49 protein-coding genes and 3 pseudogenes (1 of these 52 running past the window's edge) are annotated in these 57,671 nt (G+C 57.0%); 20 read left to right on the top strand and 32 right to left on the bottom strand.

Annotation, left to right across the window (positions count from 1 at the left end; translation table 11 throughout):
• On the bottom strand, positions 1 to 246 hold the start of the coding sequence (locus PAN31108_RS23625) for a M14 family metallopeptidase (RefSeq protein ID WP_246184118.1). Its footprint begins 1,002 nt before the window's first position; only the first 246 of its 1,248 coding nucleotides appear in the window; the start codon lies at positions 244 to 246; the stop codon falls past the left edge of the window.
• On the opposite strand from PAN31108_RS23625, the gene PAN31108_RS23620 reads away from it, so the two are divergent.
• Positions 179 to 1,678, top strand: coding sequence for a class I adenylate-forming enzyme family protein (locus PAN31108_RS23620; protein ID WP_150671200.1), 1,500 nt, complete (start codon positions 179 to 181; stop codon positions 1,676 to 1,678). The genes PAN31108_RS23625 and PAN31108_RS23620 overlap by 68 nt on opposite strands.
• A 159-nt stretch (positions 1,679 to 1,837) precedes the next feature.
• The gene (locus tag PAN31108_RS23615) at positions 1,838 to 2,389 is read left to right on the top strand and encodes a cysteine dioxygenase family protein (protein ID WP_174995123.1); all 552 of its coding nucleotides are present in this window, start codon (positions 1,838 to 1,840) and stop codon (positions 2,387 to 2,389) included.
• A 42-nt stretch (positions 2,390 to 2,431) separates the two neighbouring features.
• Here the strand turns inward: PAN31108_RS23615 and PAN31108_RS23610 are convergent, their stop codons facing one another.
• The 8 genes from PAN31108_RS23610 to PAN31108_RS23575 all read right to left on the bottom strand — a co-directional run bounded on the left by PAN31108_RS23610 (position 2,432) and on the right by PAN31108_RS23575 (position 9,789).
• Positions 2,432 to 2,890, bottom strand: coding sequence for an Lrp/AsnC family transcriptional regulator (locus PAN31108_RS23610; protein ID WP_150671198.1), 459 nt, complete (start codon positions 2,888 to 2,890; stop codon positions 2,432 to 2,434).
• 197 nt (positions 2,891 to 3,087) lie between these two features.
• A complete protein-coding gene (locus PAN31108_RS23605) occupies positions 3,088 to 3,603 on the bottom strand; it encodes a RidA family protein (RefSeq protein WP_217426356.1) in 516 nt (171 codons plus the stop codon).
• 14 nt (positions 3,604 to 3,617) lie between these two features.
• Positions 3,618 to 4,040: a c-type cytochrome gene (locus PAN31108_RS23600; protein ID WP_150671197.1), complete on the bottom strand. Its 423-nt coding sequence runs from the start codon at positions 4,038 to 4,040 to the stop codon at positions 3,618 to 3,620.
• A 25-nt stretch (positions 4,041 to 4,065) separates the two neighbouring features.
• Positions 4,066 to 5,676 (bottom strand): flavin monoamine oxidase family protein, encoded by a 1,611-nt coding sequence (locus tag PAN31108_RS23595; protein ID WP_150671196.1) that lies wholly within the window; start codon positions 5,674 to 5,676, stop codon positions 4,066 to 4,068.
• Positions 5,677 to 5,984: 308 nt separating this feature from the next.
• On the bottom strand, positions 5,985 to 7,358 hold the full coding sequence (locus PAN31108_RS23590) for an MFS transporter (RefSeq protein ID WP_150671195.1): 1,374 nt from the start codon (positions 7,356 to 7,358) through the stop codon (positions 5,985 to 5,987).
• Positions 7,359 to 7,530: 172 nt separating this feature from the next.
• Positions 7,531 to 8,151, bottom strand: coding sequence for a pyridoxamine 5'-phosphate oxidase family protein (locus PAN31108_RS23585; protein WP_174995122.1), 621 nt, complete (start codon positions 8,149 to 8,151; stop codon positions 7,531 to 7,533).
• Between the two features lie 180 nt (positions 8,152 to 8,331).
• Positions 8,332 to 8,796 (bottom strand): RidA family protein, encoded by a 465-nt coding sequence (locus tag PAN31108_RS23580; RefSeq protein ID WP_150671194.1) that lies wholly within the window; start codon positions 8,794 to 8,796, stop codon positions 8,332 to 8,334.
• A gap of 111 nt (positions 8,797 to 8,907) precedes the next feature.
• Complete coding sequence (locus PAN31108_RS23575) at positions 8,908 to 9,789, bottom strand: AraC family transcriptional regulator (protein ID WP_306440166.1); 882 nt, start codon at positions 9,787 to 9,789, stop codon at positions 8,908 to 8,910.
• A 26-nt stretch (positions 9,790 to 9,815) separates the two neighbouring features.
• Between PAN31108_RS23575 and PAN31108_RS23570 the strand changes: the two genes are divergently transcribed.
• Positions 9,816 to 10,673 (top strand): alpha/beta hydrolase, encoded by an 858-nt coding sequence (locus PAN31108_RS23570; RefSeq protein ID WP_150671193.1) that lies wholly within the window; start codon positions 9,816 to 9,818, stop codon positions 10,671 to 10,673.
• Positions 10,674 to 10,786: 113 nt separating this feature from the next.
• Here the strand turns inward: PAN31108_RS23570 and PAN31108_RS23565 are convergent, their stop codons facing one another.
• Complete coding sequence (locus PAN31108_RS23565) at positions 10,787 to 12,157, bottom strand: MmgE/PrpD family protein (RefSeq protein ID WP_150671192.1); 1,371 nt, start codon at positions 12,155 to 12,157, stop codon at positions 10,787 to 10,789.
• Between the two features lie 113 nt (positions 12,158 to 12,270).
• On the opposite strand from PAN31108_RS23565, the gene PAN31108_RS23560 reads away from it, so the two are divergent.
• A complete protein-coding gene (locus PAN31108_RS23560; RefSeq protein WP_150671191.1) occupies positions 12,271 to 13,185 on the top strand; it encodes a LysR family transcriptional regulator in 915 nt (304 codons plus the stop codon).
• A 3-nt stretch (positions 13,186 to 13,188) separates the two neighbouring features.
• Here PAN31108_RS23560 and PAN31108_RS23555 read toward each other — a convergent pair whose 3' ends face one another.
• From PAN31108_RS23555 to PAN31108_RS23530, 6 genes are all read right to left on the bottom strand, one after another.
• Positions 13,189 to 14,049 (bottom strand): fumarylacetoacetate hydrolase family protein, encoded by an 861-nt coding sequence (locus PAN31108_RS23555; RefSeq protein WP_150671190.1) that lies wholly within the window; start codon positions 14,047 to 14,049, stop codon positions 13,189 to 13,191.
• 6 nt (positions 14,050 to 14,055) lie between these two features.
• Entirely contained in the window at positions 14,056 to 15,267 is a 1,212-nt protein-coding gene (locus PAN31108_RS23550; protein ID WP_150671189.1) for a porin, read from the bottom strand.
• 58 nt (positions 15,268 to 15,325) lie between these two features.
• Positions 15,326 to 16,651 carry an MFS transporter gene (locus PAN31108_RS23545; RefSeq protein WP_150671188.1) on the bottom strand — a complete coding sequence of 442 codons (1,326 nt, stop codon included), beginning with the start codon at positions 16,649 to 16,651 and terminating at the stop codon, positions 15,326 to 15,328.
• 51 nt (positions 16,652 to 16,702) lie between these two features.
• Positions 16,703 to 17,551, bottom strand: coding sequence for a TauD/TfdA dioxygenase family protein (locus PAN31108_RS23540; protein ID WP_281350148.1), 849 nt, complete (start codon positions 17,549 to 17,551; stop codon positions 16,703 to 16,705).
• Positions 17,552 to 17,690: 139 nt separating this feature from the next.
• Positions 17,691 to 18,056: a MarR family transcriptional regulator gene (locus PAN31108_RS26910; RefSeq protein ID WP_246184119.1), complete on the bottom strand. Its 366-nt coding sequence runs from the start codon at positions 18,054 to 18,056 to the stop codon at positions 17,691 to 17,693.
• Between the two features lie 110 nt (positions 18,057 to 18,166).
• Entirely contained in the window at positions 18,167 to 18,580 is a 414-nt protein-coding gene (locus PAN31108_RS23530; RefSeq protein WP_150671185.1) for an ester cyclase, read from the bottom strand.
• A gap of 356 nt (positions 18,581 to 18,936) precedes the next feature.
• On the opposite strand from PAN31108_RS23530, the pseudogene PAN31108_RS27220 reads away from it, so the two are divergent.
• The 10 genes and pseudogenes from PAN31108_RS27220 to PAN31108_RS27215 form a co-directional block, all read left to right on the top strand.
• A pseudogene (locus PAN31108_RS27220) lies at positions 18,937 to 19,122 on the top strand (helix-turn-helix domain-containing protein); the annotation flags it as partial.
• Positions 19,123 to 19,152: 30 nt separating this feature from the next.
• Positions 19,153 to 19,545 (top strand): TetR family transcriptional regulator C-terminal domain-containing protein, encoded by a 393-nt coding sequence (locus PAN31108_RS26905; RefSeq protein WP_246184117.1) that lies wholly within the window; start codon positions 19,153 to 19,155, stop codon positions 19,543 to 19,545.
• Between the two features lie 411 nt (positions 19,546 to 19,956).
• On the top strand, positions 19,957 to 21,042 hold the full coding sequence (locus PAN31108_RS23520) for an ABC transporter substrate-binding protein (protein WP_150671183.1): 1,086 nt from the start codon (positions 19,957 to 19,959) through the stop codon (positions 21,040 to 21,042).
• A 46-nt stretch (positions 21,043 to 21,088) separates the two neighbouring features.
• Positions 21,089 to 22,336 (top strand): NAD(P)/FAD-dependent oxidoreductase, encoded by a 1,248-nt coding sequence (locus PAN31108_RS23515; protein ID WP_150671182.1) that lies wholly within the window; start codon positions 21,089 to 21,091, stop codon positions 22,334 to 22,336.
• Positions 22,333 to 23,568 carry a YlbE family protein gene (locus PAN31108_RS23510; protein ID WP_150671181.1) on the top strand — a complete coding sequence of 412 codons (1,236 nt, stop codon included), beginning with the start codon at positions 22,333 to 22,335 and terminating at the stop codon, positions 23,566 to 23,568. Before PAN31108_RS23515 ends, PAN31108_RS23510 begins: the two co-directional genes overlap by 4 nt.
• Positions 23,565 to 24,515 carry an ABC transporter permease gene (locus tag PAN31108_RS23505; RefSeq protein WP_150671180.1) on the top strand — a complete coding sequence of 317 codons (951 nt, stop codon included), beginning with the start codon at positions 23,565 to 23,567 and terminating at the stop codon, positions 24,513 to 24,515. The genes PAN31108_RS23510 and PAN31108_RS23505 overlap by 4 nt, the downstream gene beginning before the upstream one ends.
• The gene (locus tag PAN31108_RS23500; RefSeq protein WP_150671179.1) at positions 24,508 to 25,293 is read left to right on the top strand and encodes an ABC transporter ATP-binding protein; all 786 of its coding nucleotides are present in this window, start codon (positions 24,508 to 24,510) and stop codon (positions 25,291 to 25,293) included. Before PAN31108_RS23505 ends, PAN31108_RS23500 begins: the two co-directional genes overlap by 8 nt.
• Positions 25,294 to 25,340: 47 nt before the next feature.
• A complete protein-coding gene (locus PAN31108_RS23495) occupies positions 25,341 to 25,676 on the top strand; it encodes a 2Fe-2S iron-sulfur cluster-binding protein (RefSeq protein WP_150671178.1) in 336 nt (111 codons plus the stop codon).
• 120 nt (positions 25,677 to 25,796) lie between these two features.
• Positions 25,797 to 26,198: a RidA family protein gene (locus PAN31108_RS23490; protein WP_150671177.1), complete on the top strand. Its 402-nt coding sequence runs from the start codon at positions 25,797 to 25,799 to the stop codon at positions 26,196 to 26,198.
• Entirely contained in the window at positions 26,195 to 27,382 is a 1,188-nt protein-coding gene (locus PAN31108_RS27215) for an NAD(P)/FAD-dependent oxidoreductase (RefSeq protein WP_150671176.1), read from the top strand. The genes PAN31108_RS23490 and PAN31108_RS27215 overlap by 4 nt, the downstream gene beginning before the upstream one ends.
• A gap of 638 nt (positions 27,383 to 28,020) precedes the next feature.
• On the opposite strand, the gene PAN31108_RS23480 is transcribed toward PAN31108_RS27215, so the two are convergent.
• The 10 genes and pseudogenes from PAN31108_RS23480 to PAN31108_RS23435 form a co-directional block, all read right to left on the bottom strand.
• Positions 28,021 to 28,935 (bottom strand): dihydrodipicolinate synthase family protein, encoded by a 915-nt coding sequence (locus tag PAN31108_RS23480; RefSeq protein ID WP_150671175.1) that lies wholly within the window; start codon positions 28,933 to 28,935, stop codon positions 28,021 to 28,023.
• A gap of 26 nt (positions 28,936 to 28,961) precedes the next feature.
• Positions 28,962 to 30,383, bottom strand: a complete 1,422-nt coding sequence (locus PAN31108_RS23475) for an FAD-binding oxidoreductase (protein WP_150671174.1) — start codon at positions 30,381 to 30,383, stop codon at positions 28,962 to 28,964.
• 3 nt (positions 30,384 to 30,386) lie between these two features.
• Positions 30,387 to 32,417, bottom strand: a complete 2,031-nt coding sequence (locus tag PAN31108_RS23470) for a hydantoinase B/oxoprolinase family protein (protein ID WP_150671216.1) — start codon at positions 32,415 to 32,417, stop codon at positions 30,387 to 30,389.
• 9 nt (positions 32,418 to 32,426) lie between these two features.
• Positions 32,427 to 34,478 carry a hydantoinase/oxoprolinase family protein gene (locus PAN31108_RS23465; protein WP_150671215.1) on the bottom strand — a complete coding sequence of 684 codons (2,052 nt, stop codon included), beginning with the start codon at positions 34,476 to 34,478 and terminating at the stop codon, positions 32,427 to 32,429.
• Between the two features lie 20 nt (positions 34,479 to 34,498).
• Positions 34,499 to 35,530, bottom strand: coding sequence for an extracellular solute-binding protein (locus PAN31108_RS23460; protein ID WP_150671173.1), 1,032 nt, complete (start codon positions 35,528 to 35,530; stop codon positions 34,499 to 34,501).
• Between the two features lie 82 nt (positions 35,531 to 35,612).
• Positions 35,613 to 36,434 carry an ABC transporter permease gene (locus tag PAN31108_RS23455; protein ID WP_150671172.1) on the bottom strand — a complete coding sequence of 274 codons (822 nt, stop codon included), beginning with the start codon at positions 36,432 to 36,434 and terminating at the stop codon, positions 35,613 to 35,615.
• Positions 36,434 to 37,339: an ABC transporter permease gene (locus tag PAN31108_RS23450; protein ID WP_150671171.1), complete on the bottom strand. Its 906-nt coding sequence runs from the start codon at positions 37,337 to 37,339 to the stop codon at positions 36,434 to 36,436. Before PAN31108_RS23450 ends, PAN31108_RS23455 begins: the two co-directional genes overlap by 1 nt.
• Positions 37,339 to 38,577 (bottom strand): ABC transporter ATP-binding protein, encoded by a 1,239-nt coding sequence (locus tag PAN31108_RS23445; RefSeq protein WP_150671170.1) that lies wholly within the window; start codon positions 38,575 to 38,577, stop codon positions 37,339 to 37,341. Before PAN31108_RS23445 ends, PAN31108_RS23450 begins: the two co-directional genes overlap by 1 nt.
• A gap of 86 nt (positions 38,578 to 38,663) precedes the next feature.
• Positions 38,664 to 39,326, bottom strand: a complete 663-nt coding sequence (locus tag PAN31108_RS23440) for a TetR/AcrR family transcriptional regulator (protein WP_150671169.1) — start codon at positions 39,324 to 39,326, stop codon at positions 38,664 to 38,666.
• Positions 39,327 to 39,721: 395 nt separating this feature from the next.
• Positions 39,722 to 40,198 (bottom strand): annotated as a pseudogene (locus tag PAN31108_RS23435) (integrase core domain-containing protein); the annotation flags it as partial.
• An 81-nt stretch (positions 40,199 to 40,279) separates the two neighbouring features.
• On the opposite strand from PAN31108_RS23435, the gene PAN31108_RS23430 reads away from it, so the two are divergent.
• Positions 40,280 to 41,379 (top strand): IS3 family transposase gene (locus PAN31108_RS23430; RefSeq protein ID WP_370819719.1). Its coding sequence is split into 2 segments (ribosomal slippage): positions 40,280 to 40,541 and positions 40,541 to 41,379, totalling 1,101 coding nucleotides; the frame shifts between segments, so codons are not numbered across the junction.
• Positions 41,380 to 41,523: 144 nt separating this feature from the next.
• Here PAN31108_RS23430 and PAN31108_RS23425 read toward each other — a convergent pair.
• Together PAN31108_RS23425 and PAN31108_RS23420 are read right to left on the bottom strand one after the other, a co-directional pair.
• On the bottom strand, positions 41,524 to 42,447 hold the full coding sequence (locus PAN31108_RS23425) for a hypothetical protein (protein ID WP_246184116.1): 924 nt from the start codon (positions 42,445 to 42,447) through the stop codon (positions 41,524 to 41,526).
• A 216-nt stretch (positions 42,448 to 42,663) separates the two neighbouring features.
• On the bottom strand, positions 42,664 to 43,473 hold the full coding sequence (locus tag PAN31108_RS23420) for a lysozyme inhibitor LprI family protein (protein WP_150671166.1): 810 nt from the start codon (positions 43,471 to 43,473) through the stop codon (positions 42,664 to 42,666).
• 266 nt (positions 43,474 to 43,739) lie between these two features.
• Here PAN31108_RS23420 and PAN31108_RS23415 point away from each other — a divergent pair, with 266 nt between their 5' ends.
• The 5 genes from PAN31108_RS23415 (at position 43,740) to PAN31108_RS23395 (ending at position 55,018) form a co-directional block, all read left to right on the top strand.
• The gene (locus tag PAN31108_RS23415; RefSeq protein WP_150671165.1) at positions 43,740 to 45,572 is read left to right on the top strand and encodes an AAA family ATPase; all 1,833 of its coding nucleotides are present in this window, start codon (positions 43,740 to 43,742) and stop codon (positions 45,570 to 45,572) included.
• Entirely contained in the window at positions 45,569 to 46,213 is a 645-nt protein-coding gene (locus PAN31108_RS23410; protein ID WP_150671164.1) for a 4Fe-4S single cluster domain-containing protein, read from the top strand. Before PAN31108_RS23415 ends, PAN31108_RS23410 begins: the two co-directional genes overlap by 4 nt.
• A gap of 17 nt (positions 46,214 to 46,230) precedes the next feature.
• Positions 46,231 to 52,530: an AAA domain-containing protein gene (locus tag PAN31108_RS23405; protein WP_150671163.1), complete on the top strand. Its 6,300-nt coding sequence runs from the start codon at positions 46,231 to 46,233 to the stop codon at positions 52,528 to 52,530.
• A complete protein-coding gene (locus PAN31108_RS23400; RefSeq protein WP_150671162.1) occupies positions 52,527 to 53,870 on the top strand; it encodes a hypothetical protein in 1,344 nt (447 codons plus the stop codon). Before PAN31108_RS23405 ends, PAN31108_RS23400 begins: the two co-directional genes overlap by 4 nt.
• Positions 53,871 to 54,487: 617 nt before the next feature.
• Positions 54,488 to 55,018 (top strand): hypothetical protein, encoded by a 531-nt coding sequence (locus tag PAN31108_RS23395; protein WP_217426355.1) that lies wholly within the window; start codon positions 54,488 to 54,490, stop codon positions 55,016 to 55,018.
• A 235-nt stretch (positions 55,019 to 55,253) separates the two neighbouring features.
• Here PAN31108_RS23395 and PAN31108_RS26900 read toward each other — a convergent pair whose 3' ends face one another.
• The 4 genes and pseudogenes from PAN31108_RS26900 to PAN31108_RS26890 all read right to left on the bottom strand — a co-directional run.
• A complete protein-coding gene (locus PAN31108_RS26900) occupies positions 55,254 to 55,433 on the bottom strand; it encodes a RidA family protein (RefSeq protein WP_246184115.1) in 180 nt (59 codons plus the stop codon).
• 47 nt (positions 55,434 to 55,480) lie between these two features.
• Positions 55,481 to 55,660 (bottom strand): RidA family protein, encoded by a 180-nt coding sequence (locus tag PAN31108_RS26895; protein ID WP_246184114.1) that lies wholly within the window; start codon positions 55,658 to 55,660, stop codon positions 55,481 to 55,483.
• Positions 55,661 to 55,838: 178 nt separating this feature from the next.
• Positions 55,839 to 57,035: a tyrosine-type recombinase/integrase gene (locus PAN31108_RS23380; RefSeq protein WP_246184113.1), complete on the bottom strand. Its 1,197-nt coding sequence runs from the start codon at positions 57,033 to 57,035 to the stop codon at positions 55,839 to 55,841.
• 364 nt (positions 57,036 to 57,399) lie between these two features.
• Positions 57,400 to 57,671: pseudogene (locus PAN31108_RS26890) on the bottom strand (IS3-like element ISBcen22 family transposase); the annotation flags it as partial.

Raw genomic sequence — 57,671 nt, 5'->3', positions numbered from 1 at the left:
GCGAATGCTCGCTCCCGCCTCACTCGCGGCATTCAGAAATTTCTCTCTCGCTTCAGCATAGGTTTCGGAAAAGACACTCGGGGACATCATTGGCTCCTTCGGTGGACACGATGAATGAAGCCCCCAGTTTTGCACAGGCGCTTTAGCATTTTTTTTCAATTCAGTACGGACAGTCATCATGCGGAATGAGAATTCGTGGAGCAATCTCGGGAAATTGACGAATGCGACAAAGGCGAGGGATGTCATAGCCATTGTCGACTGCAGCAGTGAGGGCGTGCCCCTTATGCTCACGCACGGCCAGCTCGACGATCTTGCGGACGCTTGTGCTCGTGGTTTGCTCGCACGCGGCTACCGGCGAGGCGATGCGATCGGCCTGATGAGCGCAAATTGCGCCGAGTTTCTGATCGCCTACCTGGCAATTCTTCGTGCGGGAATGATTGCGGTTCCCGTCAATCACAAGCTGTCTTCCGAGACGGTGTCGTTCATTCTGGCTGACTGCGGCGCGAAGGCCGTTTTCGTGGACGATCCGCGCATCGGTCTGGTTCCTGCTGGAGTCGACGGCATGCCGTTGAACGGGCCCGTCTGGGACGCCCTGCTCGACTTCGGTCCGTTTGACGCAATCGAACCGGAGCGGGACGAATGCGCAATGATTCTTTACACGTCCGGTTCCACGGGACGGCCCAAAGGCGTTCAGCTCTCTCACGATGGACAGATCTGGACGGTTAAGGCCCGATTCGCGACGCGTCAGTCGTTCGATGAGGAGCGCATGATTGTCGCCGCCCCGCTATTTCATATGAACGCGCTTGCCGCATGCAAGTTCGCCCTGAGTGCGCATGCCAGTGTAGTTTTGATGCCGCAGTTTCAAGCAAAGACGTTTATCGAAGCGATCGGGAAATTCAGTGTGACGTGGGTGACGTCTGTGCCAACGATGATGGCGATGGTTGTTCGGGAGACCGATGCGCTGGCTAGCATTGATACATCGGCCGTTCGATATGTTCGCATGGGGTCGGCACCGGCCACGCCGCAATTGTATGCCGCTGTGCAGGCGGCTTTTCCCAACGCTACCATCGCAGGCGGGTACGGTACGACGGAAGGTGGGCCAATTACGTTTGGCCCGACGCAAGGTCGAAAGCTCCCTGTGGGTGGTGGACTGGGATGGCCCCTCCCAGGGGTCGAGGCCAGGCTGATAAACGAAAGCGGACAGGATGCTCACGAGGGGGAGCTATGGCTACGGACGCCCGCCAATATGAGCGGGTACTTGAACATGCCCGAGAGGACGGCCGAAGTCCTGACGCCCGACGGCTGGTACAAGACCGGCGATATCTTCAAGTGCGATGCCAATGGGTGTTTTCATTTCGTCGGCCGCGCCGACGATATGTTCAACTGTGGTGGCGAGAACATTTATCCGGGAGAGGTGGAGCAGGTCATCGAGAAGATGCCCGAAGTGTTGCAGGCTTGCGTGCTTCCGGTGCCTGATGAGATCAAGGGGCAGAAGCCGGTCGCTTTCGTCGTGCTTCGAGATGGACAGCATGTGACGGAGGAGGATATCAAGCGGTTCACGCTTGCCAACGCACCCGCATATCAACATCCCCGGCGAGTCTATTTCATCGATGCCATGCCGTTGGCGGCGACAAACAAGATTGACAGAAATGCGCTGCGAGTCAGAATTCCGGACTGAACATTCGGTGAATGGCTTCCGTTAGGAAAGTTTTTCTTTCAGCTTGTGTGGCGTAGAAAAACGCGCCGATAAGCATGGAAACACGTGGGATCTTTCGGTCAATTTTCTAATCGTTGTGACGTAGCATTTATGCATCGATTACGAGAATTGATTCCGATCATGAACCGCTTTTCCACATCAGCTTTGCCGGTGGCGCTGACGACACGTCTGCAGGCGCTAATCGGAGGGATCCAACACATCTGCGACACCGCACCTGCGACCCGAATTCCCCATGAGGTATGTCGACTCTTGGAGAGCAATATTGATTGCGATGCGTTGCTTACGAAAGCCCAGCAGCAAGGCAGTTCGGCGCAGTACACGCGGCATGTGATGTACGCACACCCTAGGGGCAGGTTCACGATCGTGGCTTTGGTGTGGAATCCCGGACAGTACACGCCGGTTCACGGACACTTTACATGGTGCTCGTATGCCGTGATGACGGGGGTTTTGCTCGAGGAGCAGTTCACCTGGGACAGAGCGACGGGTAAGGCTACGCAGGTCGGGAGCGAGAAACGTCCTGCAGGTACCGTGGTCGGCGGGCATGCCGGCATGGACGCCGTTCACCGATTACGTAACACGAGTGAACACGTCGCGATCTCTGTTCATGTGTACGGCGTTGAGGGGGAACGAATCGCCACCCACGTCAATCGCATCGCCGAACTCATAACTTGAGGCGTCTTACGGAGGGCGTTTCGGGCGCCCTCCACGGTGTAGTTATGCGTAGTCAACTGGAAGTGCCGTGGTGTACTTGAGTTGCTCCATCGCAAAGGACGAACTGACATCATACAGATCGGCAATGTCGATCAGCCGTTTGTAGACGCGATCATAGCTTTCGATATTGGGGACAACCACGCGCAGCATGTAGTCAATACGCCCCGTCATTCGATAGAACTCGATGACTTCCGGAATGTCACCCACGTGCTTTACGAACTTATTGAGCCACGCTGGCGAGTGTTGCGCCGTACGGATTGTGATGAAAACCGTAATCCCGACATTCAGATGTTTTGCATCGCAAAGCACGACCTGCCGCCGAATGACCCCTGTGTCTTTCAGTTTTTGAACCCGACGCCAGCATGGTGTGGTCGAGAGATTGACTCGCTCTGCAATCGTCTGAATCGGAGTTTCTGCGTTCTCTTGCAGAATCTCGATAATCCTTTTGTCGATACTATCCATGAGACAAGGCCGTAAATTCAGAGTTCATAGGGCAGGACCATGACTAAGAGTTAAATTTTTTTGCGAGATTGTTTCAAGCAGTAAATTACTGTGGAATACCCTACGGGTGAGAATGAAACACTCTTGGAAATGCGGCGAGGTAGTCATCTCCCCCTCGGAGGAGAGCGACCATTCAGGCGAGTTCTCGCATCGGTGCGTCAGGGAAGCGGTCTTACCGCCACGACTTCGATTTCTACAAGAAAGTCAGGGCTTGCCAGTGCGGCCACCTGAACCAGCGATCGCGCGGGGAGATTGGGCTGCCCAGCAGTGCCGAAGTACTGCCGGTAAGCATCCATGAATCCGCCGAAGTCCATCTTGTCGCCCTTGTTTGGATCCGCGACGAGAAAGACCTGCATCTTTATGACGTCCCGCATGCTCAAATTCAGGGTGGACAACTGGGCAGCGATGCGCTGCAAGACATTCAGTGTCTGTTCGCGAGTATCGTGTCCGTAGGCATTGCGACCGGGTGCGTTAGTCGTTTTCGCGGGGACGACGCCCGACAAATAGACGGTCGAATAGCCTGCGGGTATTTCAACGGCTTGCGCGATGGGAAGTTTGCTATCGGGCGCGATGGTGCGTATCACATTTGGCGATTCTGAGGCTTGCGAGACGGGGCCGAGCAGAAGGAGCGTCATGGTTCCGATAGTCGAGCGAGTGCACCAATCGAGGTTCATCGTTTTAATCTCCATCATTTGCCGGTGCGAATTTTCGCAATATCGTCGATCTTCACCGGGTCCGGGTATTGATTGCCGAAGCTTGTGCGTATGTACGTTACAACGTCTGCAACCTGTTGATCCGACAGGTACGGCCCAATAGGGGGCATGCCTCGAAGCCCGTGGACTACGACATACTCGGGGTAGGCCGGTGAAGCAAGTCGAGGGTTTTTCGACAACACCGGATAGAATCCGGCACCTTTGGCACCTTCGCCGTTGAGCATGTGACACCCCGCGCAAACGGCTTCGTAGATGGCTTTCCCTGAGCGTTGATTGAACACGCCCCCAGTCGAGAAAGTGGGATCTGGGGACGTTCCGTTCGCCGGGCCGGCATGCACGCTTTGGTTCACCAGCGCGATCATGACGATGGAGGTGACTGGTGCGATCAACTTTTTCATGTGTTATCTCCTGTGGATTGAACGGTCATGCGATCGCTTTGGCGTGAAGGCGTTCAATGGCGTCTAGCGCGGACAGAACGGCTCCCTCCTGCCAGGCCGGAAGATATGACGCATGTTCGCCGGCGAGCACCAACCGGCCGTCGATACTGCACACAGTGTCGTAGTACCTCTCTCGAGTTTCGGGCGTCCACAGGCCGTAGCACCCCTGGCTGAACGGCATTCGATGCCAACCCACGTCGATGCCACTGGCGAATTCCTCACGCATCTGCGGATGGATCTTGGCGCCGAAGTCGAGAACGTGTTGCATCCGCTGTGAGTGAGGTTGGGCTGTGAATTCGAATGCATTCACCCCAAACGTGTAAGCCGCCAGCATGACACCGGGGCCCGACGCGTTGAAATTGTCGCTGGGGTAAGCGATCTGGCGAAGGGGCAAATTGGTATAACTGATCCCGCCGTAAATGCTCTCGTCCTGTTCCCAGAAGCGTCGCTTGAACTCAATGGCGGCTTTGTAGGATGCTGCATAAGGAACGGCAGCGATCGCGCTGCGCATGCCGTCGGAGACCTGCAATTCCTGCAATTGGTTGAGAATGGTGAGCGGAATGGTGCAGACGCACCAGTCGGCGCTGACTTCACGCGGTGCTCCGCCATTCCTGGAATCGACAAATGCAATGGTGACTTTGGTGTCCGACTGGTGAATCCGCACTACTTTTGCCGCGTACTGAATGAATGGCCAGAGCGATTTTTCGAAGGCATGTGCAATTGAGTCCATCCCGCCGGACGGCTGGAAGATCGCGGGTGCATATTCATACTCCTGTCCTGTGCTGATCTGCTTCCACAAGTCAGAGCGGAGAAGTGTCGAACGGTCAATTGGCGTCGAATGCACGGGGGCTGAAGACAATCCACCGCCAGGGTCTACTTCAAACCCGCGACGTGCACTGCTGGACGCGCCTTTCACGTATTTCATCCGAGTGTCGAGTGCTCCCCACGACCGAAGACTTTCCAGCAGCTTGTCGCGATCTTCCTGCGTCACGGTGTCGTCGAGTGCTCCCTGGTTTGTGGCCTTGGCCAGCAATTCCGCGATATGGCCCTGGTAATCCGTCTGAACATGCCGGAAGCGCTGTGGCTTCCCCCCGAACGCATTCGTGTTATGCAAATAGGCATTGAAGTTGTTCTGAACGAACGGTTCAAGCTTGACGCCCAGTTCGCGGCAGTAGTGCATGACACCATGATGGTGATAAGGAATTCGCCAAGGGCCGGCGTTGAAGTAATTGCCTTTGGCGAAGCCACATCGCTGCGTTTCACCACTCAGGTCGGTAATGGTGTCTCCCCCGCGAATGGTCCAGCAGCGGCCGCCGGCGCGCTCGTTGAACTCGAGAATGCGGACTTGGTAACCCACTTTCCGAAGCTCGTAGGCTGCCGTCATCCCGGCCAGACCGGCACCGAGTATCAGGACCGTGGCACCACGTTTCGCTTCGGAAAGCCTGGGCGGGCCCGTGAACGTCGACTCGGCCGCGAACCCGAGACTGTGAGCGGTATGGTACATCGCTGCACCGCCAGCGAACCGGCCGGCAAGGGAAAGCAATTGCCGCCGCGTCACTTTGTCGGGGTTTTGTTCGTGTGTGCCAATTGTGTCCATCCAGATCTCCAATAGATTCCAGCGAGCCGTTTGTCATGGGCTCAACGCGAATCAATCTTATGTTTGGTGCGTTAGATTTCTTTTTTCATTTCAATGCCAGACGAAGGACTATTTGCGAGCCGATTCGCATGAACGAGGATTTGGAGAAACGCATTTGCGTGGTGCATCGTTTTGAACGGTCGTATATGGGGCCGGGACGCTGTGAAGGTCATGGGAGCTGCGGAGACTAAGGATCCCTTGAAAAGTCTGCCGGCTGCGCTGCCCCGGACGCGGACGGCAGCGCTTCTGCTGAAAGATCAAGCAGGATGTCATGTCGATACTGTTTCGAGTTGGGCTCCCCTGGTTTCAACGCCGAAGCACCAAACGCAAGCCGCAGCGATTGCGAAGCACGCTGCACCAAACGGAAATATGGCGTCGCGTGTCGACCAGGTGACGATAGCGCCCATGAGCGTCGGCCCGATCAAAGCGCCGATCCGACCACAGAGGGACGCGTATCCACATCCCGTGGCGCGTGCTCTCGAAGGAAACAGTTCCGGCGTGTAGGCGTATAGGACCGCCCACATGCCGAAAGCGAAGAATTGCATGCTCGCTCCCGCCGCAAAAATTGACCACTGAGCGGAGCCAGCCAACATCAGTTGCCCGAATGTGTATGTGGCAAGTGCGCTGCCGACGAGGGTGCCGACACATGTCAACTTTCGTCCTAGCCGCTCTACGGCCCACGCGGCGACGAGGAAGCCGGGAATGCCGCCGAGCGAGATGTACACGGTGAACAGCACGGACTTCGTCACCTCGATTCCGGCCGCCTGTTGCAAAGCGCCCAACCAGGTGTTTAACCCGTAGAACCCCAGCAGCGCGAAAAACCACAGTGCTCCGACGACGAGGGTGCGAATTCGATAATCGGCGGACCAAATAACGGGCAGACCTTGCCCAACGGCCAGCGGCTCCGCGGTCGTCGGCGAGATCGAAGACAGGGCGCTCAGACGGAGACGACGCATCACCGAGCGTTCGATTTTTTCCACGACTGCGTCGGCCTGGGCGTATCGTCCCTGCGACTCGAGCCAGCGTGCCGACTCGGGCACATAGCGGCGAACTGCGAAGAGGAAGAGGGCCGGGACTGCCTCTAGGGCGAACAGGATGCGCCAACTGTGATGTGCCAGAACGGCGTAGGACAAGAGCCCAGCGCAGATGAATGCAACGGGCCAGTTTCCGTCCATCAACGCGAGGTATTTGCCCCGACTTTGCGCTGGAATGAACTCCGAAAGCATGGTTTGTGCGAGCGGCAGCTCCATTCCCATTCCGATCCCGAGGAGTACCCGACATATGCTCAGTCCCATCGCTCCCGGTGAAACGGCGCACATGATGCTACCCAGCCCCCAGATCACCATGCTGATCTGAAATACGGGTTTTCGTCCGAATCGGTCGGCGGCAACGCCCGAGCAGATTGCGCCGATTGCCATGCCGACGAAGCTTGCACTACCGATCATGCCGGCCTGCATATTCGTGAGCGCAAAGTCCGCCTTGATCGATCCGAGCACGAATGTCATGGTGGCGAGATCGATGTTGTCGAAGAAAAACGCCAGCGATATGACGATAAACAACCATCGGTGATACCCGCAGATTGGAAGGCGCTCGAGACGTTGCGCTGCCATGATGCGGCCCATTTCAATCGATTGCATCTTCATACGACATTCTCCGTGTTGACACACTCCGTTGAATTCCTCAGTGCCGATGATCGGTACTGGCTGCATCAATGTCGGTCGCCAAAACTCACGTGGCGCGCTGGAAAATGTCGTAAGTGATCGAAGTTACGCCAAAATGAGGCACTCTCCGTGTCGCAAGTCGAAGACTATCGGGTCATGTCCTGCGATCGAAACGCTGGGGGTCGAAGGCTCCCGCGGGCAAGCCGGATACGCACGCGCCGCGCTCGAACGGATAGCGAAGATACGGCGCCTGTGGCAGACCGGGAGGGGAGTACTGTCCGTCCGCAAGAATGCGTTTTTTCGCGCTGAGGCTTTCTATTCGGCAGCGAATCGCCATGATCTGATTCGCAGCGCCCTGCTCTATTGGGGTGTGATCATTTTCCGGACGAAACTTTGCGAGCGCCTCGTTCTGATGTGCGATGACATGAGGCGTGTCCAGGCTGACAGTCGCCCGGCAACGCGCGATAACGCTGTAGTACTCGAGACTCGTGTTTTGTCCCTTGGGCGCTTTTAGCAGCGCCACGGGGCGATCGACTGCAATCACGATGTGCGGATTTTGTTGGATCAGTCGGGAGAATCGTCCGAATCGAGTGCAATGGATCAGGAACGCATCCCCCGTGAATGTAAAGCTCTGCGGCACAACATAGGGAAACGGGGCGTCGTTCACGACGGCACGGCAAATCAGTTCGTCTCGCAAGAATGCTTCGATGGCAGGCCAGTCGTGCCATGCCAGATCGGTCCGACGCATCGAGCTATCGAGGTAATCAGGTGTCATGTTTGATGTCTCATTTTGGCGATTTTTAGTCGCTATTCGTGTGCAATTCCCTGATCGACGTCCGCGACGCAATACGACGCAAACGACCGAGAGCGATATGCACCGACGCAAGTTGTTGTGATTTCCCGAGTCGCGGGTATGACTAGCGGACGACCACGTCGGCGTGCCCTGTCGAAGCGTTCATGAGTTGAGCGCGAAGGTGGCTTCGACTTCGACGGGAGCGTTGAACGGGAGGCTGGCAACGCCGATAGCAATGCGAGCGTGTGCCCCGGCTTCACCGAATAGTCGTGTTAGCAGCTCCGACGCCGCGTTCACGATGGACGGTGCGTCTGCAAATCCCTCCGACGTGGCAACAAATCCGCCGACGCGCAGCACACTCGCCACGCGGTCCAACTGTCCATCCGTGGCAACGTGCGCCCACCCGAGAACGTTCATGATGCAAAGTCTCGCAGCGTTACGCGCGTCGTCGGTGGACACGTCGGCAGGCACTTTGCCGGTCCAGACAGTTGCGCCGTCGCGCACTGGTAACTGTCCCGAGACGATCAGCGTGTTTTCGTAGAGCCTGAAGGGCTTGAAGGGCGCGGATGTTACTGAAAGGCGAGGCAGGACGAGGCCCGCTTCGGCGATGCGTTGGTAGACGCTCATATGATCTCCAGAAAAGCGCCGCGGCTGCGGCTGCCATTCAATTCTGGATGATGCCGAAAGCAGAAAATGTGGCGGTGACGCCGACGTTTGTCGCGCTTATGCCATTTGGCGTCAGGAACTCCCGGACTTGAAGAACTCGGTCGGCGTGCATCCGAGCGCCTTGCGGAACATAGCGCTGAACGCGCTCGTACTGTCGTAGCCAAGCGATGAAGCGATATCCGTGACCGAGCGTTGTGCGCTGAGCATCTGTACCGCCGCGAGCAGGCGGGCTTGCTGCCGCCATCGCGTGAAAGTCATGCCGGTTTGCTCGGGAAACAAGCGGATGATCGTGCGTTCGCTAGCGCCGACGATCTGGCTCCACGCCGCGACGGACGTCTCTTCCGCTGGGTTCGACAGAATCCACCGGCAGATGCGGGCAATGCGTTCGTCCGAGGGCATAGGGAGGTGCAGCGGTTCGATGCCTAGTGGTCTGATCTCGTAATACAGCAGATGCACGACGGCAGCATCTCTGCCATCCATCGCGTAATCGAGGGGCATTCGGGTGATCGAGTCGATAAGTTCGCGTAGCAGAGGCGATACCGACACCACGCAGCAATCGCTGGAGTGAAGGGGCGTATGGTCTGCGTCGAAATACAGCGTTCGCATTTCGATGGGGCCGACCGCTTGCATGCAGTGTCTCACTTGTGGCGGCACCCACACGGCGCGTAACGGCGGCACGACCCAGCTCCCTTTGGCCGTTGTTACGATGATGGAGCCTGAGCACGCATAGATCAATTGCCCCCGGACGTGCTCGTGGTAATCGATGAAGAACCGATCGGGCAGGTCGCGCGCCATCCCGCCAACAGGGCGTGCGATCCGTTGATAGTCGTCTCGATCCTCACTCTTTCCGAACATGGCGTGACCTCGGTATAGATTGACACCTGCTCGCGCGCCGTTGTGGCGCGGCTGTCTTAGATTCGCTTCTCGCGCCGACAGAATACGGCGGGAAATCAACTTCAATTCCGATGAGTGAGGCTAGCATGACGGTTTACCGTTCATTTGATCAAGAGGCACTAGATCGTCAATATAACGTTCGGGCGGGCATTCCCGATCATCTCGAGATCTTCTCTCGATGGGCTGTCACCAGTGAGACATTTCGCCGAGCAGCCACTGTTCATGAGGATGTGGCGTACGGCCCCGATGAGAAGCAGACCTACGACCTGTTTCCCGCGCGACGCAACGGAAGACCGACGTTGGTGTTTATTCATGGCGGTTACTGGCAATCGCTGGACAAGTCAGATTTCAGCGTGCTCGCCGGTCTCTATCAGGCTAACGACATCAACTTCGTGGTCGTGAACTACCGTTTGGCGCCCGCAGTTCGGATGGGGGATATCGTCGAGGACAACCGACAGGCTGTATTGCATCTGTATCGACATGCGGCGGAACTCGGGATCGATGGCGACGCGATCTATGTGTGCGGCAGCTCGGCTGGCGGTCATTTGAGCGCAGCATTGGCCGGTACCGACTGGCTTTCATATGGCGCGCCGGTCAATTTGATCAAAGGGGCATGTGCCATTAGTGGGCTCTACGATCTCGAGCCGATTCGCCTCTGCTATCTGAACGAAGCAGTACAGCTCAATGAACGAGAAGTTGCCGATTTCAGCCCGATCCAGCATCTTCCCCCCGTGCCGTTGCCTTACATTCTCAGTGTAGGTGGGGACGAGTCAGACGAGTTTCATCGGTTGCAAGCCCAGTTTCAGACGCTTCTGAATGGTCATGGTCTGGATGTCCAGATTGTGCGTCAGCGTGACGGTCACCACTTCGATGCAGTGGATCGTGTCGGCATTGAGGGGAGCGATCTGTCAAACGCGATACTCGCGATGATAAATAGTCGATAGCAGACATCATCGCGCTCGTGATGCATCCAGTATCGCTCCGTAACAGTCGCCGTTCGGGCCATTATTGGAGCGATACCTAATCTGTGTTGCGCGCTCGATGTCCGGCAGACCTACTATCCCGCGTCGATTTGGCGAAAAGCACTCATATCGAACACATCTCGAATCCGACGCCTACGTCCTTCCACCGAGCATAACGCTGCAACCTGCTTCAGTAGCAGGGCGTGGGCTTGATCGCGCTCCGCGATTCGCCATTCTTGTGCGATCTTTCCAGTCAACGAACGGGATTCGATGAGCGAGTACGCCAGATTAGACGGGGGGCCGGAGATAGCGCGTGTGCGAGAGCCATTTCGTAACTGAATGTCTATCCAGCAATGAAACGGTTCAAGAGCATCGTCTGAGACAACATCAATCTGGCGACTCCGATCGTGCCGCGAAGACGGACCAAAGCCTTGGGAGAAGTCGTCCATGGTGAGCGTGTCATTCTCGAGCGCCGTCTGCAACATGAACGGCGCACTCATGATAGCGCTTGTAGCGCTTTCGAACGGGCCGTAGCGATCAACCCCCGGGTAACGCGCATACAGGGGGTGAAGCGCGAGTGTCATTCGGCTGACGTCACTATCACCAAAACACATCTGACGTTTGCAGTCGATGAGCGTTTTGACCGGCAATTGATTGATTGCGCATCCCGGGAAAGGTTTGAACGTCACGTTGAGTATCTCGTCAATGGCCTGGCCGTCCCAATGCCAGTCGGGAATGTCGCCGACAAAGGCACGATAAAAGCCATTAGGTCCCTCGAGCGCATTGATAGCGCCACGCATGCCGCCTTGCGCAAGTAACGCGGCGACAACGCCTGCCCGACTCGCGTTGCCGACTTGAATAAGCCACTCCTGCGTGCCCTCCGCCCAGCATTGCGTCGTTCCGCCGCAGAACTGGCTTGCGATGGAGAGCGCTGCAGCGCATTGTGCGACGTTTAGTTTCAACACACGTGCAGCACCGGCAGCAGCCGCGAACGTGGCGAAAAGCGAGGTGCCGCGAAAGCCTCTTTGGCCGCTCTTAATCGCGACCGAACGCGCGACCAGCGGCGCCACATCATATGCACAAGCTAGTGCGGCGCACACATCTCCCGCGGTCGCATTGCCAGATTGGGCGAGTGCAATTACTGCGGGAATCGCGACGCATCCGATATGTCCGTTTATCTCTGCGTGGGTGTCATTCTGGCCTCGGGCGCTGATCAGCGCGGCGTTGCGAAAAGCGGCGTCAGCGGGCGAAAGTTCTTCCCCCGTACGCCAGCAGATGGCGTTACCGCTCATGGCATGGACCGCTTCCAATGAGTGACGAATGGGGTCCACAGTAGGCGCAGCGAAGGCGATGCTTAAATTGAATAGCAGGCAAGCCTGCAGCTTCTCATTGACGAGCTCCGTGAGCATGTCTGCATTGCGATTAGCGATGAACGCCGCGAGCCTTTCAACATAAGTTACCGGCATCCGATGTCTCCTTAGCGATTCAGTGTACGTATTTGCGCCTATTCAAATAAGCTCGAAATCTTAATATTGTTTGATCGATCATTCCGATCGCTTCCCACATCGACAATCTGCTCATGAGCCGCCTGAACCTGACCAATCTCGAGACTGTGTGCTGCATCGCGCGCGTGGGCACGTTTTCCGCGGCTGCAGAGCGACTCAACGCCTCCCAGCCCACGGTCACTGGGCGGGTGCGAGAGCTTGAACAGTCGCTCGGTATCCAGTTCTTCAGAAAGCGTGGGCGAAACATGGAACTGACGGAGGAAGGCCGTCAGTTCATCGAGCGTGTCGAGCCTCTCGTCATTCAACTTGAGGAGGCGGTCACGACGCACGCCGATGTGACCTCCGCGCGTGGCACGTTACGCCTCGGCATTGGTATCGTGACGATGACCTGGTTCGGTCGCGTGCTCGCACAACTGCGTCGTGATATGCCCCTGGTGCAATACGACATCGAGACAGACCTGAGCATGAACATGCTGCACAAACTGGAGTCCGGAAAGCTGGACCTTGCGGTGGTTGCTGGGCGCATCGAGCACCCGATGTTCGCCACCCGGTCGCTGGCGGCAGAGGAACTGCGCTGGCTCATGGGCGCAAGTGCAATGGAAGAGGGTTTCGACGAAGCGTGCGACCTGGCTGCAAAGCTGGATAGCAGGCCGCTCTGGTTCGTGTCTCGACCGTCGGAGTTTTTCCCGCGCTCGCTCGATACACTGAAAAAATGTGGCGCATCGCCGCTGCATGTGAATACATGCAGCAACATGATCAGCATGCTGAGGATGATTGAGGAGACTGGCGGCATTGGTCTCGTAGCAATGGCACTTGCAAAGCCGCTGCTCGATGCGGGACGGGTAATCGATCTGTCGCCACAATTGCCGCCGGAGTGTTATGACCTGACGCTTGTGTATCGTACCGATGAGCGACAGTCCATCATTCAGCGAGTGGTGGAGCGCATAGTCGAACACGACAAGTTGCACCGTTCTATACGTGTAGCGTGAACGCTATTCGTCGGTGACGCCGTTTCTTAGCACGCCAATTCTCGAAATTTCAATTTCCACGATATCACCCGGCTCCAGCCAGCGCTGAGGCGTTCGGCGCGCGCCGATGCCAGCGGGAGTGCCCGTCGCAATCACGTCGCCACAGGCGAGCGGTGTGAATGTGGACGCGTAGGCGATCAGAGACGTAACAGGATGAATGAGATCGGAAAGGGGAGCGCTTTGCATCACTTCGCCATTGACCCGGGTATACAGCACGCACTGAGCGGGATCGGCGAGTTCGTCGGAAGTGACAACCCACGGGCCCAGCGATCCGGTGGCGTAGAAATTCTTGCCCGCTTCAATTGACTGCTTCTGGAAATCCCGCACGCTGCCGTCGTCGAAGCACGTATAACCGGCAATGTGCTGCCCGGCTTTGCTCGCATCGATGTAACGTCCGGGCTTGCCGATCACGACCGCCAGTTCACCCTCGAAGTCGAGTTGTTTCGACACACGTGGGCGAATCAGCGGCGCTTCAGGTGCGACGAGAGAATCGCAAAAGCGGCTAAAAAAAACCGGGGCCGCGGGCTCCTTCATGCCGATCTCACGAGCATGCGCGGCGTAATTCCCACCGACCGCAAGCAGCTTTCGAGGTCGGACGGGAATTCGCCAATTGATGGTTTTGGAACGCAACGTCGCGGTCGAGCTCACCAGGGCGTCGGCAATGTGGCCGATCGCTTCCGCTGCGATCACGTCGTCGAGGGTTGCGAATCGTCCGTGAGTCGCCTGCTGTCCGTCGATGATATCGAAGCCTTGTTCGTTGCGTGCGACAAGGGCACCCCATGTGAGCTGGTCGTCACGCATGAAAGATAGCAGTTTCACCGGCATATCTCCCTAGAATCGATGCCGCATACCCACGCTCACGCCAGCTTCAGTGCGCGAGGACGATGGGGCGTTGAGGGTGATCTGAGCGATTGCGTCGCGTGCCCCGCCAATTTCGTACGCTGCTGCGACATAAACATCCGTGCGCTTGGAAAGGAAGTAGTCATTCGCGATGCCAATCTGCCACCAGTGTGGTGACGTGTGTGTCGCGCCGCTCTGAAATTGACCAGAAGAATACGTAACCATTAGGCCCGTGTAATTTGCCGGAGTTATCTGATAGGTCAGATTAAGCTCTGCGACGTCAAGCGAAAGACTGCCATTGCCATTCATGTTGGTCGTGCTCGCGTGCGTCATGACGTCGTCGCTGAGCAGTGTGCGTGAAACGACAGCACCGACGCTCCATCGATCGAGCGTGTAGAGCATCGCAATCATGCCGGTCTTTTGAATGCCCACCACGAGTGCCGCTGCGGATGGTGAGGTGCCCGACAACGTCGAATCAACTTGTCTCACCCACAACGGCAGCGCGGTCTGATAGTCACCGACTACGGCGCCGTTCGCATTGGAAGCCGAATCAGGACGGCTGATTTGCGCATAACCGGCAGAGATCGTGAGGTCGTTGCTGACATATCGAATGGCGCTCCCCCACTCACGGTTGTTCGAGAAGCCGGTGCCGGCAGAACCGGAGGCTTGGTTGCTGAAGGCATATTGCAGCTTGTATGTGAAGCCGCCGAAGTTCGGGCTTTCGTAATCGATCGCGTTGTTAAAGCGCGTGGTTCCGGCGAGCAGATCGAGGTCGAGCGGGTGCGCCATCAGTGAGGTACCCCAGCGTAGTGCCGATGTGAGAAATCCACCGTACAGCGCGAGCGGTGTGTACTGCCGGCCGAAAAGCAGCGTGCCGTACGTGTTGTTGAGCACGCCGATATAGGCTTGCCGACCGAACATGCGACCATTCTGCAAGGCCGCCCCGTTTGCCGAATTGAACCCGTTTTCCAGCACCCCAAGCGCACGCCATCCATCGCCGATATCCTCGGTAAAGCGAATGCCCCAACGCGCACCCGACAACTTTCCTGACGTCACTTCCCAATTACTGCTGCCATACTGATTACTGGACCAGGTGATGCCGGTATCAATGAGGCCGTATAGCGTGACGTTCGATTGCGCGTAAGAAGTGCTCGCGCATGCAACCCCGAGCGCAAACGCACATAGGCGTGGCACCTTATTCATAGTGTCTCCAGTCGTTTTCTTTTAGCTTCTTTGTCGCGCGTAGCGGGGGATTGAGCGGTCAGCGACGCTCATGCAGGGTCTGCGCAGGAATGAGCAGAAGAACTATGAGCACGGCGGTCATGACGACTGCCGCAACCAGGTACAGGCCGCCCACGAGGCTGCCCGTATGCTGCTTGATATGCCCGATCGCCATGGGCGCAAGTGAGCCGATGAGCTGGCCAAGCGCACTAATGAGTGCCAATCCACCTGCGGCTGCCGTGCCGGAAAGGTAGGCGAGCGGAATCGTGAAAAAGAGTGCCGCGATTCCGAGAAAACCGATTGTCATCAGGGTGAATGTGACGATAGTCAATGCCAGGTCGTGCATGACAAAGGTTTGCGCGACCAGCGACAACGCCGCCAACGTTCCGCAAGCCGCCCAATGCCAACGTCGTTCGAGGCGCATGTCCGAGCTGCGGCAGATCAGCAGCATACAGACAGCCCCGATCATGTACGGGATCATCGAATACAAGCCGACGTCGACCGTGTTGACGCCTCCCGCTTGCTTGATAATGGAAGGGCTCCAATAAGTGATGACGTTCGCAACCCAGGGAACTGCCATATATACGAGCGCAGCGATGTACAGGCGCGGCGTCCTGAGTGCTGCACTGAAATGATGCGAGGCGAGATCTTTGCCCTTGGCATTGCGCTCGGATGCCAGTGCGTCGGCAATCAGGGCTTTCTCTGCGCCGGTCAGCCAGCGCGCGTCCTCCGGGCGCTCGGTAAGAAAAAAGTAGAGCAGCGCGCCTGCGATGATCGATGGGACGCCTTCAATCACGAACAACCAACGCCACGCCTGCATGCCACCGACGTCGTTCATCGCGTGCAGAATCCAGCCAGATAACGGACCACCGATGAAGCCCGCAACGGGAACTGCTAGCGCAAACATGCCGATCACTCGAGCTCGGCGTCTTGACGGATACCACCGAGTGAAGAACAGTAATGCTCCCGGGAAGAAACCTGCCTCCGCGGCGCCGAGGGCAAGGCGTGCCACGTACAGATGTGAAGGCGTCTGGACGGCAAATGTAAGTGTCGAGACGATTCCCCAGAGGATCATGATGCGCGACAGCGTCTTGCGCGCTCCGATGCGAACCATCAGCAGATTGCTGGGGACCTCGAACAACACATAGCTGAAGAAAAGGAGGCCCACAGCGAAGCCATACTGCTGGTCACTCAAGCCGATGTCCTGGCGCATTTGCAAATGCGCGAAGCTGATGTTGACTCTATCAATGTAGGACAATACGAAACAGCCGAACAACACGGCCGCGATACGCAGATCGATCTTGCGGAAAGCGCGAGATTCGATGTTGCCGGTATCGGTGGTGACGGATGAGATTACCGAGCTCATGGGGGTGTCTCCTGTGATGCGCTGCGGCGCATTCTGTATTGTCTGTGTCGGTCACGTTGTCTCGACGGTCGCCGTCCAGCGCAATTCCCGTCGGTGTTCGGTTGATGCGAAAGGGGTCGCGCGATGCATCGTTATGCTGTTGTCCCACATCAGCAGATCGTTCGCATGCCATGCGTAGCTCAACATGAAATCGGGCTGTGTCGCATGGGTGGTCAATTCATCGATCAGTGCGCGCCCTTCTTCCTCAGGCCATCCGACGATATGCGAAGCGCTCGACGAGAGATACAACGAGGATCGCCCACTCTGCGCATGACGACGTACGAGCGCGTGTCTGGCCGGGGGGGCCTGTCGACGCTCTTCTTCCGTGAACTGGGTGAAGCCGCATTTGGCCCGTTGCACGAACACGCTATGCTCGACTTCGAGCGACGCCAGTTTCTGCTGACGCGCCGCAGATAGCGCATCCCATGCCGCGCGCATGTCGGTGTATTCGGTGGGAGGAGGGGCGGGCGGCAAAACGCGCGCGGACAAGAGAGTTACGCGTGCCGGGCGCGCAAGAAACGACAGGTCCGCGTGCCAGAGCAGGTTCGAGTCGCCGTAAGCAGGCTTCGTCGCGCCACTCAAGTTGCCAGTGACGTCGACATTGCCGACGTCGTTCAGCCGTCGATCGACGAGTCGCCTGCGCGATGCGTCGAGGATCGAATGGTGAATGGGGCCAAAGCGATCCGCGAGCGCCAGCTGAACCTCATCTTCGAGCGGCAAATCGCGAATGCCGACTACTGCATATCGAGCGAGTGTTTGACTGAGAAGCGTGAATGTGGTGTCCGACGTAATCTCGTCGACGCGCAAGCCGCTGATCACCGCACCGAACTGGCGCTCGGGATGACCTATAGGTTCGATCATCATTTGTAGTCTCCGTGTTCTGTTTATATTTGTTTGCGAACACCGCGGCGGGCGATGTTCGATATGACAGAACGGAGTGTAAAAAGCGGACCTTGGCGCGAACAAGTGGGATTTTTCGATCCGCTTCTATTGGCGTTTCTTATGGCTTGGTTGCGCGAGTCAATTGATGTAACAGCGAAACGGCACTTGCCAGAAGTGTGCGTTCCTCCTCGCTGGTTTTCGATAAGATCTGCTGAGCCAACCACTCCGTTCGCGCAGTCCTGTCCCTCGCGAGTTGTTCCCGTCCAGCCGGAGTCATGTGCACGAGGTAGGCACGACGATCCTCGGCGTCCCGGACGAGGTGTAAGACCCCTTGATCCACTAGTCTCCCTACGATCAAGCGCATGGTCTGATGCGTAACGCCCCGGCCGATCGCGAGTTTTGCAACACTTGTCGGCCCTGTTCGCTCGAGAAAAGCGAGGGTTTCATTCTGTGCGTTCCATGTCGTCCCGCTATGTTCGCGCACGGCCCGCACGAGACGACCGACAACGTCACGGATTGACTCCGCCAAGACGGTTGCTTCGCTGCAGGCGCTGCACGACGCCTTAGGATGGGATCTGGTCACTTCGACAGGCCTCACTTGTTTTGAAGTTGGGCGAGGACAGCTGCCAGCGTGTTAACACCCCAATGCTCCGCGTATCGGCCGTCGCGAATACGAACGATGTCAATGACGTCGATCGATATCATCCGATCGGTGGGCTCAATGCCGAGCAACGGTCCTGTATGACGACCCGAGATGGTCTTTCGTGTCGTGACCTTATCGCCCTCACATAGCTGATCGAGAATTCGGACCTGCATATCCGAGAGTGCCGGACGCAATACGGTATCAAACGTCCTCCACATTGTTTCCGCTCCGCGAAGCGAAGCGTCGGGGGCGGACCAATTGACAAAATCAGGTGACATCAAGGCGTCAAACGATTCGCGATTGCCGTCCTGGATCACTTCGCGGTTGAATCGCGTCACGACTTGCTTCAAGTTGTTGGTGTCCATGTTCGAGGTCTATATGGAGTATGTGTGTAAGTATTATATACAGTAAGGCTGTGTATTTTTTGTGATGCGCAGGTTTGACATGTGGGGACGTTCTGACTCTTGACCGTGGGACAATATGGGTACCACAGAATTGCCAGCTAGGATCCTCGCAACGCCCTAGGTGCCCAGCCCTGTCTAAGCGTTCTTGCGGCACGAGCGAAATGGCGATGAGCGTCAAGAGCGCTGTGCCCGTTGCATGCAACGCCGAGTTAAACGCCCGTGGTGTAGATGAGCCATGTCAGAGTGGGGGGGCGATGCGGTGCCTTCGCGCATCTTTCAGGCACAATTGACGCTGGTCGGCATCTCCGCGCACTTCAATGTCATCTATATCACCCGATACGGTTACTAGTTTCGATCTATCCGCTGAGCGCAAGCTCCTGCTGTCTGCGCGTCGCCTTTTCTGCAGGGAGGGAATTCACGCGACGGGCATCTCCCGTTTGCTCGATGAGGCGCGTGTTGCCAGACGCACCCTGTACCTAACTTATGGTTCAAAAGAGAATTTGCTCCGGGCCGTCTTCGAGTTGGAGGCGAGCATGTGGTATCGGTGGTTCGACGAAAAGTTACCGAAATGCTCCATTGCCCCCCTCGGTCAGTTATTGACGCTTTTTGACCTTCTGAAGGAATGGTTTGGAAGAGACGATTTTTACGGCTGCATCTTCTTGAACGCTGTGGCGGAGCACGATAAGGAGAGCGGCTGGGTTCGTACCTTTGCTCTTGATCACAGGAGAAACGTGGACCGCCGGGTCATCGCATTGCTCCAATCCGCTGGCGCGCCTTCGCCCGAGCGCCTGACCGACAAGATCGCGATGGTCATCGACGGCGCCATCATCGCAGCGATGGTCACCGGAGATGCCTCTGTCGCAGACCTGGCCCGCGAGACTACTGCCGACCTGCTCACCGCTGCAGGACTACAACTGCCCATTTAGTCCGTTTGCCTCGCCAACTTCGCGCCGCCCCTCGCGGCGGCCGCTGAGGAACTCCGCTTATCGGTGTGGCCCCATGTCAGCGCGAGCAGTAATTGCCGGGGCGCTGTCTCCCGGCGTGCTGTCAAACAGGCAGCAATCTGTCGCTATTGGACATCGAATATTGCTTCGGCACCCTCCAGGCACACTATCCCACCGGAACTAACGGGTAGCTCCCGTCCAAGCCCTCGCTTAACGCGCACCAATAGGCCGCATTGTCGGCCCTCTTTTGGCACACCTCCGATGCGGTAAGCCCCATTCCCGGGCGTCGAGCAAGCTCTCGCACGCGTTGACAGGCCGTTTTGACTGATTTCATCGTTGGCACATTTTTTGCGTAGACTGATTGGTCTACCTCAGCCACCTATGGAGAAGCTCATGAGTCTGTTCCGGGTTAAAGCGCATGCTGATTCCAGCATTTTGAGCGACGGTGAAAGCGCATCGCCAGCCGATACGCCTTTTCACCTCCAGTCACGCCGCTCCTTTCTAGCAGGCTGCGGCTGCTCTGCACTCTATCTTTCCCCTGTCGGTGCAGCGCTGTTGGCTTCGGAGTCACGTGCTGAAGCGCGCGCAGGCGGAGAGCGGCTGAGAATCGGGCACCTGCCGGCAGGCTGTGTTTCACACGTTCTTCTGGCGAAGAAGCGGGGGTTATTTGCGAAGGCAGGTTTGAATGTCGAACTGACCCAGTTCAATGGGCCCTCGGAAAACCTGCAGGCATTGCTAAGCGAGTCTCTGGACGCCATGCACAACCCCTGGACGACGACTATGGCCGCGTACGGCGAAGGAAGTCGAGAACTTCGCATTATTGGAGGGTCCGGGCAGGCGGGCATCGAGTTGGTCGCCCGTAAGGGCAGCGTCAAAAATGTGGCTGAGTTTATCGACGCAGCAGGAAAGGGGCTCAGAGTCGGCACGCTCCGGCTCGATACGCTCGAGCTTGTCGGGTACGGCACCATGGCAAAGCATGGCAAATCCTACGACGACTACAAGATGACCTTCTTCCCCAGCATGGTTGGGATGGGGGAGGGTATCGCAAACGGTTCTATCGATGTTTGTACGCTTGCCCAGCCATATGCACAGAGCGTTGTTGCGAAGAATGGCGCCACGTACCTGACAGATTCGAATTCAGTGTGGGGCCCGCATGCGCCGGACTGTGTGATCAATACGACCACAAAGTCATTGAGCGCTAAGCAGGCCGTACTGAAAACGTACATGGCGATCTTGAAAGACGCAGCCGCCTCGATGGCGGCCGATTACGACGCAGCAGTCGCCGAGTTGGAACCCATCTATTCCGCGCCTAAGGCGATTCTGTACGAGGCCCTGCGGCGCCAGTCGCCCAATCCAGTCATTCAAGCCAGCGGCGTCAATGGCATTCGCAGCGGTATGAAGTACTTGATTGCCCTGGGTTACTTCAAGGACAACTTCGCTGACGCTGTTATGGACCTGAGGTTGCAGCCCGCTGCATAACTATGTCTGCCCCCGCTCCAAGCCCTCAGAACTCTCCTATCGAACAATGAACGCTTCAACCTTTGACGTCATTATTGTCGGAACGCGTGCCGCAGGCGCTTCCCTGGCAATCAATTTGGTCCGCAAAGGGCTTCGTGTGCTAGCCGTCGACCGGGCTCGTTTTCCTTCCGATACGCTTTCCACGCATGTGATCTACCCCAATACTTTGGCGCGACTTGAAGCACTTGGGGTGCTCGACGAGATTGAGGCGCATCGGCCGCCGCCACTGTATACGGCCTGGCACCACCAGGGACGCGCGGTAGTCGCCCCCCATGCGCCGGTGAATGGACGTGACTGGGCGTTGTGCGTGCGACGCATCACTTTGGACGCCATCCTGGTGAACAAGGCTCGGTCACTGGGATGCGTCGTCCTGGAGGGGATGCAGGTGGTTTCTCTGTTGGGCTCTGGTACGTCGACAGACCCCGTCACCGGCATTGTGTGCCAAGGCCCGGATGGAGAGGAGCGATTCAGTGCGCCGCTAGTTGTGGGGGCCGACGGCGTGAACTCCACGATGGCTCGATGCCTTGGTCTCGAGCGGAAAAAGGTGATGCCAAGCGAGACGATGCTCTACTTTGCTTACTGGAAGGGAGCCAAGTCGCGCAACACTCAGGACTTTTTCTTCGCCCCTCCTTGGATCTGCGCGCACTTCCCTGCGGACGACGATCACCATGTCGTCACCATGAATGGTCCGGTCAACCTGCGTAACAGCATCAGCGACATGGAGGCGTTCTATCTGGAGCGCATTCAGTCCATTCCCGCTTTGTGGGCCCGGCTGGAAGGCGCGACAAAAGTCAGCCGCGTACTTGGCTCGACAAAGCTCGAAGGTTTCTATAGGCAGCACACAGGAGCCGGCTGGGCATTGGTCGGCGACGCGGCGCATTTTAAACATCCCGCCGGCGCACAGGGCATATGCGACGCTTTGCATGCGTCAGAAGCGCTGTCAACGTTCATCGTCAACGGCGATTGGCCCACGGCTTATCCTGAATGGCGCGAGCGCGAGAGTCGAGAAATCTACGCCTTCTGCAAACATCTTGCCGAGGTGCCGACAGACTCCACTGTGAGCGGGCTCATGGATTGCCTTATCCATGACGCCCCACTTGCCAAGCGCATGGTCGACATCTGGGCGCGCGCCTCCAGCCCATGGAAAGAGGTGATTCCCCATGTTCCAGGCATGGCCGAAATCACCGGGCATTCGGTCGATGAGGTGCTCGCACCGTTTGACAACGACGTGACGCCAACCGGAGAGACCGTGTGAGCGCCCGCGAATCGACAAATGCCGCCAATGCAATCGCCCTGAAGCGCATTCGTGCATGCGCTCCAATCCTGAAAGAAGTCGTTCTTGCAAGCGACGTCATTGGCTTCGAAGGTCGAAGCCTTGGACATGCCGGGCCGCCGCTGGACCCAGGGCAGGTGCCCGCGCCAACGCTGCTTCACGCTTTGATGGGCGCGGTGCAGCACGAGGGGTGGGCAAGCAACCCAATCGACGCGAAGCGTCTCATTCTTGAGGGAGAGATCAGGCTCCACGCCAACCACTCGTTAGGTGTCGTCTCTCCCATGGCGGGGGTCGTTAGGCCGAGTCAGCGGTTGTTTCGGGTCGTGGACGAGGCGAGTGGCGCATGCAGTTTTGCGACGCTTGCGGAAAAAGGACAGCGCGTGCTGCGGTTCGGCGCCTATGGTACGGACGTCGCGCAAGGGCTGCGTTTCGTAGAAACAACGATTGCCGATGCGATTGCGCAAGCGCTCCCCCCTGATGGTTTGCCCATGCTGCCGTTGCTTGAGCGCGCAGTTGAGCTTGGAGACGACGTTCATCAACGCAATATTGCCGGCATGTTGTCCTTCTTGTCGGCGTTGGCCCCATCGTTGCCGATGGATGTACGCGATTGGCTCATCAGCCATCCGCAACACTTCCTGAATTACGCGATGGCCGCTGCCAAGCTGTGCCTTGACGCAGCAGTCGGGGTCTCCGGATCGAGCATCGTTACCGCAATCAGCCGCAATGGCTCAGACTGCGGCATTCAGATCGCAGGCCTTCCTGGGCGGTGGTTCAAGGCGCCGGCAGTCTTGCCCAGAGGTGCATGGTTCCCCGGGTTCTCCGAGGTCGACGCGCACGCTGACCTCGGAGACAGCGCAATCATGGAGGCCTTTGGTCTGGGAGGGTGCATCGCCCACACGTCTCCGGAGATTGCGCGAGCGATGGATAGAAGCTGGGAGGAAGCAACAGCCTGCGGGAACGCCATGCAACGACTGTTTGCTGGTCACCATTCCTGGCGCGCACCGGCGCTATCCGGAGCGCCGGCTCTAGGGCTGGGCCTTGATGCTTACGCCGTTCTCGAACGAGCCACCGGCGTCCGCATTCATACCGGCGTTGCGCATCGCAACGGGATCTCTGGCTGGATTGGCATTGGCGTCGCCGAGGCCCCCGTTGCCTGTTTTGCTTCAGCCGTGAATGCGCTTGGTGAGGTCACATCTGAACGGGAGCGGCCATGAACTCAGTGCATGCGATAGACGCGGCAAAAACGCCATCCATCGAAGATACCCGCAATGCCTCGCTTGCAGAGCCATCTCATGCATTGCCGGCGCAGAGCGACGAGTTGCCTGGCATCCGCGTTCCAGGGGCATCTGAAAAGACCGTAAAGCGGAAGCAAGGATTATCGAAAGATGCCCTCTGCAATCTCGGCTGGTTCGTGCTTGCCTGGCTAATTATTGTGGCGCTCTGGGAAATCTGCGCGGCAACCGGACTACTAAATCCGCACATCCTTCCGCCCCCAAGCGAAACGCTTCCCTATCTCTTCAGCGGATCGGCGTCGGTAGGGTTCGGCGTTCAGAAATCGAGTCTTTTTGAGTCTAGCCTAATCACCATGGCACGCATATTTGGCGGACTCCTGCTTGGTATCTTGCTAGCCATGGTGGTCTCGATACTGGTCATAGAAGTGCGCGTGGTCAGGCGCCTCGTCATGCCGATCGTCCAGACACTGGCCCCTGTCGCGCCTGTGGCTTGGATCCCATTTGCTATTGCCATCGTGGGGGTGGGCGTTCCCGCGGCGATATTTGTCGTGGTCATGGCGATCTTCAGCTCCGTCACCATTTCGGCTGTGGCCGCGTTCGATGGGGTGCCTCAGGAATACATCAAGGTTGCTCAGACGCTGGGCACTTCCAGGCAGCGACTATGGAGGCATGTCTTGCTGCCCGCCGCAGCCCCCAGCATCCTCACCATGCTTCGAATGAGTCTGTTTGGTGCCTGGATGGCGGTGCTTGCCGGTGAAATGGCAGGCATCAATTCCGGCCTGGGCTATCTGGTCATTACGGGCCAGCAGATGTTCAACATGAAGTTGGTGATGGTCGGTGTATTAACCATTGGCCTCCTGGGGTTCGCAATGGACCGTTTAATGCTCTGGATGCAGGGGCACATTATTTGGTGGCAAAGAAATGGCTGAAGTCACTACATCAGGCGTGAAAGGAAGCATCGTCATAGACCACGCTACGAAGCGATGGCGTGATCGGATGGCCGTCGAAAACATCTCGCTGAAGTTACCGGCCGGATCGTTTACCGCCTTCATTGGGCCGTCCGGCTGCGGGAAAAGCACCATTCTCAATATGGTGGCTGGCCTCGAACAGCCGAGTGATGGCTACGTGTTTGTTTCCGGTCGCCAAGTCGCAGGCCCTACCACAGACACAGCGCTGTTGTTTCAGACGTACAACCTTTTCCCCTGGATGACTGCATTGGGGAACGTGGCCTTTGCGCTGGAGAATCGTGGCCTCCCGAAGGAAGACGCCCGGAAAAGCGCCATGACGCTACTCGAGCGCGTCGGCCTCGGACGATTCGCAAACTGCACGCCATCTGAACTTTCGGGGGGCATGAAACAGCGAGTGGCGCTCGTACGAGCTTTCTCGACAGAACCTTCAGTCCTTCTGTTGGACGAGCCTTTCGGCGCTCTGGATATTCAGACGCGTCGGATGATGCACAGCTATCTTCTTGCGACATGGCGTGATACTCATGCGACAGTCTTGATGGTGACGCACGACCTTTCTGAAGCCCTGGCATTGGCGGACCGGGTGGTTCTAATGAGCGGCACGCCAGGGCGAATTACGGAAATCGTGACGATTCCCGATGCCTTTCCACGAGATATCTCGTCGAATGAATTCCAGGTGTTGCGAGATCGGCTGGATAACCACCTGTCGAGCTCTGCTTCGTTGTCTGAATTCAACGCCTGAACGCGCCACCTTCTTGCCAATCATTCCACGCCTTGCGGCACTTACATATGGTCACTGCGAAAATGATCTCAATTTCATTCACCACGCCTGCGGATGGCGTTTTCACGGTGCAAGCCAAGCCAGGCCAGAGCCTGATGAGCATCTCGCTGGCGAATGGCATTCCTGGAATCCTGGGCGATTGCGGCGGATCCGCCGCATGCGGCACTTGCCACATTCGTGTATCGGAAACGGCCTGGGGCCTAGTGGGTGCGCCGACACCGGGGGAGGACGCGCTGCTTTCGAGCTTGACCAACCGGCATCCCCGCAGCCGCCTGGCTTGCCAGGTCACTGTCGACGAGTCCATGCAGGGCTTGCGCGTCGAAGTTGCCGAGCAGGAATACTGACCTTCTTCTGGCGCGAACTGCGCGGAGGTGTGGGCCATTTTAAAAACATCGGACGAAACATCGCCTTCTTTCAGGCACGGAAGGAAGTGCAACCGACAACTACCAGTTCTGTACCCATACATGATTAAGCACATCTACTGTCCCCAAGCTGCTCCACCGCCGAAGTCCTCGCGCTATGCCCACGCAACCGAGTACCAGCAGACGCTTTACATCACGGGGCAGTTGCCCATTGACCCAGACGCACCCGACAACCCGCTGCCGCTCCGTATTCGGGAACAGACCGAACTCGTATTTCGTAACCTGCAACTGATCGCAACGGCCGCCGGCTATTCACTTAGCCACACGCTTTTTGTCCGTGCTTACCTTCTTGAGTTCGAGCGCGATTTCGAAGGCTTCAACGACATCTATTTTCGGTACTACGCGAACCCCGCTGCGCTTCCCGGAAGAACGACTGTCGGCGTTGCACGACTCGGAAGGGGAGCCCTCGTCGAGGTCGATCTGATTGTCGCGAGGTCGTCATGACACTGCAATCCGTTGTCGTTATAGGCGCTGGCCATGCTGGCGTCACATGCGCCGCAACGTTACGCCGGCTTGGATACACAGGAACGCTCACTTTACTTGACGCTCAACCCGAGACGCCATATCAACGCCCACAGCTCTCAAAGGCAATGTTGGTGGGCGCAGAGGAACCAACACTGCTTCCGTTGCGTCCTCCAGCGTTCTTTGACGGGAACTCCTTGACTTGGTGCCCAGGCGACCCCGCCATCCACATTGATGTGCGCGCACGCCGGGTCCATTTGGCATCCGGGAAAGTGCTCGGCTACGGCAAACTCGTAATGGCGACCGGTTCGCAACCGAGAAAATGGACGTCTGGTGCGGGGTGCAGTAGCTACTCAGCCCTAAGTTTATCTACCGCGAGTGACAGCCGCGCGCTTAGAGGCGCCTTGCAGAATGCCGCACATCTCACTGTCGTGGGGGGCGGCTTCATTGGGTTGGAGGTCGCCGCCGCAGCGAGATCCCTGGGGGTCTCCGTTTCGGTTATCGAGCGGTCGCATCGGATACTGAGCCGAGTTGCTTCTCCTGCCTTCGCTGAGCGCGTGGCAACACTGCATCGAGAGAACGGCGTTGACATCCGTTGCAACGCCGAAGTCGTCTCCATAACTAGCATTCCGGCCCCCAAGAATCCTCTCCGCGCGACTATGCGCCTCAGCTGCGGAGAGGAATGTGTCACGGATGTATGTCTCGCCGGTATTGGATCTGTCGCTCGGGATTCGCTCGCGAAAGACGCTGGTCTAGTGTGCGAGGATGGGATTGTCGTCGACTCCCGGCAAGTTAGTTCGGAACCCGACATTCTTGCGATAGGTGACTGCGCTCGCAGCTTCAGCGCGCGGTACCAACGATATACCCGATGGGAATCGGTGCAGGCAGCGCAGGAGCAAGCTCGCATTGCCGCAATGACGCTTTGCTGTCACCCGATTCCTGCCCCCGAAGCTCCCTGGTTTTGGTCGGATCAATTCGGCATCAAGATGCAAATGGCAGGGTGGCTTCCAGCCGCAGTCGCCGCACCTCAAAGATGCACAGTGACGTCGGACTCGTTTAGTCTCAAGCATTTTGATGGACAAAAGCTCCTGGCTGTCGAGTCATGGAACGACGTCAGCGGCCATATGGACGCCCGGATGATCTTGACGCGGGACGGTGCAGTGTAGTGGGCAGCTAGGGCATAGGCTTGCCGTCCGCGATAAACGCCATCAAGTCGTGCCATCACTTAATTAGAAAGCCCAACCGGTGTTACGCTTTTTACGCAAAATCGGCTTGCGGAGCTACACTTATGACTGCATTGAATATAATCACAATTGCGGTTTTCGCCCAAAGGCTAGCGGCGAGTTTTGATACAAAACGCCCGATCGCAATGCCAACCGAATCTGCCCTAGCATCGTCGGTTAGTGGGCAGAGCGACTGAGTAACTGGTTGCGTAGCGACTGTAGCTTTGGTCGAGTACCAGCGCCGCAGCATTGCATTTGAACCCAGCGGAAAACGAACGACGTTGTTTGGTCATCGGACACCTATTCATGGAGAACATTTTCGCCAAAATGGGTATCCGGGGGGGGCACCACAGACTTCAGTGTTGCCGATACTTCTGATGCTGGGAGCGCTGTGCGCGGCATACGATATGCGACGAACGAAGAACTGAGGCGACGACCGGAAAACAAAGTCGGACTTCGGATATTGGGGGGCTTCATCGGCGAATCGGCGCTAGCGTCTCCTTCCAAACTTAGGAGCAGCATAGACATGATGGGAGAAATCCGTCAGGCATCCATTGGTACGTGCCCCGGTTCGGTCGAACTTAACCGTTCAACTCCTGCCTGTTGTCTAGCAGGAAAGCCAGCTCTTTTTTGACAGCTTCCAAGGTTTGGGCTCGCGGCGGTATTAGCGGCAATCTCACCTCTCCAACAGGGTCTCCGATCAATCCAAACGCCGCTTTCACTGGACCTGGGTTAGGTTCTCTGAATAGAGCGTGGAGTGCGGGAACCAGTCGGCTGTGTTCGGCCGATGCTCGGCCGACTTCTCCATTGCTTGCCAAGCGGTGGATGTCGTTCCAAAATCGTGGCAACAAGCCGGCGGAACTAAGGATGCCACCGGTCGCGCCGAGTAGTACATGATGGACGTACAACAGATCGTCTCCGCTCATCACCGCTACGTCATTCTTCGCCATTTGAACTGTCTGCGCGAATAGGCCCAGATCGGGATTGCACGCTTTCATCCCTATAATGCAGCCATCGTCGCTGCCCATGGCTGCCACTGTCGCCGGTGGCGTCGCGTAACGCGTGCGTGCAGGAATGTCGTATAGCAGCAGCGGCACCCCCACAATTTGACGATATTTTCGAAAGTAGGCACGAACACCCTGGTCTGTCGGCGTCACATAGTAAGGCGTCACCAAAAGAAGCCCCGCCGCCCCGACTTCGACGAAGCGGCGCCCGTTAGACAGTGCCTCGTCGTATCCCGGCGAAAGTATTCCGGGGATGACGGGCACCCGGCCGCGCGCCGCTTCGACCGTGGTAGCGACGACGCGTACCCGGTCCTCCGGTGAAAGTGCTGTGTATTCCCCTGAACCGCCCACGGGAACCAGTCCCGCCACGCCCTCGTCGATCAATGTCGCGACCAACACCGACAGGCGCTCGAGGTCGATCTCGCCAGCGGCATTCATCGGCGTCGGCAGCGCAGGGAACATGCCCTTAAGGTCACGTTGATGTAACGTCATCTTCGTTCTCTTTGTTTGGTGTCGGGTTATAGCAACTTACCTGGATTCATACGTCCGCTCGAATCCAACGCGTGCTTGACAGCACGCATCAGATCTAGCTCCACGTCGCTCTTGTAATGTATGAGCTCGTCGCGGTGGGCTCGCCCGATGCCGTGCTCGGCGCTGATACTGCCACCAAACTCGACAGCTGCGTCGTTGACGATGCGGCCGATCGCGTCAATTTGTGCTCGCTGGTCAGTCACACGCTCCCACGCGTCATGCGGAAAGAGTACGATGAAATGTATGTTGCCGTCCCCCACATGACCTACGTACAAGTAGCGTGCGTCGCAAGTCAGACCCGATGCGTCAAGCCGCCTTTCTGTCTCGCGCAGGCATTGCGCGATGCGCGATATCGGCAGGGAAATGTCGTGGGTTACGCTGACGCCGAAGTGTTGGTTGGCTTCCGAGACGGCGTGGCGAAGGTGCCATAACGCCTGCCGCTGGGTCTCGCTGACAGGTAGTGCGGCATCTTGTGCGACTCCGTCCTCAAGTGCTTCGCCAATAACGGACTCGAGTAAGGTCTGCAAGGGCGCATCGTGTGGGCCTGCCGTCAACTCCACCATCAGTACCCAGGCCGACTTGCTGTCGAGTGGGTCACGTGTATCAGGCACAGTCGCGTAGACAACATCCAATTGGCTGCGCGACATTAGCTCGAAGGACGTCAGGGCTTCTCCAGCGGCGGCGCGGCACCGACCGAGCAAATTCACAGCTGCCTCGGGAGAATTCAAAGCTACCCACGCGAGCGCGTGCGCATGCTGTGCAGGAAAGAGTTTAAGCACGGCCGCCGTAACGATGCCGAGCGTTCCCTCCGAGCCAATGTAAAGTTGCTTCATGTCGAAGCCGGTGTTGTCCTTGCGAAGCCCGCGCAGGCCATGCCAGATTCGTCCATCCGGCAATACTACTTCCAGACCAAGCACCAACGCGCGCATGTTGCCGTAGCGAAGTACGGCTGTACCGCCCGCATTCGTTGCAATGTTTCCACCAATCTGGCACGACCCTTCGCTGGCAAGGGACAAAGGGAACAACCGGTCAACATCGGCTGCCGCCTCCTGAACCTGTTTCAGTGTGCAACCAGCGTCCACGGTCATGGTGTCGTTGCCGATATCGATCTCGCGCACTTGTGACATGCGAGACAGGCAAACAATCACCGCATCACCAGTTTCCGACGGCGTGGCGCCTGCTACCAATCCTGTGTTGCCGCCCTGCGGTACCACGGGCACGCCGTGATCGGCGCATAACGAAAGCACGGCAGAAACTTCGCCGGTGCTGGCAGGGCGCGCAATCGCACGCGCGTTACCGCGATATCGCCCACGCCAGTCGATCAGATAGGGGGCGGCAGCAGCGATGTCGGCAATGTCTACGAGACCTGTTGGTCCCACAATCTCTCGTAAATCGTCCAGGAAGGCCATACGTCAGGCCGCCTTCGGCAATGAGGCACACTGCGCCTTGAGCGCTGGAAACGCGCTGACCAGACCATCGAATAGTTCGTAGACGACACCCTCACCGGCCGGTGCCAGGCCGGCACACGTGGCAGCGCTCATTCGGTCAAACATTTGGTGTTTGAGAAAGAACCGCCAATCTATAGCCACGGCATCGAGACAACGATGCAATGCCGCATAGCGTTCGGGTGTCCAAACGGCCTCATGCGCATTGCGGTTCGCTCCATAGCCGAAGAAGTTGTCGGCGCTCGCGTCAGCGCTGAGCAATGCTGCACGTGCCGTGTCGGTTGCCTGCGTATCCGGGACAATTTCGCCCCCGTTTTCGTGAAGCTCGACGCCGTAGACCGAGCTGGCAGCCTCGCGCGAAACGTAGCCGCGTCTAACATCTTGCAGCACGGCATCGATGGGGCGAGTGTAAGGTGCGCCGAACCCACCACCACCGTTACCCTCCAAACGGATGATGTCGCCGGGCGAGCATGTGACAAGGTCCGTGTTGCCCAAGTCTTCCTCGCGGTCGGTGCCGGGATTGCGCAGGAAGCGCGAGGTTCGTCCCGCATGGCCGCCTCGTATTCCCCACGATCCGAAAATCGTACGATCTCGATTCCGGGCGGTGACCAGCGAATTGGGGGCGAACACCTGGAATTCCATTACGACACCCAATCCCCCGCGGTGCATCCCTGCGCCACCGCTATCGGCAACCAGACGGTATTCGCGTATACGGACGGGGACCTCGGCTTCGTTGATTTCCACCGGCGTATTACGCAGAAAGGCCATATTCGCACCCGACGCATCGGAGCCATCGCCTGCCGCAGCGCCACCCGCCCCTCCGCCCACCGGGCCAATGGAGGCCATGATGGTGCGGCCTTGTGCATCCGTTGTCTTGACGTTGACCAGGCAAACGCTGGAGGCCGGGCACGCGGGCATCAGTTCGGGGAGTGCTTGCGCAAATGCGCCGAAGACGGCTGCCTGCACCACGACGCAAGTCAGGCTTCGCATCCCCACCGCCGCAGGAGGGACAGGATTGAGCACGCTGCCGAGCGGCATGTCGCATGTCGCGATACGTAGCATTCCCGCGTTGAGCAGAATGTCCGGATTGAGCGCGTAAAGCACGTAGTTCAAGCCGACCAGCAACAATGCGTGGCGCGGGTGCCCTCCTGTAGGGACATTCAGAGAGGACGTCAACTGCGGGTCGCTCCCGGAGAAGTCGAAATGCAACAATCCGTCCGCGACGGTCAATGCCAAGGCGATACGCATTGGCTTGCCGTCTACGGCATCCTCATCGGCGTACTCACTGAAACGGTAAGTACCATTAGGAATCGTGCGCGCTACGGCGCGCGCCTGTGTCTCGGAATAGTCCAGCAACTGCCCGATGCCAGCCTTGAACGCATCGATGCCGAAGCGCTCCACGATTTCGAGCACGCGGCGCTCACCTGTCATCAAACAGGCGATCTGCGCCTTGAGATCGCCGATGTTCTGGTCCGGGGCACGAACGTTACGCATTATCCAATCCAACAGTGTTTCATTGAGCTGGCCCGCCTCGACCACTTTTGTGGGAGGAAAACGAACGCCTTCCTGATGAATCTCCGTGAGTGATCGCGACAACGAAGCGGGAACAGCACCGCCCATGTCAGTGTTGTGGATGTGCCCCCCCACGAAGCAAATTATTTCTCCTTCATGGAACACCGGCTTCCACATCACCACGTCAGGCGTGTGGGTGGCAACATAGCCGCTGTACGGGTCGTTGGTCATACAGACATCGCCAGGACGATAGTTGTCGAACGCGGCAACGACAGGACCATAGTCAAGCCCCACGTACCAAGTCGCGCCGAACGTTCGAGGTGAAGCGAAAGTCTGCCCCGTCACACTGGTCAGTGCACACGAGAAGTCCTCAGTCTCCTTGACGAACGTCGAATGCGCGGTTCGCACAAGTGTATAAGCCATGCTTTCGGCAGCGGCCACGCAATAATTAGCAAATATCTGCAGTTCCGATTTTTCGAAGGTCATCATCGGTGCTCAGTGTTGGGTTGCGCGATTGGACATCACGAGATTGCCAAAGGCGTCGACGGTCACGGAGAAGCCCGACAGAACACAGGTCGTCGCATCGTCCTGCGATACCACCGCCGGGCCTTCGAATGATTGACCTGCGAGCAGGTCGGCGCGTCGGTAGAGTGAAATGTCGCGCTCAGCATCGTCCACCCAAACGCGGATCATTCGCGCTGGAACGGGCGCGACTTCCGACGTTTCGATACGTTCAAGCTCTGGCTTGGGTGTCGCGCAGGCAATCACGAGCCGCAGCGCAACCAGTTGGATACCCGCATGTTCGTCGCTGTGACCATACAACCGGCGGTGCTCCTCGTGAAACGCGTTGCTGATCGAGTCGATGTCACCTTTCATGACGGCACCAATATCCAGCGGCGTTTCAATTTCGAACGACTGACCTCGATATCGCATATCTGCCGTCATGGTTAGCATTGCGCCCATGCTGTTGCCCACCTGCTCTGTCATCCAGTCGCGCGCTTGCGCTTCCAGCATTCGAACGTCATAGGCAAGCGTTGGGAGCACGCTTGCATCGAGCTCGTAGTAGGTCGTCTTGACGAAATCGTTCTTGATATCGGCGATAAGCCCTCCCAATGCACTCAGGACCCCTGGCGTTCGCGGAACGGTTACGCTAGGCATACTCAACGCGCGCGCAAGATAGCAAGCAAGCATTGGACCGGCACCGCCGAACGGCAGCAAGGTAAACGTTCGCGGATCGATGCCGAATCTCGATATCAAGCGGCTAGTGCCTGCATACATGCTTGAAGTCGACACACGGATAATCGCCTCTGCGGCTTGCTCGACCGTTTTCCCCAGGCGCTCTGCAAGTGGGCCTATCGCCGTGCGCGCCGAGTCTCGATCGAGCGACACCGAGTTGTACCCTAGATCGGATTGACCTAGGAATCCCATGACCGCGAACGCGTCGGTGATGGTGGGCTTGTCACCCCCTCTGCCGTAACACGCCGGGCCGGGGCTGGAACCCGCACTTTGCGGCCCAACCTTGAGTACACCGAAGTCGTCGACCCATGCGATTGATCCGCCGCCGTCTCCAATCGACGAAACCGACACGGACGGGATCTGGATTTGGAAATCGCCAATGTATTCACCTGTGGCGTATTGCGGTTCACCATTGACGATCAAGGCGACGTCGGCTGTGGTTCCGCCGATATCGAGGCTCATGCAATTCTTGATGCCGCACTGATTGGCGACATAAGTAGCGCCGATCACCCCCGACGCCGTACCAGACAAAATCATCTGCACGCAGTTCGACTTGCCGTTTTCGGCGCTCATCACACCGCCGTTGGACTTGGTGACTTTGAGTTCTGCGCAGACGCCAGCTTCGGCCAGTGCTCCCTGCAACTTCGTAAGATAGTTCGCAACCTTCGGCTGCACGTAGCCGCTGATGATCGCTGTGGAGGTTCGCTCATACTCCCGAATGATTGGCCAGACCTCATGGGAACAAGATACGAACAACGCCGGTGCGTGCATGGCGAAGAGTGCCTTGACCTCCAATTCATGCGTCGGATTCCGATACGCGTGCAAGAGCGAGATCACAACACCCTCGCATCCGCTTGCCTGTGCTGCGCGAATCGCTTTCAGGACACTCGCTTCGTCGACGGGCAATTCTTCCTGGCCGTCTGCACCGATACGTTCCGCGACACCGAACACGCGATCGCGGGGAATCAGCGGCTCTGGTCGACGCGAGAGCAAGTGATACATGTCCGGAATCTTCAATCGCGCGATTTCCAGCACGTCCTCGAATTTCTCGGTGGTCACCAAGGCAAGCCGCAAGCCTTTACGTTGAACCACGGCATTGACACCCACGGTGGTCCCATGGGTAAAGTAGGAGACGTCCTCCGGTGCGATTTTGTACCGCTCGACGAGGCCCGCAATTCCAGCCAACACTTCGCTGCCCGGGCTGTCCGGACGCGAGAATACCTTCAGCGTGCGAATCTTTCTGGTTTCATCGTCAAGCACAGCGAAATCGGTAAAGGAACCACCGATGTCGACACCAATTCTCAAACTCATTTTCAGTTCCTCTTTGGGGTTCAGCGACCGATTTGCTTGTTCCACATTTCGATCCATTGCGGCGTCTTCTTCGAGATCGTGTCGAATGACAGCCACATCGAATCGTCGTCTCTAGGCACGCGTGGTTTGACCTGCTCGGAATACTTGACGTTACGATTCGAGGCCGAGTACTGCATCGCGTTGGCAAAACAACTTTGTCGGTCCGCCGAAGCCAGGTCGTTCATAAATTGCCACGCCAGCGGCGAACCATTCTTGACTTTCTGAACCATCGTTGGGAAAGCCACCGCGCCCGGCTTCGGATTCAGATAGCCGATGTCCGGATTGCTTGCATCGTGTTCCGCCCACGCGCGACCATCGAAATACATCGCCATATCGATGTCGCCGGATTTGAGCGCGACAAGGGGAGAATTAGGCTCGCTGTAGAACGTGACGTTTCCACTGGCCTTAAGGCGCTTGATCTGATCAAGGCCGGGTTGGACGTTGTCCAGACTCCCGCCATAAAGCGTTGCAAACAGACCGATGAAGCCTTGTGCTGTAGCCACGTATGCAATGCCCGGAACGGCGGCGTGCCATTTCCCCGCGACAACACCGTCGACGAATTCCTGCCATGTCTTCGGAGGATTAGCAACGGCTTTTTTGCTGTACATCAGCCCGAAGTCGCCAGACGCGATGGGGAAGCCGTAACCTTTGCCGAAGCCCAGCATGTTGGGTTTGAGTTCTTTTAGGTTCGGCAGATCCGAATCGTTTAGCTTTTCGACCAGCCCGCGCTCACGAGCGATTTCGCCACTGTCTACCAGCCCGACCATTACGTCGATTGGCGGCTTGGCAGGGTTTGCCGCGATCTGATTGATCCATTGCATCGGGCTGCCCAAGATGACGTCGACACGTTTGCCCGTTTTCTTTTCGAACGGCTGCACAAAGCACCTTCGGTAGGCTTGCTCCCATGCCCCGCCATATGCCGTAACCGTCAAATCCGCCGCATGGGCGCTTGCCGCGGATATTCCCAATGCCAGCGTAATGGCGCTGGCAGCGAAAGAATGCGGTAATTTCATTGCGACTCCCTCTGATATAGCGGTGATGTGAAAAGCAGATAACTGAAAGATGCGAGATCGCGATTTGCCAACGCGGGTTGTTCTACTGCGTCATGAGCGCGCGAAGTCCATAAGTTTTCTCGACAATCAGCAAGAGCGCGATAGTGATGATCATCTGCACGGTACTGATGGCGGCAATGGCGGGATCGAACTGATTTTGCAGGTACGACAGCATGACAACTGGCAGCGTCGTCACATTGGCGGTGCCGAAGAAGTACGACACGCCGAGGTTGTCGAGCGAGACGAGAATCGAGAACAGCGCGCCGGCAAAAATGCCGGGGGCGATCAGCGGTAGCGTGACGTAACGGAGTGTTTGCCAGCGCGTGGCGCCGAGCACTGAGGCGGCTTCCAGGTAGGACGCCTGGGTGTTCTTGTAGGTCGCCAGCGTTGTGCGCATCACGTAGGGAACTGAAACCACAGTGTGGGCGATTAGCAGTGCGGTGAATGACACGCCGATCCCAATGTTCGAAAAAAAGTAGAGCAGCGACAATCCGATAACCAGCGCTGGGATTGCAATCGGGGCGAGCAGGAACGTTGTTAGCGCAGTGGCGACGCGGGCGCGGCTGCGGCCGACGCCGAGTGCTGCTGGAACGGCAATCACGATCGCGATGAAAGCCGACGTCAGCGCAAGGTAGAGGCTGGTGAGCAACGAGTCGACGAAGGGGCGATATTCCCACAGGCGTTGATACCATCTCAGGGAAATGCCATGAAAAGGCACAGTAATCGATTCGTCGGGCGTGAAGGACACGATCACGACCACTGCAATCGGTGCGATTAATGCGACGAAGAAGCATGCTGTGAATAGCGCATGGATAGCGGTTGCGGTCCGAGCAGCGAGTTCGTGGTACGGGCGAATAATCAGCATCAGGCATCTCCCTTCCGGTCAGACATGCGTAATTGCAGATACAGGCAAATCAGCACGATCGCCAGCAGTAGATTGCCCATTGCACTCGCGAAACCCAGGTCTTGCGTCAACGAGAATTGCTGGAAGATCAAAAGCGGAAGCGTTACGACACTGCCATCGCCGAGCATGAGTTGAGTGACGAAGCTACCGCTCGTCAGCATGAACACCAGTACACATCCTGTAGCGACGCCTTCGGCGGCCAGTGGTAGGGTGACCAGTAAGAATGTGCGAATCACCCCGGCACCGAGAGTGCGGGCTGACTCTTCCAGCCGACGGTCTACGCCACGCAGCACGGGAATAATGGATAGCACCATGAACGGCACCATGACGTGTACAAGTCCGATGTACACGCCAAGCGGCCCGCCAAGCACCTTCAGAGGGTGTTCGATGAGGTTCATCCACATCAGCACGTCGTTGAATAAGCCGTGACGTGCAAACAGCACCCGCCAGCCGAAAGTGCGCATGATGATTGACGTCAGCAACGGCGTGATTAGCAGGAACAGCATCGGCATGGCCAACCATCCGGCGCGACGCACCATGAAATGGGCTACCGGGTAGCCGAGCAGAAGACAAAGCACGGTAGTGAAGAAGCTCACGTTGAGCGTCTCCCACACGATGGAGCGATAGTACGGATCGAGGAATAGGCGCTCGTAATTGGCTAGCGCATGCGCGTCTGAAGAGGTCGCGTGCAGGTCCACACCGAGGCTGCGCGCTGCATTCCCTAACAGCGGAACTGCAAAGAATACCAATAGGAGGAAGCATGCGGGTGTGCAAAGCAAGGCGATGCGCAAAGCAGCAGAACGCCGTGCACGCACGATGCCCGGCAGCGGCACGGCGTGAATCCGAGTGGGGGAGACAGATTGCATTATCGTCCCCCGTCCCGAACTAACACCCTCGCTGCATCGGACGCGGAATCATTGACGACGGCATGCGATGACGTCTCGACGGGCGCCTCCGGGGCCAGCGCGACAACGTCAGCGGCGGAGAACGTGATAGAGACCGCAGTGCCAGGCCGATGAGATGCGTGTTCGGAGGACGTGGCTTGTGCGTAAGCGTAGACACGCTTGCCGAAGGCCGGCACGTCGATTTCATAAGAATGCTGTGAGCCACGGAATATGTGCTGTACGATGCGCCCACGCAATGTCGGCCGCCCGTCGCTGGGTGCATCGATGACGATCTTTTCCGGGCGTATTGCAACATGGACGATCGGGGGCAACTCCCCCGACCATTGTGTCGGCAACGCCACGGCGCACTCCACTGGGGGCGAGTTATCCTCGGCAGGCAATGCGAGCGTCACGCCATGGAAGCTTCGCGCTAGCACCCAACAGGCGATGACATTAGCTGTGCCGAGGAACTCAGCGACGAAGCGCGTGCGCGGACGATCATACACTTCACGTGGCGCGCCGCTTTGCAGAATCTTCCCCTGACTCATGACGACGACGCGATCGCTCATCGTCATGGCCTCTTCCTGATCGTGCGTGACCATCACACTTGTAATGCCGAGATTTTGTTGCAACCGGCGGATTTCGAACTGCATACCCTCACGCAAATTCTTGTCCAGTGCCCCCAGCGGTTCGTCGAGCAGCAGTACCGAGGGGTCGGTGACAATGGCGCGCGCGAGTGCTACGCGTTGTTGTTGTCCGCCCGAAAGCTGGCCTATGCGACGCTCGGCGTAGTCAGGCAAACGGATCAGGTCGAGCATGCGCTTTACGGCACTCTGAATTGCGTCGCGACTCGCCCCCGCCATGCGCAATCCGAAGCTGATGTTCTCCCCGACCGTCATGTGCGGGAACAAACTGTAGTTCTGAAACACCATGCCCAGTGAGCGCTTGTTCGGCGGTAGGGCCGATACGTCTTGTTCGTCAATCGAGATCACGCCCGCGTCCAGATATTCGAATCCGGCAATCAAGCGCAACGTGGTCGTCTTGCCACACCCCGAGGGACCCAGTAACGCCACCAATTCGCCCGGCGATACGGATAACGACAGGGCGTCGAGTGCATGAACGTGACCATATCGTTTTGTGACGGCATCAAGAGTGAGGCGCTTGGCCGGTGCTCGGGGGGGGGCCTGGGGCAGCACATCAGCGCGATTGGCGTTTTGCATGGGACACTCCTAAGGCCTTCATTGGCCCATTTCGTTTTCGGACTACCTGCAGCGCTCTCCCCGTGGGTGACGCGGCTTCAGGACCATCAACGCGGCGAATACGGTGCGACCGACGACCGGTGTGGGCCGTCAAGCGAGAGCGCTTCGAGTTCTTGGTCCAATGCATGAATCAGGCGTTCTAGTTGACGGTCGAGTACGCCGGGTTCGTGACCGGCGAAGAACGTGTCTAGGAAGATGCCGCGCATTGCAGATAACAAGAAGGGAAGGAGTTCTTGCAGCGCCTGTTTGGTTTCGGGTTTGAGAGCGACGTTCGCAGTGACGGTTCGCAACATACGTTCGCGCGTCGTTCCGCGGTGTTCGATCAGCGCTTGGTAGAGCGCCTTGTCTCGACGTAACCCGATGTTGATTTCCCAGACCGCCCAATACCGGCGGCTACCGTAAAGTGACCAGAGCTTCGTTACGATGGCACGGGCAGGCCCTTGCCCGCCTGCGCGGGACTCGTGCAGATCACGGAACAGTGCCAGCGCGTCTTCAGTCAGTTCGTCTAGAACGGCAATGAGCAGACTTTCCTTGGTGGGGAAGTGATGATGTAGTGCCCCCGTAGTCACTCGTGCATGTTGCGCGATAGCTGCGGTTGTGGCGTACGCGAAGCCATGCTCACTAAGCAACGAAATGGCCGACTCGACAAGTGCCGCCCGCGCCATGGCGGTACGATCCGCCTGAGTACGCCGTTTTCCGTCGTGCGCCATGACGCTCTCCAGAGTTGAGAAAGAAAAATACCTATTGGTTGGTATGTAAATTGGCGGACCGTTCAACGGTTTGCTTCAAATCCTTGGTCATGATTCTTTAGGAAAAAAAAACGGATGCATTCGAAAAAAAAAATCAGAACTTGATGCGGAATATGCATCAACCTAGCAGACTTAAGGGATTTCAGCAGGGGTCGAATGTGCTTCCTGCGGTTCGATGCGGGTATTCACTGGTGTTCCGGGATTGCAGTGATCTCTCGCCAGTTAATGTGGAATTCTGGGCATGGAATGATTATTGGCTTCGACGTCCCAGGACCTGCGGGATCAGCGTCACCGAGCGAGTGAAGCTAGGGGTAACGAATTTTGCGGCGCGGGGAATGATGCTCATATACGCGGGGCTAGGCGAACTGCTTTGCTGCCAGTCTTCGGGCGTAGATTGCTGGTGATAGTCCGCCCAGTGACTTCTTCGGTCGCTCCTCGTTGTACTCCCGCCGCCAAGCTTCGATCACGACCTTGGCGTGAGACAGGCTGGTGAACCAGTGCCCGTTCAGGCATTCATCCCGAAAGCGTCCGTTGAACGATTCAATATAGGCGTTCTGGTTTGGCGTGCCCGGCTCAATCAGAAATAGCTTCACACCTCGCCCGTGCGCCCAGCTCAGCATTGCACGACCGCAGAATTCCTTACCGTTATCGGTACGAATCGCTTGCGGCAAACCGCGATGCAGCGCCACACGATCCAGAATACGCGTGAGCGCCAGGCCACCAATCGCTCGCTCCGGCACAATGGCCACAGCCTCATGCGTGGCGTCGTCGACCACCGTCAGGTTCTTGATGACGCGGCCCTCCGCTGTTCGGTCGAACACGAAATCCATCGACCGACCTCCCCCCGAAAAAACGTAGCGGCGAGAAGTAGAGATTTCTGGCAAATTTGAAGCCCTGACGGGCGGGAGGTTTGCATGAAGAAATCTAGGTACACGGAAGAGCAGATCGCGTTCGCGCTGAAGCAGGCCGAACTGGGTACCACGGTGGCAGAAGTGTGTCGGAAGATGGGTATTTCCGAAGCCACGTTCTACAACTGGAAGAAGAAGTACGGCGGCCTCGGAGTCTCGGAGTTGCGGCGCTTAAAGCAACTCGAAGAGGAGAACGCCCGACTCAAGCGCATGGTGGCCGACCTAAGCCTCGACAAGCAACTGCTTCAGGAGGCGGTGCAAAAAAAGCTGTGAAGCCAGCTCGTAAGCGCGAGCTGGCTGATTTTTTGATTCAAGCGTATCGGGTGAGCATCCGGCGTGCGACAGCACTATTGCAGCTACGCCAGGCCACGTACTTCTATGTGCTGAGCCCACGTGATGACCGTGCCGAGCGTCGGCGCATCCTGGAGATTGCCGAGACTCGGATACGCTACGGCGTAGAGCGCATTCACGTTCTACTGCGCCACGAAGGCTGGTTGATCAATCACAAGAAGACCTACCGAATCTACTTTGAAGAGGGGCTGAACCTGAGGCGTAAGCGGCCTCGCCGTCGTGTCGCTGCGGCACACCGTATGGAGCGCCCCGAAATCTCTACGGTAAATGCGTGCTGGAGCATGGATTTCGTGGCCGATCAGTTGTTCAACGGGCAGAAAATCCAGGCCTTAACTGTGGTCGATAACTTTAGTCGGGAGAGCTTGGCGATTACCGTCGATTACGCCTTGAAGGCAGCCGATGTGGTGGCAACGATGGGACATCTAAAAGCGCTGCGAGGTACCTCGAAACGGATACAGGTCGATAATGGGAGCGAATTTATTTCTCATGCGCTGGATCACTGGGCGTATGAAAATGGCGTAACGTTGGACTTCTCCCGTCCCGGCAAACCCACGGACAATCCGTTCATCGAGTCATTTAACGGCAGTTTTCGGGATGAATGCCTGAACGTGCATTGGTTTCTGTCACTGGACGATGCCCGAGAAAAGATCGAAGGCTGGCGACAGGATTACAACGACTTCAGACCGCATAGTTCACTAGGCGATTTGACTCCGGGTGAGTTCCGACTTGCCCACCTTGAAGCCGGAACTCTCTAGGCCAAAGTGCTCGGTTATCCGGGAGGGCAGGTCGAGGAAAAAGCCTGCTGCTGCCAAAGAATCCAATTGAGTTGGCTCCATTGGCAGCCCGAAATATAACGCAACGAAGTATCCTGCGACCGATCTTAGAGACGGATTTGACGGTTACCTGGCAAGTGTGGGGTAGGTTATTTCGTCAACTAGGCAACAGATTAATCGGTGGTCGTTTACGTGGAATAGCGATGCGTCTCCGGCGTCTTGCTCTCCAATAAAGAACAGATATCCCTTTTCATTCGCATCGCTGTTTTTTGCCGCAATCGCTTCCTTGCGAGCAGCTTCAATCTCATTGCGAACGTATGTGCGTTTCGCCTTGCTCCATTCTGCCCATTCGACTCGAATGCGGTGCCCCTGTGTAAGACGCTTTTCCTGATCGCGTTCACCCGCGTCCACAATGATCTCGAGATATTCGTCTGATTCGACGGGTTTACTCCACCGAATGGCTGCATAGAAGATCCGAGCGTCCGGGTATGAGACTAGTTCGTCCCACTTCAGCTTTTTGAACACGGAAATGTACTTTGTGGCAAGGACGCCAGGCACATCTAGTTCTAGATCTCGGTCGTATGGGAAGTTTATGAACGTCCGGCAGATTGGTCGAATTGTGTTTGCCGCACGGCGACGACTTGTTGTCGGAGTATCTTGGTCGCTGCCAGTCGTTCGTCTGGCGCTTGCGTCTCGCCGACGTGTCGCATCACTGTCTTCGGAGTCTGGCCCGTCAGTAATGATGCGTCGATCGCGCAGGACCAGCTTTGACGGATACGGGGCAGGGAATCCGTCCCTCGGTGTGCTTAGGCGTTGCTTCTTGCCCTTGCGAGCCAGCTTTCGCTCCCCGTCGACATCGCAGTTCGGCCTGTGATCGGTGTCCCTTGCAGTGAAGTAGGGGCGGACCACGTTTTCTGGTCGATAAGCAGCGGGCGTGAGCTTGACTCCACACCCGCGGCACACGTATCGGTCCTTGTCGACTGATGCGATGAGCCAAAGTTGCTCGGCTTCAACGATTTCTCCGGTGATCTTGTCCTGCGCAGATTCCATATTCACCTCATTGCTTTATTCTTTAGCCACGGCATTCAACGCCAGCTACATCCTGTATTGGCTGTGCCGAAGCTCCCATGATTTGGAGGCGGTCATCCTCCTAATCGTCAAATAATGCAGATACATGTGTATTGGGCATAAGCGGCTGGCGCCCAATATCACGGATACGTCGCGCTCGAACCAATCGGCAACAGCCCAGCTACGCGAATCAGCCGGTCATGGCTTCGTTGCTTCGAACCGCAAGGAAGGTAGCGGCGCAGCGCCCAGCGAGCCATTGAACTGACCAATTCTTTCGCCATACTTTTGCCGCAAGCAGTTCAGGTTGTCGCCACATGTACGACGAGATGACAACCAATCCAACTGCGAACGTTTGAGAGCACCGGGATCCGCTACAGATGCCAACGCTGTCCGATACATCTGTCCCAACTCAACGTCCATCGCTGCAAGCCCTGGATCGTTGCAAATCTGCAATTCGTCGCTTGATGATGCGCGAGCACAATCAAAAATCGTCACAAAGGTCTGGGCGCCCCCGGATTGTTGGCCGTCCCAAGACGCATGCTGAGGTTCGCGGTGTGGAGTAAGGGACGAAGTTACAACTCGCTCGTTTGTCGATTGGACGCCCTTGACGGATTGTTCTTGCACAGACTCGGCGGACTGCGGCGCAGTTCCAACCGAGCGTGGGGGGGCTTCAAGCTGCTCTAGTCGATTAGCAGCGCCCGTGACTTGCGGCGAGTTCGCCGGACCGGGAACACTATGCGCTCCTATGAGATTGTTCAGTGCCGCACCGACAATGCAAATCCCTACGCCCCACAGTATTCTTCTGCCAGCTCGAGGGAAGTTTCTTGTGTCCGGCTCATTGTTCTTATAGCCAGTTCTAAATCGACGATCGACCTTGCGTGTGTCGACAAAACCGAATACGCCGACCACTACAGTAAGCACACCAATAACAACAAAAGTACTTCCCAACGCGCCCATAAGAGATCCCCGATTAATACGGCTTATTTGCCGAAAATTACTATCTTCCAAGTACTCATGCTAAGCGTCGTTGCGCCCACTAGGAACGAGCAGCAAGCTTGAACCATGCCCCTCGCTACGTGAAGTTGCTTCTCCACCCAGTCCAATTGCTGGCGACGACTAAAAAAATCGGCTATGCCGTGCCGGTTAGTCTCGAACAATCAAGCCATTAGAACGTGATCTTTACGTGACAACTAACGACGTCTTGTCGTTAGCATGCCGGTGCGTGGCAGGCTATGATAACGTCTTGAATTACTTTCAAGTCGTTAAAAAATGCCATGCCTGCCTTTGAAAATCCTCGCTGGTTGAAAGACCTACTGCGATTCTTGCCGTTGAAGAGTCAGTTTGTCCTTTCCGGAAATGTTAGAGATTTGCAGGCCTGCGAGGTCGCGCCAGAAATGATCACGGCGCAATCGCTTGTGAATACGCTCGCTGATAACCTTGGCGAAGCCGGCTATGCTCAGTTGGTGGTCTGGAATCCTGTATCCGGATTTGGCATTCCGGAAAGCCGCATACATCAAGTCGAACGAGGCGAAGATACGCTACAGCGTCTCGGTTTGACCCCAGTTGGAAATTCGGCGCCTGGCGGAATCGACGTGCTAACCGCGTGCCTAGAGCGACTTGTTGCGATGGAGGGCCCGCCGATAGCGCTTGTCGTGGACTTTGCCTCTCGACTAGCCGTCCGGACGGAGTCACTGAGCGCGGCGGAACACAATCTCTTTACGCGTGCACTCGTTCTTTCACACACGTGCACACCACGCCCGGCCGGCGAACAGCGTCGCCCATTCTTCAATACTGTACTTTGGGTTGTTGACAAGGAAAGCGACTTGCCCGACTGGCTGCTTATTGGCAATCCGAGAATCAGGCATGTGCCCGTCTCCAAACCCGACAGCGCGGCTAGGCGCGCGCTTTCACCAGCGCTTCTGCGAGGAGTGCCTGGCTCAAGAGAGGCAACACCAGCCATCATGGAAGATGCCGAGTCGGCATTCATCGATGGTACCGAGGGCCTGTTGCTCGCTGACATGAATGCAATCGCTACCCTCGCTCGTGTCGAAAGCGTTCCCATCGGCAAGATTTCCGATGCCGTCAGACGCTACAAGGTTGGCGTCACGGAAGACCCGTGGCTTCGAATTGACCGCGAGAAGATCCGCAACGCTGAGCTTACGATCCGCAAGCGGGTTAAGGGACAAACACATGCAGTGACGCACATGCTTGACCTTGTCAAGCGAGCTATGACTGGTGTTGGTGTACAGCGCAAAGGCAACAGGCCGCGCGGCGTCGCGTTTCTTGCTGGACCGACGGGCGTGGGTAAGACGGAGCTTGCGAAGACGCTCACCAGCCTTCTTTTCGGCGACGAGAGCGCATATATTCGCTTCGATATGTCCGAGTTCAGCTCTGAGCATTCTGACCAACGGCTTATTGGTGCGCCGCCTGGGTACGTCGGCTATGACGTTGGCGGAGAGTTGACGAACGCAATTCGGGAGCGACCGTTCAGCGTTGTGCTTTTCGACGAAATCGAAAAAGCGCACCCGCGAATTCTCGATAAATTTCTGCAAATTCTCGACGACGGCGTGCTCACGTCAGGGCGAGGAGACAGGGTGTACTTTTCCGAGGCGCTGATCGTATTCACCTCGAATCTGGGGATATTCCGAGAGGACGAGCTTGGACAACGAGTACCCAATGTCGTCCCAGACGATTCTTTTGACGACATTGGCACGAAAGTGCTCTCTGAAATTCAACGGCACTTTAAGTTGGTGCTCAACCGTCCCGAAATCCTGAACCGGATTGGCGAGAACATTATTGTTTTCGATTTCATCCGGGAGAACGTCGCGCAAGATATTTTTGACCAGATGATCGGCGCCGTTCTCGACGACATTGCTTCTCAGGGAATTTCTGTCGAACTGGACCCACCGTTGGTGGTTGCTCTTAAGCATCGGTGCCTAAGTGATCTTTCCAATGGTGGTCGCGGCATCCGTAACCAGATCGAGGCGCATCTGATCAACCCGCTCGCGCGCGGCATGTTCGATCAAGATGCGAAGCCCGGCGATAGCTTTCTAGTCACCAACATTGCCGACGGCGAACTGCAATTGCACAAGCACCAACAGTCATGAACATTCGTCTGTCGCGTTTGCATTTCCCCGTCACATCCTTGGGACCAGGAAGACGGATTGGAATATGGTTCCAAGGCTGCAGCATACGTTGCCCGGGATGCATATCAGCCGATACGTGGACTATGACCGGCGGCGAGTCGACAGTCGGGCGGGTGTTGGAGCAAATCAGTATCTGGCTACCTCAAGCCGACGGTTTCACCATTTCCGGGGGAGAGCCATTTGATCAGCCGGATGCTCTAGTCGCGCTTGTCGGCGCCCTGCAAGAAGCATCTAGCGCCGATGTTCTGGTCTACAGCGGCCACCCCTTTGGGGCGCTCGCAGGCACTCTGGAACGGGTTAATGGCGCAATTGACGCGCTCGTTACCGACCCGTTTGAAATAGATGCCCCGCATACCCGTCCTCTTCGCGGTAGTGACAACCAGCGGCTGCATATGCTCACGGAGCGTGGCAGAGCACTCTATTCACAGTATGAACGAGAGCTGACCGAGAGCGACAAGTCGCTTGACGTCATGTTCGATGAGGACGGTAGCGTCTGGTTCGCGGGAATACCGAACCGGGGCGACTTCCAGCGATTACGCGACCTATTGACCGATCAGGGCCATCGAGTCCAGATCAGCGCTGACAAAGCGCAGAACAGATAAGACAGGAAATTTCAGCAATGATGCGTTTTTGCCCGAACTGCAAGACCGAAAGGTCTGTTGATGAATGGTTCTGCGCGGGCATCGTCGCCGGCGACAAATGTGACTGGGACCTGTCTGGCCTGCCAATCCGGGCGCGCGGGTGGCGCGAACAGGAAATCGTTACCCGCGATGGCCTGGGCGACCCTGAGCCCGATTTGGGCCCGAGAGTTTCCCCGCAACAGACGTGCACAAACGGGCACACGATGAACGACGGAGACCTGATGTGCCTTGAGTGCGGGGCAGATCCGAACATCGTTGAAAGTGCCAAAAGTGATGCCGCTAGTTTTGGTGAAACGAATATCGTTAGCGGTACATCCGAAACACACGCCGAAACGCAAATCGACGGTTGGCGCCTGCTCAGGCAGATTTCCAGTACGGACGGTGTGCGCGAGCGGTTCATTGCCCAGCACAGCAATACCGGCCGGCAGGCAATACTTACGCTATACCGCGACGGCGCTGAACCAGACACGTCAGTCTACGATGTCGTCCGTCGTCTTCCTCGCGAACATGTTCCGGAGATCATCGCAACCGGCCGGTGGGATACTCGGGCTTATGAAGTCGCAGAGGAGCTTAGCGGCGGAACGCTTGCCGACGCGGGCATTGCTCTGCGGGACATTGCAACGATCCGACACGTAGTCGATGAACTTGGACAGGCACTCAACGCCTTTTCGGAAGCAGGCTTGCGACACCGCGACCTCCGCCCGGGCACATTGCTTGTGCGTAGTAAAGATCCGCTCGATCTGGTGATCAGCGGATTCGGATCGGCCCGACTGTCAGAATTCGATCTCGACATCGTTTCTCCGCTCGAAACGACGCGTTACATGGCACCCGAAGCCATCGCTGGCGGCGTTGCCGCAGCGTCTGACTGGTGGAGCCTCGGCATGATCCTGCTTGAGCAACTGACAGCGGGTAAGTGCTTTGAAGGCGTCAATCCGCGAGCCTTTCTGATTCACGTGCTCGCAAATGGCGTCACGCTGCCCGACGACCTTGATCCATCGCTTCACTTGCTTCTGCGAGGTTTGTTGGCCCGTGATCGGCATCAACGCTGGCAATGGCCCCAGGTCAAGGCGTGGCTTGATGGTAAGCCGGTCGATGCTCCAGAGTCTCAGACCACCGAGACCGACTCAGCGGAAGGCGCAAGTATCACGCTCGGCGCAATACAGTATCGAAAGCCTAGCATGTTCGCGCTTGCGGCAGCGGAACGAGAGAACTGGGAGGAGGCTCGCGACCATCTCAGTCGAGGTCTTGTGGTCACTTGGGCCGAACAGGCTGGCGTTTTGGCAAAACAACTCGCTGGCCTGCGTCAAGTGGTGCTACTCGATGGCGTGGACGACGACTGGCGTCTGATGATCGCGTTAAAGCTGTTGAATCCCGAGATGCCACTTATTCTGCGTGGCGAGATTGTCACCCCAGGCTGGTTGCTCAGCAACCCGCTAGAAGGTTACGACTTGGTAACTGGGGCCGTCCCCTCCTTCCTTGAACGCTTGCAGACTGAGACATGGCTCTCGAGGCTTCAGCGGCGCGCCGATGAAGTCCGAAACCGCGCGCACAATCACGCGATTGAGCTGGATGAAGACATGCTGCGAATCGCAGTACTTTCCACGTCCCGAGCCCAACTCGCAGCGCAATGGGACGCGCGGCGCCTACTTTTACCCGATTCGACGCACCCGGGCTTGCTTTCGCTATCGGAACGTCGCATCGTCAGCGAAGAAGACCTTATTGTCCTTCTGAGCGCAAAGATCACGCAGTTCCGCAGCGTTGACGAAATTCTCAATCAGGCAACCGACGTTGCCAAGCGCGAGCAGATTCTCACTTTTGACAAGGAAGTGGCTCGCGATGAGCTCGCGCAATCCCGCATGGAACTCTTTCGCAGGGTCGACGACCGAATCGCCGGCTTCGCGCACACTGGCAATAGTTTGATTGATGGCTGGGCTGAGCATTTTCGCCTGGAGCGACGCCTTCCATTGCACCAGGTCCTCGTTTTGCTTTCCGTGCCAACCGAGCAGTGGCTGGAGCCGCAAAAGCAGCACTATGTGTCGCAGATTCTGGAATTCTTCGAAAAGAAGGTCGCCACAACCGTACTGCGCGGTCCATTGGTGCGCATGACAATCGGCAAGACGACCGGTCGTGTTGACGTTCATGAACTGAATAGCGAGCGGTATTCATGTACCGCATTGCTCGAGCACTTACTTCAACGCAATGCACAGTCGGTTTCCATCGACCCCGCCATTTTCGGAGCAGACCTGACGCTGGAGAGCCGACTGAACACGCTCCATCGTCAAACTTCTTTGTACAAGCGAGATACCGGTATTGACGGGATGTATCTGGGCTTCCCGTTCCTGCATACCCGGGACAGCCGTAGTGGCTCGCGTCCACGCATTACTCCAATCCTGCTTTGGCCTGTCAAACTTCTGATGGAACTTGGCGCTCGTGGTCAGGTTGCGTTGGCTTTCGATTGTGAGCGCGAAGAGGTGCGCTTGAATCCTGCGCTTGAGGGGCTGTTAGGAAGGGATGCGGTGAAAGCATGGCGTGCCGCGGCCGATGATGTATTGGGTCGCTCGGCCCTGAAGGTAGCCGACGTCATTGACGCATTTGGGATGTTGGCAAACACTGAGCGGCGTCAGCTTGGCGCGCTGCCGTCGCCAGCGGTCGAGGTGCCCGCCGGCGAGCCTCGTCTCGCCTGCTCTGCGGTGCTTTTCCATGTAGACTTCGCCGGCCAAGCCATCGGTGAGGACTTGCGCCAATTGAAGGTCTTATCGCCGGCGGGAACCTCGCTTGCGTCAATGTTGCGACTCGATGACAAGTCTGAGCAGAAGGCACCCGACGGCCCTGCCGCAGAGCTCGAACGTTTTCTTACCGTCTCCAGCGACCCGTCTCAAGAATCCGCGATCATGAAGGCGCGACAAGGTCCGGGTCTCCTGGTTGAAGGGCCACCCGGGACTGGTAAGAGCCAGACGATCGTCAACATGGTTGCAGACGCAATTGGGCGAGGCACGAGCTTGCTCATCGTTTGCCAGAAGCATGCGGCACTCGAGGTCGTGCACAAGCGATTGGTCGCAGAAGGGCTCGGTGATCGCATTGTAATGATCAACGATGTGAATAAGGATCGAGAGCCAACCATCCGAGCAGTTCGAGAGCAGCTCGATGCAGTCAACCGGGGCTCACCGTTTGACACCAACTGGACGCGCCAACGTGAACGCATGGCCGCCAGGATCGAAGCGCTTGAGGGTGAGCTCGACCGACAACATCAAGCGCTCCACCATGTGGACGAGTCAACCGGCTTGAGCTACCGGTCCTTGCTTGGCGAATTGATCCAGTTGGAAGCTGGCGAAGCGCCATTGAGCGTTCCCCAACTGAGAGGGAAGTTGGCCGAGTTGGACATATCCTCGCTAACGGCGCTTGAGGAACAGTGCGCCCCGCTGGCGCGCTATTGGCTACCAGCGAAATTTGAAGGGAGCGCGCTGGTCCAACTGAAGTCGTTTGCTACCGACCCCGCAACAATCGCGGAGTACACCGACGTTTTCGTTCGCTTCCTCGAAGCCGAGCGGTTACGTGTCGAAACGCTTGCAGCTCATCCAGCCCGCTTTGACGTCGAAGATCCAGCGCCATATCGTGCCTGGCTCGATAGCAACGCTATCCGACTGGTAAACCTCGATGAGACACAGCGTAAGCGTCTTGCACAATGGCTGCCTTTGTTTCGTCCGGCAAACAGAGAGGATGCCCCGGGACATAAGCATTACGCCTCACTAAAGCAGCTCCATGAGAATTTGCTGGCCATCGACGGCGGCGCTTATGACAAAACGCTGTCACCCGCGCTAGCTACATTGCCCCTCGTCGAGCTGAATGCCATCGAAATGCGAGCGACACTTGCCACACAAGTTCCAACGTTCATTAGTCGCATCAATCCCGCCACGTACATCAGACGTAGCGGCTTGAGAAAATACCTCGCGAGTTGTGGGGTCCCGACGACGGATGTCGCCCTTCGAGCCCTGCTGGCGGCTGCACGCCTTGAACAGTCGTGGCGGCAAGAGCGAGAGGCGTTAAACGCGACGAGCAAATCGCTACAGTTGGATACCGTCTCACAGACGTGTGGCCCGACACTCGCAGAGGAGTGTTTGAGCCGCCTTAGGCGACTTGAAGAGATCCGTGAGCTTTCGCAGCATCTCTCCATTGCGCCGCGTGGCGACGAGTTTGATTCCGCCGTAATGACTGGAGATCAGGCGCCCGTCAGACAGCTACTCGATGGATTTGAAACAGCATTCATTCGCTATAACGCCCGTCAGCACAGTCTCGAGGCATTGCGCGTACTCGAAGAGTGGATCGTTCCTGAGTTAGCGGACGCGTGTCGAAGCGCAGTCGCGGACAATCTCTCCTATCAAACGCCACTCAACCGCATCAACGACGCGCTGCCCACACTTGCCGCATTCCAACAGTTCCGGACGCGGGCGAAGCATCTCAATCCTCAAGCCCTTGAGGTCTTCGCAGTGATGCGGCCACACGCGGAGGCGTTCGCAGGTATCGCCCCAGAAGACATCGACTGGGAAGTGCGTCGACTGATCAATCGTGAAGCTCGACTGGGCTGGAAGCGTCGTTTCGAGCAGGAAACTCCGGAGCTCCTCCTTGATAGGGGGGAGACGGCGGCAAAGGTGGAAGCTCTGGCAAACGCCGACGAGGAAATGCGCCGTCTTAATCGGGAAATACTACGCAATGGCATCGACCGAAGCAGACTTGGCTCAGCCCGAGACTGGGAGGATGTGACACGCCTGACGGGGCGCCGCTCTCGCCGATTGCGCGAATTCATCGAGCTAGGTACGGGGCTCGGATTGATGGCGCTGCGTCCGGTCTGGATGATGAACCCGGATGTGGCGAGCCGCGTTCTGCCGCTTAAATCAAATCTGTTCGATACTGTGGTCTACGATGAAGCGTCGCAAATGCCGGTGGAATACGCCATTCCGACGCTCTTCCGTGGCAGCATTTCTGTTGTCAGCGGGGACGAAAAGCAGATGCCGCCAGCGAGTTTCTTCTCCGGCCGTGTAGACAGCGACGAGCCTGATAATTATGACGGGGAGTCTCTCGACGAAGATGCTACGGAGGAGGAACGCGAACTCTTCGAGGACACCTGGAATCGTCGTGAGATCAAGGATTGCCCTGACCTCCTTCAAATGGCGCGGACTTCCCTGCCTGTAACCACGCTGCAGATCCACTATCGGTCTGAGTACCGTGAATTGATTGGTTACTCGAACGCTGCTTTCTACGACAACGAGCTGAGTGTGCCGGTGCGACACCCCGAAGCAATGATTCGAGCGGTCAAGCCGCTTGAGCTGATTCCGGTAAACGGTGTCTATGAACGTCAGACGAATTCGGACGAAGCGGACCGTGTTGTCGAATACCTTGCCGAGCTATGGAGGACGCCTTACGACCAACGACCGTCCGTTGGTGTCGTCTCTTTCAACCTCAAGCAAGCTAACCTGATTGAGGAGCGGCTTGAGCTTCGTGCAGAAGAGGATGAGGATTTCCGTAACGCCTATCGGGAAGAGGCTGATCGCTCCGACGGTGGCGAAGACATGGGTGTATTCGTCAAGAACGTGGAAAATGTCCAAGGGGATGAGCGCGACGTTATCGTTTTCTCGACGACGTTTGGGCGTAACAACCAAGGCGCGTTCAAGCGCTATTTCGGCGTGCTAGGGCAAAGGGGCGGGGAGCGGCGCCTGAATGTCGCAGTAACTCGTGCCAGAAAGAAGGTCGTACTGATCACTTCGATGCCAATCCGCGACATTTCCGACATGCTAAATACCAAGAGAAAGCCGGCCATCCCGCGTGACTATCTTCAGGGATATTTGGAGTACGCGCGCGCAATTTCCAACGGAGAATTCCCAAGTGGCCGCTCGCTCCTCGGACGGATGAGCAGCGAGCGCGCGCATGCAAAACTGTACGAAACTGCGGACAATGATGGCTTCGCGACGGATGTCCTGGAGTTCCTTCGCGACCTTGGCCTGTCTCCGGTCAGTGCACAGGAAGGCGACGCTTTCGGACTTGATTTTGCCATCGCCGATCCAGAAACGGGCTTGTACGCAATCGGTATCGAATGTGACGCTCCGCGTCACCCGTTGCTACAACGAGCCCGCGCACGTGAAATCTGGCGCCCGTCCGTATTGCGGCGCGCCATTCCAAACCTTCACCGGGTTTCATCGCAAGGTTGGTATCACAACGCTGAGGAAGAAAGAGCTCGGTTGAAAGCGGCGATTTACACCGCTCTGAAATTGGAGATTGCCGCATGAGTGGTCCGAAGGTGGTTCGCATTGTTACCCGCGAAGAGATGCTTGCTATTTGTGAGGGGCATCTTCGGCGGCTCGATCAGGCGATAGTCGCTTGGGCCGTGGCTGGACAACGAATCGGGGAGCTTTCTGCCGAAGAGATTGCGGCGACCCGAGCGCGTCAACGCGGGCTTGCTGCCTTGATTGCGACAGACGCATTCATGGAGCTGCAAAAGAAGGTTACGGACGAAATTGCCTTCCTAAAGGACGATGTGATTCGACGCCAAGCCATCGCGATAGATAAAGCAGAACAGCTTGTTAAGCGCCGGAGACAAGGGCAAGACAGCGCCACGACATTGTTGGCTGCGCTCAAGTCGAAGGGCGTCGAACTGCCGCAAGACTTGGTATCAAAGCTTGCCCTTGTTGCCTCGGGTGCAGAGGTTTTAGACGCAGATGTTTTGCTTGCTCGCGGATTCAGCTTGCTAGTACCGGAAACCGCGCGAGAAATCAGTGTGGCGCAGAAGGAGCTTGCCGGCCGATTGTTGGAGGGCGAAAGGACTCAGGATTTTGGAGAGTGGAAGGCCGCCAACATGTCGCGGATGCATAATCCGCTCATTAACCGAGTCGACCGTCAAATCGCAGAAGCGCAGGTGCTCCTTGATGAATCCGAAGTCGCCACGTTTGCGGAAAAGCTACGGTTGATCGAAAGGGACGTCAACGAGTCCCGCCGCAACCTATTGCTTGACAGCTTGATACTTGATCTCGCAAGTGCAGTGAGAATGTCTCGCGCGCATAACGCGGCTATTGAGGAGCTTCACGAGCTTGCCTCGGAGATGAGTGCCGAAGCTAGCGCTGGGGCAAAAGCGCTCGTCGGCCAAATTAGGTTGTGCGGCCCAGCAACGACGCTAAATGAGATCGGGCGACTTGCAGCTGAATGTCGCGAGCTAATCGCACGGGAGCAGGACCGAAAAGCCGCACAGGCTAGGCGAGGCGTAATCCTGAATGGTCTGGCTCGGCTCGGCTACGAGGTCAATGAGGGAATGCAGACGGCGTGGGCACGCGATGGACGAGTCGTCGTCAAGAATCCAGCCGTCCCTGACTATGGGGTGGAACTCGGTGGCCACACCCAAACGGGCCGGCTCCAAGTTCGGGCCGTTGCACTGACGAAAAATCACGACACCTCGCGCGACAAAGACGTCGAAACCCTTTGGTGCGGAGATTTTGGCAAGCTTCAGGAGTTGCTAGTGACTACAGGCGACACATTGCTCGTCGAACGTGCGATTGGCGTTGGCGAGGTTCCACTTAAAATTATTGACGACGGAAATGCCAAGGTTACAGCAACTGACAAGGGACGGTATTTATAGCGGTTGGACATCTGATTACTTTGGAAGACCCTTTGGGCGGACTCAATCCATTCAGGCAGTACTGCGGCATCCATCGGAACGCCCTGACTGTTCAGCTGCATTCCGCAGTGCAAGGCTGTCTAGGGGCGGGCCGGGTTCGTCCGAGCACCTGAGCCACTCCCGTTCCCCATGGAGAAGGTCGAACGTTATGAGGTGCGCTTGGCGTAACGTGACTGGTCTTTTCGTTGACGGATTGCCAGTTTCTTTTGCTGCATTGACCAATGCGAGCAGTCTAGCCTGAGCGGCTGCTGATGGCCAATTTCCACCTGTTGCGACGGACTGCTTGCGACCCCAAACGGTCATGGCTGAAGGCGATGAGGTTGCCAGAGAGCAAGCGTTTCGATTGTCGTCTGGCATCTCTGTCACCACGAATCCGCAGGTTCAACGGTAAGGGCGGCGATCAGGCGCTCGTGATGAGAGAGAGGGGTAGAACGAAACTGAAGCACGTGGCACCGTCGCGGGCATTCAAGCTATGGCTGTAGCCACGCCCAACTTGTTGGTTCGGCGAGCGAGCAATCACCAGGTACCTGACGCATACCCTTAGGGCTATTACGAGAATGCAGCAACCAGAACGAATCTTGACCGCAGACAATGTCAATCAAATAACAGAGAGCTTTTTGGAAACACTCGCCAGTCTAGGTGATTCCATCCACGGGCTTCGTGGAATCCCGTTGCTCACGGCACTAAAGCGGGAGAAGTTGGCGCACGGGCCGTACCCGGGTGTCAGTCTCTTCGAGGCCGCGAATCGCATCATGTCGGACCTAGTCATATTGCGGGGCATTGCAGGCCTGATTCGCGCGGGAACGTTTGGCATTGACAGTTATCTCGTCGAATTCGGCAACGAAGACCACAACGGCTTCGATATAAGAGGGAAGGATCACCAAGGCCGCACGCTAGTTGGAGAGGCGTTCAATGTGGCGCCTTCGTTTTTCGGTCCCAAGAAGCAAAAGGCGGTATCGAAGCTGCGCTCGAACGGCAGCGCTGCGACATATCGGCTTCTGTTGGTTAACGATGATGCCGTAGACACGAGCTATGCACCGAGAGCCGAGCCTGGTTTTCAATACGTCTTTGTAAATATCGAGTCGGGGGCGATAAGGATTGTGCCGTAGGGCGTGACTTCAGCACGGATGATGTTTTAGTCCGCGAACGACTTGTTGGCTTTGATCATACGTGTAAGCGTGAGTACCATGCGGAGTGGTCGCCCGAATGACAATGTGAGCGCTAATCGAACGGCTGAAGATGGCAGAGTGCCGCGGATCACGACCGTCGGCCTCCGACTGTGGATTCAACCGAGAAAGTCAAACACTGGCATCGGACGTCCGAATTCAAATCGACAGCAGAGGCTCACGCCTCGGCTGAGCTTCGTTGTATCGCCACGCATTTGATTTCGGCCAGCAGGCCCGGATGCGCGAGCTCCGATACCCCAACCGCAGTCCAGGCACACTTGCCACTTGGAAAAACGCGGTTCTTCACCTCGCGGAAGACCGACATGTGTGCGCTCATTTGTACGTGGTAAGTCGTCATCTCGACAATGTCCTCAAACGTACAGCCTGCCGCATTGAGAAGTGTCTTTAGATCTCCCGGCATACGATGAACTGTGCCTCAGGATCGTGGATGACCTCAAGTTCATGTGTACGTCCGACTTGCCCGGCGCAGAAGACGGTTGCTCCTACTTTGACGGCTGGCGCATAGCCCGCGCGTTCAACGATCTGCTCCATTGCAGTGGGAACAATGATTTCTCGGTCGGTCATGCAACATGTCCTTGGATAGTGAGGGGAGACTCGGTGTTCAAGTCAACGCCACTATACGCATGACCACGTCAAATTCGCGCAAACGCGGCCATTCGTCGCATCGGACTGAACGTCTTCGATCAGCCGGAAGTTGTGATTCAACTTGCATCTCAGGTATTGACGCAATTTTTCGATATGTTCAGTCGTTATTTTCACCCGGTGTGTCTATGTTTGCATTGGGTGTTCGTGCGGCCTGTAGCATTGCTGACGTCGCAACCTCCATAGAATTGCGCACTGGTTCAAGCCACAGTCGAGCGTAGATCGCGGTCGTTTGTGTTGACTTGTGATTTAGCGAGCGACCGATCACAGACATATTCGCGCCGGTTCCAGCCTGCCATGACCCCATCGTACGCCGCAAATCGTGTATGCGAAGATCTGCAATGCCCGCTTTTTCGAGAATCGCCCTCCAGGCATTCTTCGGTGAAACGAGATGTCCGGTCTCGCCTTCACCGGGAAAGACGAATGGCGAGTTGGCGCGGGCACTGTTACGAGCCTTCAGGATTGCGATGGCATCGGCAACAAGCGGTACAGTTTGGGGTGTTCCATTTTTTGTGTCCGGGATACGCCATTCGGCGCGATCGAAATTGATCTGATCCCAGCGCATTGCTAGAACGTTCCCGCGCCGCGCTCCCGTGAACAAGCTGATCAAGATGAAATCGCGGACGGTCGGGTTGGGATATGCCAGCACTTGTTCGAAGAATTTGGGCAACTCATCGGGTTGGAGGAATCGATCACGACTCACCTCACTGTGCTTGCGGATTCCATGGCAAGGGTTGAGTTTGTCCCAAATTCCCCATTCAATTGCTTTGCCGAACACGCTGCTGACCAACGCGAGGACACGGTTCGCCATGATCTTGTGTTCCTTGCTTACCTTGGTGAACAATTGGGCAATCGTGGACTTGGTGATCTCCGAAAGTTGCCGCGATGCAAGATTGACGCCGTCTGTATTGCTCGATAGATATTTTTCGAATTTTTGCTTGTCCTCGGCTGCGGTCTTTTTGTGCGGGAGACTGTGATTCGTATAGTACTCGTCGAAGAGATCACCGAACGTCATCTCGGCACGTCGGGTTCGTTTCGCTTCGGCAGGATTTATCCCCTCGGCGATCTCCGAGTTGAGCTTCATCGCTTGGGCACGCGCTTTGTCGATCGTCAGATCGGGGAAGCGCCCAATTTTGACCCGCTCCGGCTTGCGATTGACTTTCCGATACAAGACGAACGTCTTGACCCCGCTGGCCCCAACGCCGACCGCAAGACCACTCACTTTCGTGTCGTAGTAATACTTCCAGCCGGTCTCGGGTGGCGGCAGTCCCTCGATAACTGCTTTGGTGAAGTTCAATGAGATCTTGCTTGAATGGCCCATTCCATTGCTACTCCATTGCTACCATCTACGTTGATTTCGATGGATGTGGAAAATCTTAGCTTTAAATAAAAGTCATTATATATCAAATGCTTACGTATATTCGTGAGCGTCAATGATCTGGGTGGAATTGCAAAAAATCTGATTTGGGATCAGAGGGTCGTAGGTTCGAATCCTATCGCTCCGACCAGCAGGATCGAGGGGTTACAAGCCGTCGGCTTGTAACCCCTTTCTCTTTTGGCTCGCTGTTACCGTCCTGTTACCGGGAAAATGTTGCACACCTCTAGTGCGTTGCCGGTTTTTACCGAACCTTATCGATCCTAGTGTCTTGCGGGATGGGGGCTCGCAGCGCTGCTCGAGGGTCTTTCACACTTTGGTAATACTGCACGCTGCGTGGCTGCTTGACCAGCCTGCAGGCCCGCCTCATCGTCAATCCATAGTGGCTTATCACGTAATCCACCACGTCTTTTCTCAGCGCGGGCCGCCGGGCCACTTTTTTGAAGCAACGTCCTGCAGAATGGCCTTATCCAGGCTCAGTTCAGCCACCAACTTCTTGAGCCGCGCGTTCTCTTCCTGTAACTGCTTGAGTTCGCGCACCTGATCCGACTGCATACC

This window comes from Pandoraea anhela (assembly GCF_902459655.1).
GTDB lineage: Bacteria > Pseudomonadota > Gammaproteobacteria > Burkholderiales > Burkholderiaceae > Pandoraea > Pandoraea anhela.
This window is presented reverse-complemented; position numbering and strand designations above follow the sequence as displayed.

What these genes read in the sequence shown, in the direction of transcription:
- PAN31108_RS23620 (WP_150671200.1), top strand. Translation starts at nt 179, where the DNA reads ATGCGGAATGAGAATTCGTGGAGCAATCTCGGGAAATTGACGAATGCG.
- PAN31108_RS23615 (WP_174995123.1), top strand. Translation starts at nt 1,838, where the DNA reads ATGAACCGCTTTTCCACATCAGCTTTGCCGGTGGCGCTGACGACACGT.
- PAN31108_RS23610 (WP_150671198.1), bottom strand. Translation starts at nt 2,890, where the DNA reads ATGGATAGTATCGACAAAAGGATTATCGAGATTCTGCAAGAGAACGCA.
- PAN31108_RS23605 (WP_217426356.1), bottom strand. Translation starts at nt 3,603, where the DNA reads ATGAACCTCGATTGGTGCACTCGCTCGACTATCGGAACCATGACGCTC.
- PAN31108_RS23600 (WP_150671197.1), bottom strand. Translation starts at nt 4,040, where the DNA reads ATGAAAAAGTTGATCGCACCAGTCACCTCCATCGTCATGATCGCGCTG.
- PAN31108_RS23595 (WP_150671196.1), bottom strand. Translation starts at nt 5,676, where the DNA reads ATGGACACAATTGGCACACACGAACAAAACCCCGACAAAGTGACGCGG.
- PAN31108_RS23590 (WP_150671195.1), bottom strand. Translation starts at nt 7,358, where the DNA reads ATGAAGATGCAATCGATTGAAATGGGCCGCATCATGGCAGCGCAACGT.
- PAN31108_RS23585 (WP_174995122.1), bottom strand. Translation starts at nt 8,151, where the DNA reads ATGACACCTGATTACCTCGATAGCTCGATGCGTCGGACCGATCTGGCA.
- PAN31108_RS23580 (WP_150671194.1), bottom strand. Translation starts at nt 8,796, where the DNA reads ATGAGCGTCTACCAACGCATCGCCGAAGCGGGCCTCGTCCTGCCTCGC.
- PAN31108_RS23570 (WP_150671193.1), top strand. Translation starts at nt 9,816, where the DNA reads ATGACGGTTTACCGTTCATTTGATCAAGAGGCACTAGATCGTCAATAT.
- PAN31108_RS23565 (WP_150671192.1), bottom strand. Translation starts at nt 12,157, where the DNA reads ATGCCGGTAACTTATGTTGAAAGGCTCGCGGCGTTCATCGCTAATCGC.
- PAN31108_RS23560 (WP_150671191.1), top strand. Translation starts at nt 12,271, where the DNA reads ATGAGCCGCCTGAACCTGACCAATCTCGAGACTGTGTGCTGCATCGCG.
- PAN31108_RS23555 (WP_150671190.1), bottom strand. Translation starts at nt 14,049, where the DNA reads ATGCCGGTGAAACTGCTATCTTTCATGCGTGACGACCAGCTCACATGG.
- PAN31108_RS23550 (WP_150671189.1), bottom strand. Translation starts at nt 15,267, where the DNA reads ATGAATAAGGTGCCACGCCTATGTGCGTTTGCGCTCGGGGTTGCATGC.
- PAN31108_RS23545 (WP_150671188.1), bottom strand. Translation starts at nt 16,651, where the DNA reads ATGAGCTCGGTAATCTCATCCGTCACCACCGATACCGGCAACATCGAA.
- PAN31108_RS23540 (WP_281350148.1), bottom strand. Translation starts at nt 17,551, where the DNA reads ATGATCGAACCTATAGGTCATCCCGAGCGCCAGTTCGGTGCGGTGATC.
- PAN31108_RS23530 (WP_150671185.1), bottom strand. Translation starts at nt 18,580, where the DNA reads ATGGACACCAACAACTTGAAGCAAGTCGTGACGCGATTCAACCGCGAA.
- PAN31108_RS26905 (WP_246184117.1), top strand. Translation starts at nt 19,153, where the DNA reads ATGTGGTATCGGTGGTTCGACGAAAAGTTACCGAAATGCTCCATTGCC.
- PAN31108_RS23520 (WP_150671183.1), top strand. Translation starts at nt 19,957, where the DNA reads ATGAGTCTGTTCCGGGTTAAAGCGCATGCTGATTCCAGCATTTTGAGC.
- PAN31108_RS23515 (WP_150671182.1), top strand. Translation starts at nt 21,089, where the DNA reads ATGAACGCTTCAACCTTTGACGTCATTATTGTCGGAACGCGTGCCGCA.
- PAN31108_RS23505 (WP_150671180.1), top strand. Translation starts at nt 23,565, where the DNA reads ATGAACTCAGTGCATGCGATAGACGCGGCAAAAACGCCATCCATCGAA.
- PAN31108_RS23500 (WP_150671179.1), top strand. Translation starts at nt 24,508, where the DNA reads ATGGCTGAAGTCACTACATCAGGCGTGAAAGGAAGCATCGTCATAGAC.
- PAN31108_RS23495 (WP_150671178.1), top strand. Translation starts at nt 25,341, where the DNA reads ATGGTCACTGCGAAAATGATCTCAATTTCATTCACCACGCCTGCGGAT.
- PAN31108_RS23490 (WP_150671177.1), top strand. Translation starts at nt 25,797, where the DNA reads ATGATTAAGCACATCTACTGTCCCCAAGCTGCTCCACCGCCGAAGTCC.
- PAN31108_RS27215 (WP_150671176.1), top strand. Translation starts at nt 26,195, where the DNA reads ATGACACTGCAATCCGTTGTCGTTATAGGCGCTGGCCATGCTGGCGTC.
- PAN31108_RS23480 (WP_150671175.1), bottom strand. Translation starts at nt 28,935, where the DNA reads ATGACGTTACATCAACGTGACCTTAAGGGCATGTTCCCTGCGCTGCCG.
- PAN31108_RS23475 (WP_150671174.1), bottom strand. Translation starts at nt 30,383, where the DNA reads ATGGCCTTCCTGGACGATTTACGAGAGATTGTGGGACCAACAGGTCTC.
- PAN31108_RS23470 (WP_150671216.1), bottom strand. Translation starts at nt 32,417, where the DNA reads ATGACCTTCGAAAAATCGGAACTGCAGATATTTGCTAATTATTGCGTG.
- PAN31108_RS23465 (WP_150671215.1), bottom strand. Translation starts at nt 34,478, where the DNA reads ATGAGTTTGAGAATTGGTGTCGACATCGGTGGTTCCTTTACCGATTTC.
- PAN31108_RS23460 (WP_150671173.1), bottom strand. Translation starts at nt 35,530, where the DNA reads ATGAAATTACCGCATTCTTTCGCTGCCAGCGCCATTACGCTGGCATTG.
- PAN31108_RS23455 (WP_150671172.1), bottom strand. Translation starts at nt 36,434, where the DNA reads ATGCTGATTATTCGCCCGTACCACGAACTCGCTGCTCGGACCGCAACC.
- PAN31108_RS23450 (WP_150671171.1), bottom strand. Translation starts at nt 37,339, where the DNA reads ATGCAATCTGTCTCCCCCACTCGGATTCACGCCGTGCCGCTGCCGGGC.
- PAN31108_RS23445 (WP_150671170.1), bottom strand. Translation starts at nt 38,577, where the DNA reads ATGCAAAACGCCAATCGCGCTGATGTGCTGCCCCAGGCCCCCCCCCGA.
- PAN31108_RS23440 (WP_150671169.1), bottom strand. Translation starts at nt 39,326, where the DNA reads ATGGCGCACGACGGAAAACGGCGTACTCAGGCGGATCGTACCGCCATG.
- PAN31108_RS23425 (WP_246184116.1), bottom strand. Translation starts at nt 42,447, where the DNA reads ATGGAATCTGCGCAGGACAAGATCACCGGAGAAATCGTTGAAGCCGAG.
- PAN31108_RS23415 (WP_150671165.1), top strand. Translation starts at nt 43,740, where the DNA reads ATGCCTGCCTTTGAAAATCCTCGCTGGTTGAAAGACCTACTGCGATTC.
- PAN31108_RS23410 (WP_150671164.1), top strand. Translation starts at nt 45,569, where the DNA reads ATGAACATTCGTCTGTCGCGTTTGCATTTCCCCGTCACATCCTTGGGA.
- PAN31108_RS23405 (WP_150671163.1), top strand. Translation starts at nt 46,231, where the DNA reads ATGATGCGTTTTTGCCCGAACTGCAAGACCGAAAGGTCTGTTGATGAA.
- PAN31108_RS23400 (WP_150671162.1), top strand. Translation starts at nt 52,527, where the DNA reads ATGAGTGGTCCGAAGGTGGTTCGCATTGTTACCCGCGAAGAGATGCTT.
- PAN31108_RS26900 (WP_246184115.1), bottom strand. Translation starts at nt 55,433, where the DNA reads ATGACGACTTACCACGTACAAATGAGCGCACACATGTCGGTCTTCCGC.
- PAN31108_RS26895 (WP_246184114.1), bottom strand. Translation starts at nt 55,660, where the DNA reads ATGACCGACCGAGAAATCATTGTTCCCACTGCAATGGAGCAGATCGTT.